At 70.2% G+C, this 57,671-nt stretch carries 41 protein-coding genes, 1 tRNA gene, 1 pseudogene and 1 riboswitch (1 of these 44 running past the window's edge); of the genes and pseudogenes, 20 read left to right on the forward strand and 23 right to left on the reverse strand.

Annotation, left to right across the window (positions count from 1 at the left end):
- Positions 1 to 91: 91 nt before the first annotated feature.
- The 11 genes from ACZ53N_RS27975 to ACZ53N_RS28025 all read right to left on the reverse strand — a co-directional run bounded on the left by ACZ53N_RS27975 (position 92) and on the right by ACZ53N_RS28025 (position 12,868).
- Positions 92 to 1,261, reverse strand: a complete 1,170-nt coding sequence (locus ACZ53N_RS27975) for a cysteine desulfurase family protein (protein ID WP_469143580.1) — start codon at positions 1,259 to 1,261, stop codon at positions 92 to 94.
- A gap of 50 nt (positions 1,262 to 1,311) precedes the next feature.
- Positions 1,312 to 2,163, reverse strand: coding sequence for a thioesterase family protein (locus ACZ53N_RS27980; RefSeq protein WP_469143581.1), 852 nt, complete (start codon positions 2,161 to 2,163; stop codon positions 1,312 to 1,314).
- 149 nt (positions 2,164 to 2,312) lie between these two features.
- Positions 2,313 to 2,972 (reverse strand): trimeric intracellular cation channel family protein, encoded by a 660-nt coding sequence (locus ACZ53N_RS27985; RefSeq protein WP_469143582.1) that lies wholly within the window; start codon positions 2,970 to 2,972, stop codon positions 2,313 to 2,315.
- A 93-nt stretch (positions 2,973 to 3,065) separates the two neighbouring features.
- Positions 3,066 to 4,478: a M1 family metallopeptidase gene (locus ACZ53N_RS27990; protein WP_469143583.1), complete on the reverse strand. Its 1,413-nt coding sequence runs from the start codon at positions 4,476 to 4,478 to the stop codon at positions 3,066 to 3,068.
- Positions 4,479 to 4,571: 93 nt separating this feature from the next.
- Positions 4,572 to 5,609 carry an ABC transporter ATP-binding protein gene (locus ACZ53N_RS27995; RefSeq protein WP_469143615.1) on the reverse strand — a complete coding sequence of 346 codons (1,038 nt, stop codon included), beginning with the start codon at positions 5,607 to 5,609 and terminating at the stop codon, positions 4,572 to 4,574.
- 56 nt (positions 5,610 to 5,665) lie between these two features.
- Positions 5,666 to 6,775 (reverse strand): ABC transporter ATP-binding protein, encoded by a 1,110-nt coding sequence (locus tag ACZ53N_RS28000; protein WP_469143584.1) that lies wholly within the window; start codon positions 6,773 to 6,775, stop codon positions 5,666 to 5,668.
- On the reverse strand, positions 6,772 to 7,770 hold the full coding sequence (locus ACZ53N_RS28005; protein ID WP_469143585.1) for an ABC transporter permease: 999 nt from the start codon (positions 7,768 to 7,770) through the stop codon (positions 6,772 to 6,774). The genes ACZ53N_RS28000 and ACZ53N_RS28005 overlap by 4 nt, the downstream gene beginning before the upstream one ends.
- Positions 7,771 to 7,891: 121 nt before the next feature.
- Positions 7,892 to 9,664 carry an ABC transporter substrate-binding protein gene (locus tag ACZ53N_RS28010; RefSeq protein ID WP_469143586.1) on the reverse strand — a complete coding sequence of 591 codons (1,773 nt, stop codon included), beginning with the start codon at positions 9,662 to 9,664 and terminating at the stop codon, positions 7,892 to 7,894.
- Between the two features lie 115 nt (positions 9,665 to 9,779).
- The gene (locus tag ACZ53N_RS28015; protein WP_469143587.1) at positions 9,780 to 10,778 is read right to left on the reverse strand and encodes an ABC transporter permease; all 999 of its coding nucleotides are present in this window, start codon (positions 10,776 to 10,778) and stop codon (positions 9,780 to 9,782) included.
- A 482-nt stretch (positions 10,779 to 11,260) separates the two neighbouring features.
- Positions 11,261 to 12,019, reverse strand: a complete 759-nt coding sequence (locus ACZ53N_RS28020; RefSeq protein WP_469143616.1) for an enhanced serine sensitivity protein SseB C-terminal domain-containing protein — start codon at positions 12,017 to 12,019, stop codon at positions 11,261 to 11,263.
- Between the two features lie 144 nt (positions 12,020 to 12,163).
- Positions 12,164 to 12,868 carry an enhanced serine sensitivity protein SseB C-terminal domain-containing protein gene (locus tag ACZ53N_RS28025; RefSeq protein WP_469143617.1) on the reverse strand — a complete coding sequence of 235 codons (705 nt, stop codon included), beginning with the start codon at positions 12,866 to 12,868 and terminating at the stop codon, positions 12,164 to 12,166.
- 519 nt (positions 12,869 to 13,387) lie between these two features.
- Between ACZ53N_RS28025 and ACZ53N_RS28030 the strand changes: the two genes are divergently transcribed.
- Entirely contained in the window at positions 13,388 to 13,906 is a 519-nt protein-coding gene (locus tag ACZ53N_RS28030; RefSeq protein ID WP_469143588.1) for a hypothetical protein, read from the forward strand.
- A 28-nt stretch (positions 13,907 to 13,934) separates the two neighbouring features.
- On the opposite strand, the gene ACZ53N_RS28035 is transcribed toward ACZ53N_RS28030, so the two are convergent.
- On the reverse strand, positions 13,935 to 14,630 hold the full coding sequence (locus ACZ53N_RS28035) for an AAA family ATPase (RefSeq protein WP_469143618.1): 696 nt from the start codon (positions 14,628 to 14,630) through the stop codon (positions 13,935 to 13,937).
- Positions 14,631 to 14,775: 145 nt separating this feature from the next.
- Positions 14,776 to 14,872, forward strand: a riboswitch (glycine riboswitch).
- Between the two features lie 176 nt (positions 14,873 to 15,048).
- Here ACZ53N_RS28035 and gcvT point away from each other — a divergent pair.
- The 8 genes and pseudogenes from gcvT to ACZ53N_RS28075 form a co-directional block, all read left to right on the forward strand.
- On the forward strand, positions 15,049 to 16,164 hold the full coding sequence (gene gcvT, locus ACZ53N_RS28040) for a glycine cleavage system aminomethyltransferase GcvT (RefSeq protein ID WP_469143589.1): 1,116 nt from the start codon (positions 15,049 to 15,051) through the stop codon (positions 16,162 to 16,164).
- A 77-nt stretch (positions 16,165 to 16,241) separates the two neighbouring features.
- Positions 16,242 to 16,616: a glycine cleavage system protein GcvH gene (gene gcvH / locus ACZ53N_RS28045; protein ID WP_370421613.1), complete on the forward strand. Its 375-nt coding sequence runs from the start codon at positions 16,242 to 16,244 to the stop codon at positions 16,614 to 16,616.
- 47 nt (positions 16,617 to 16,663) lie between these two features.
- Complete coding sequence (glyA, locus tag ACZ53N_RS28050; RefSeq protein ID WP_469143590.1) at positions 16,664 to 17,926, forward strand: serine hydroxymethyltransferase; 1,263 nt, start codon at positions 16,664 to 16,666, stop codon at positions 17,924 to 17,926.
- Positions 17,927 to 18,176: 250 nt separating this feature from the next.
- Entirely contained in the window at positions 18,177 to 19,559 is a 1,383-nt protein-coding gene (locus tag ACZ53N_RS28055; protein WP_130880032.1) for an L-serine ammonia-lyase, read from the forward strand.
- A 512-nt stretch (positions 19,560 to 20,071) separates the two neighbouring features.
- Positions 20,072 to 21,265 (forward strand): DNA cytosine methyltransferase, encoded by a 1,194-nt coding sequence (locus ACZ53N_RS28060; protein ID WP_469143591.1) that lies wholly within the window; start codon positions 20,072 to 20,074, stop codon positions 21,263 to 21,265.
- Between the two features lie 119 nt (positions 21,266 to 21,384).
- Entirely contained in the window at positions 21,385 to 22,902 is a 1,518-nt protein-coding gene (locus ACZ53N_RS28065; protein WP_469143592.1) for an AAA family ATPase, read from the forward strand.
- Positions 22,902 to 24,137, forward strand: a complete 1,236-nt coding sequence (locus ACZ53N_RS28070) for a hypothetical protein (protein ID WP_469143593.1) — start codon at positions 22,902 to 22,904, stop codon at positions 24,135 to 24,137. The genes ACZ53N_RS28065 and ACZ53N_RS28070 overlap by 1 nt, the downstream gene beginning before the upstream one ends.
- Before the next feature lie 546 nt (positions 24,138 to 24,683).
- Positions 24,684 to 25,061 (forward strand): annotated as a pseudogene (locus ACZ53N_RS28075) (VOC family protein); the annotation flags it as partial.
- Between the two features lie 13 nt (positions 25,062 to 25,074).
- On the opposite strand, the gene cutA reads toward ACZ53N_RS28075, so the two are convergent.
- Positions 25,075 to 25,437 (reverse strand): divalent-cation tolerance protein CutA, encoded by a 363-nt coding sequence (gene cutA, locus ACZ53N_RS28080; protein ID WP_469143594.1) that lies wholly within the window; start codon positions 25,435 to 25,437, stop codon positions 25,075 to 25,077.
- A 62-nt stretch (positions 25,438 to 25,499) separates the two neighbouring features.
- Between cutA and ACZ53N_RS28085 the strand changes: the two genes are divergently transcribed.
- Positions 25,500 to 25,808, forward strand: a complete 309-nt coding sequence (locus tag ACZ53N_RS28085) for a hypothetical protein (RefSeq protein ID WP_184732376.1) — start codon at positions 25,500 to 25,502, stop codon at positions 25,806 to 25,808.
- 37 nt (positions 25,809 to 25,845) lie between these two features.
- Here ACZ53N_RS28085 and ACZ53N_RS28090 read toward each other — a convergent pair whose 3' ends face one another.
- The 4 genes from ACZ53N_RS28090 to ACZ53N_RS28105 all read right to left on the reverse strand — a co-directional run bounded on the left by ACZ53N_RS28090 (position 25,846) and on the right by ACZ53N_RS28105 (position 29,442).
- A complete protein-coding gene (locus tag ACZ53N_RS28090; RefSeq protein WP_362221569.1) occupies positions 25,846 to 26,058 on the reverse strand; it encodes an EF-hand domain-containing protein in 213 nt (70 codons plus the stop codon).
- 489 nt (positions 26,059 to 26,547) lie between these two features.
- Positions 26,548 to 27,156 (reverse strand): ATP-binding protein, encoded by a 609-nt coding sequence (locus tag ACZ53N_RS28095; RefSeq protein ID WP_469143619.1) that lies wholly within the window; start codon positions 27,154 to 27,156, stop codon positions 26,548 to 26,550.
- A gap of 179 nt (positions 27,157 to 27,335) precedes the next feature.
- Positions 27,336 to 28,103 carry an enoyl-CoA hydratase/isomerase family protein gene (locus tag ACZ53N_RS28100; RefSeq protein ID WP_469143595.1) on the reverse strand — a complete coding sequence of 256 codons (768 nt, stop codon included), beginning with the start codon at positions 28,101 to 28,103 and terminating at the stop codon, positions 27,336 to 27,338.
- Positions 28,104 to 28,218: 115 nt separating this feature from the next.
- The gene (locus tag ACZ53N_RS28105) at positions 28,219 to 29,442 is read right to left on the reverse strand and encodes a L,D-transpeptidase (protein WP_469143596.1); all 1,224 of its coding nucleotides are present in this window, start codon (positions 29,440 to 29,442) and stop codon (positions 28,219 to 28,221) included.
- Between the two features lie 407 nt (positions 29,443 to 29,849).
- Here ACZ53N_RS28105 and glgX point away from each other — a divergent pair, with 407 nt between their 5' ends.
- Positions 29,850 to 32,246, forward strand: coding sequence for a glycogen debranching protein GlgX (glgX, locus tag ACZ53N_RS28110; RefSeq protein ID WP_469143597.1), 2,397 nt, complete (start codon positions 29,850 to 29,852; stop codon positions 32,244 to 32,246).
- On the opposite strand, the gene ACZ53N_RS28115 is transcribed toward glgX, so the two are convergent.
- Complete coding sequence (locus ACZ53N_RS28115) at positions 32,216 to 33,337, reverse strand: hypothetical protein (protein ID WP_469143598.1); 1,122 nt, start codon at positions 33,335 to 33,337, stop codon at positions 32,216 to 32,218. The genes glgX and ACZ53N_RS28115 overlap by 31 nt on opposite strands.
- Positions 33,338 to 33,583: 246 nt before the next feature.
- Here ACZ53N_RS28115 and ACZ53N_RS28120 point away from each other — a divergent pair, with 246 nt between their 5' ends.
- The 4 genes from ACZ53N_RS28120 (at position 33,584) to ACZ53N_RS28135 (ending at position 42,000) form a co-directional block, all read left to right on the forward strand.
- Positions 33,584 to 35,434, forward strand: a complete 1,851-nt coding sequence (locus ACZ53N_RS28120; protein ID WP_469143599.1) for an ABC transporter ATP-binding protein — start codon at positions 33,584 to 33,586, stop codon at positions 35,432 to 35,434.
- Positions 35,431 to 37,299, forward strand: a complete 1,869-nt coding sequence (locus tag ACZ53N_RS28125) for an ABC transporter ATP-binding protein (RefSeq protein ID WP_469143600.1) — start codon at positions 35,431 to 35,433, stop codon at positions 37,297 to 37,299. The genes ACZ53N_RS28120 and ACZ53N_RS28125 overlap by 4 nt, the downstream gene beginning before the upstream one ends.
- 594 nt (positions 37,300 to 37,893) lie before the next feature.
- Complete coding sequence (locus ACZ53N_RS28130; protein ID WP_469143601.1) at positions 37,894 to 40,161, forward strand: M4 family metallopeptidase; 2,268 nt, start codon at positions 37,894 to 37,896, stop codon at positions 40,159 to 40,161.
- 264 nt (positions 40,162 to 40,425) lie between these two features.
- On the forward strand, positions 40,426 to 42,000 hold the full coding sequence (locus ACZ53N_RS28135; RefSeq protein ID WP_469143602.1) for a M4 family metallopeptidase: 1,575 nt from the start codon (positions 40,426 to 40,428) through the stop codon (positions 41,998 to 42,000).
- 72 nt (positions 42,001 to 42,072) lie between these two features.
- Here ACZ53N_RS28135 and glgP read toward each other — a convergent pair whose 3' ends face one another.
- Entirely contained in the window at positions 42,073 to 44,700 is a 2,628-nt protein-coding gene (gene glgP, locus ACZ53N_RS28140) for an alpha-glucan family phosphorylase (protein ID WP_469143603.1), read from the reverse strand.
- 108 nt (positions 44,701 to 44,808) lie between these two features.
- On the opposite strand from glgP, the gene ACZ53N_RS28145 reads away from it, so the two are divergent.
- From ACZ53N_RS28145 to glgB, 5 genes are all read left to right on the forward strand, one after another.
- The gene (locus tag ACZ53N_RS28145) at positions 44,809 to 45,780 is read left to right on the forward strand and encodes a helix-turn-helix domain-containing protein (RefSeq protein ID WP_469143604.1); all 972 of its coding nucleotides are present in this window, start codon (positions 44,809 to 44,811) and stop codon (positions 45,778 to 45,780) included.
- A 469-nt stretch (positions 45,781 to 46,249) separates the two neighbouring features.
- Positions 46,250 to 48,241, forward strand: a complete 1,992-nt coding sequence (locus ACZ53N_RS28150; RefSeq protein ID WP_469143605.1) for an alpha-1,4-glucan--maltose-1-phosphate maltosyltransferase — start codon at positions 46,250 to 46,252, stop codon at positions 48,239 to 48,241.
- Positions 48,238 to 49,968, forward strand: coding sequence for a maltose alpha-D-glucosyltransferase (gene treS, locus ACZ53N_RS28155; protein WP_469143606.1), 1,731 nt, complete (start codon positions 48,238 to 48,240; stop codon positions 49,966 to 49,968). Before ACZ53N_RS28150 ends, treS begins: the two co-directional genes overlap by 4 nt.
- A gap of 327 nt (positions 49,969 to 50,295) precedes the next feature.
- On the forward strand, positions 50,296 to 51,882 hold the full coding sequence (locus ACZ53N_RS28160) for a maltokinase N-terminal cap-like domain-containing protein (RefSeq protein ID WP_469143607.1): 1,587 nt from the start codon (positions 50,296 to 50,298) through the stop codon (positions 51,880 to 51,882).
- Positions 51,883 to 52,342: 460 nt separating this feature from the next.
- Positions 52,343 to 54,535, forward strand: a complete 2,193-nt coding sequence (gene glgB / locus ACZ53N_RS28165) for a 1,4-alpha-glucan branching enzyme (RefSeq protein ID WP_469143608.1) — start codon at positions 52,343 to 52,345, stop codon at positions 54,533 to 54,535.
- Positions 54,536 to 54,664: 129 nt separating this feature from the next.
- Here the strand turns inward: glgB and ACZ53N_RS28170 are convergent, their stop codons facing one another.
- The 4 genes from ACZ53N_RS28170 to ACZ53N_RS28185 all read right to left on the reverse strand — a co-directional run.
- On the reverse strand, positions 54,665 to 55,639 hold the full coding sequence (locus tag ACZ53N_RS28170) for a hypothetical protein (protein ID WP_469143609.1): 975 nt from the start codon (positions 55,637 to 55,639) through the stop codon (positions 54,665 to 54,667).
- Entirely contained in the window at positions 55,636 to 56,196 is a 561-nt protein-coding gene (locus tag ACZ53N_RS28175) for an RNA polymerase sigma factor (protein WP_469143610.1), read from the reverse strand. The genes ACZ53N_RS28170 and ACZ53N_RS28175 overlap by 4 nt, the downstream gene beginning before the upstream one ends.
- 258 nt (positions 56,197 to 56,454) lie before the next feature.
- A tRNA-Met gene (locus ACZ53N_RS28180) sits at positions 56,455 to 56,528 on the reverse strand.
- 178 nt (positions 56,529 to 56,706) lie between these two features.
- A protein-coding gene (locus ACZ53N_RS28185; RefSeq protein WP_469143611.1) for an MFS transporter crosses the window boundary here: on the reverse strand, positions 56,707 to 57,671 show its 3' portion. The gene runs 715 nt beyond the window's last position; the window shows 965 of its 1,680 coding nt (coding positions 716-1,680); its start codon lies beyond the right edge, outside the window — the gene reads right to left on this strand; it ends in the stop codon at positions 56,707 to 56,709.

The raw sequence follows: 57,671 nt of genomic DNA on the forward strand, positions 1-57,671 counted from the left end.
TCAGCAGGGCGTCCAGGTTGTTCGTCACACAACGATCTTGGACGCCCTGTCTGCGTTCCCGGACACACCGTCAGCATTCGGAATGACTCGTCTAGCTCAGGCTGGCCGTGCGGGCCCGCTCCACCACCGACGCGATGACGTCCCGCACGGCGGCCACGTCCTCCTTGGTGGAGGTGTGGCCGAAGGAGAAGCGCAGTGTGCCGCGGGCCAGGTTCCGGTCGGTGCCCGTGGCGAGGACCACATGGCTGGGCTGGGCGACCCCGGCGGTGCAGGCGGAGCCGGTGGAGCACTCGATGCCCTGGGCGTCCAGCAGCAGGAGCAGCGAGTCGCCCTCGCAGCCGGGGAAGGAGAAGTGGGCGTTGGCGGGCAGCCGGCCGGCCGGGTCGGGGTCGCCGCCGAGCACCGCGTCCGGCACGGCCGCGAGGACCGCCTCAACCAGTTCGTCGCGGAGCGCGCCGACCTCGCGCGCGAAGTGCTCGCGCCGCTCGGCGGCCAGCACGCCCGCGACCGCGAACGACGCGATGGCGGGCACGTCGAGGGTTCCGGAGCGCACGTGCCGCTCCTGGCCGCCGCCGTGCAGCAGGGGTACAGGGGCGTACCGGCGGCCCAGCAGCAGGGCGCCGATGCCGTACGGGCCGCCGATCTTGTGACCGCTGACGGTCATCGCGGCCAGCCCCGACGCGGCGAAGTCGACGTCCAGCTGACCGAAGGCCTGTACCGCGTCGGCGTGCAGGGGGACGTCGAACTCGGCCGCGACATCGGCCAGTTCCCGGACCGGCATGACCGTGCCGATCTCGTTGTTCGCCCACATGACGGTGGCCAGGGCCACGTCGTCGGGGTCGCGGGCTATGGCCTCGCGCAGTGCGTCGGGGTGCACCCGCCCGTGGGAGTCGACGGGCAGGTACTCCACGGTCGCCCCCTCGTGCTCGGCGAGCCAGTCGACGGCGTCGAGGACGGCGTGGTGCTCCACCGGGCTGGCGAGGACCCGGCGGCGGGCCGGGTCGGCGTCCCGGCGGGCCCAGTACAGGCCCTTGACGGCGAGGTTGTCGGCTTCGGTGCCGCCCGCGGTGAAGACCACTTCGCTGGGGCGCGCGCCGAGCGACGCCGCGAGCGATTCGCGCGACTCCTCGACGGTACGGCGCGCGCGACGCCCGGCGGCGTGCAGCGAGGAGGCGTTTCCGGCGAAGGCGAGCTGGGCGGTCATCGCCTGCACCGCTTCCGGGAGCATCGGAGTGGTGGCGGCGTGGTCGAGGTAGGCCATGGTGGGACGATTCTACGAGCTGGACCCGGGCGCCGTACCGGGCGTTCCGGTCAGGAGGCGCGCAGCACCCGGGCCAGCTGGCGGGACTGTGCCACCAGGCGGTCCTGGCTGTCCCAGACCTCGGCGTCCTCCTCCAGATAACCGCCCGCGAGGTTGCGGGTGCTGACGGAGACCCGCAGCGGGCCGGGGGCGGGGCGGCCGCGGACGTGGGCGGTGAGTTCGATGGTGGGGACCCAGCCGGTCACGCCCAGCTCGAAGACGGCGGGCGGCAGCGCGTCGACGGCCAGCAGCAGGGCGAGCGGGTCGGGGTCGCGGCCGTCGGCGAGGCCGAACCAGCCGCGCATCTCGCCCTGCCCGCCGGGGGTGCCGATCGCCCAGCCGGCCGTGGCCGGGTCGAGCCGGATGTCGAGGCGCCCGGCGATCTCGGGCGTCGTGGACGGGTCGCCGTCCTCGCTGCTCAGGCACCGCTCGTAGGGCGGGAGCGCCGGGGGCTTGGCGGTGGTGCGCACGTCCTCGGGGAGGGCGTCCAGCTCGCCGTAGGTGGCCAGGACGCGGATGCGCTCGACCTCGGCGCCGTCCTCGTCGAACTGGAGCAGCGTGGCCTGGCCCGTGGAGAGCGTCCGGCTGGCGCGGATCTGCTCGGTGCGGATCAGGGCGGGTCCGGGCTTGGAGGCGGAGAGGTAGTGGGCGGTGATGGAGAAGGGGTCCGGGTGCCGGAGGGTCTCGCCGAGGGCCCGGCCCAGCAGGGCGAGCAGATAGCCGCCGTTGACGGCGTGGCCGATGGTCCACCCCGCGGAGAGGTCCGCGTCGAAGACGGCGGACGTGCTGGGAGTGCCGGGTCCGCGCCGGGTGAGGGCGGTGTCCCGGTCGAATTCGCTGGTGCCGATGGTTCCCTGTGCCATGTTCGGCACGCTACACCCGGAAGTTACTGACCGGTAGGTCAAACGTGCGTCCGAGGCCCCCGCTTCCCCGGCATCCACCGTGGGCCCGAGGCCCCGACTCGGGCGTCCCACGTGCACCCGAAGCCCCGCCTCGGGCGGACCCCCCGCCGTCACACCTCTTCGGCAGCCGCGCTGCGCCGGTGCCAGGCGCGCGGCGCCCGCCAGTGGAAGCGCATCGACAGCAGCCGCAGCGCGAACGCCGTCAGGACCGGGATCACGCTGGTGGTGGCGGAGAGCGCGTCGAAGTGGATCAGCAGGGCGGCCATCGTCGCCCCCATCATCGCGGGCACCGCGTACAGATCGCGGTCCCAGCGCAGCAGCGAGGGCACCTCGTGGGCGAGGATGTCGCGCAGTACGCCGCCGCCGACCGCCGTGGCCACGCCGAGCGCGGCGGCGAAGGTGAGGCCGAGCCCGTAGGCGTGGGCCTTCATCGTGCCGGTGACACAGAACAGGCCCAGCCCCGCGGCGTCGAAGACACCCACCGCCTTGGTGATCCGCTCGACCTCGGGGTGCAGGAAGACGACGAGCAGGGTGGCCAGCATCGGGGTCAGGAAGTAGCCGAGGTCGGTGAAGGCGGCGGGTGGCACGGCACCGATGATCAGGTCCCGCAGCACGCCGCCGCCCAGCGCCGTGACCTCGGCGAGCACGGTCATGCCGAAGACGTCGAAGTTCTTCCGCACGGCGAGCAGCGCACCCGAGATGGCGAAGACGAAGATCCCGACGAGATCCAGTGAATGCTGGACTGAGGGGCTGAACAGATCGGTGAGCACGCGACATTCTTACTCGTCGCGGACAGTGGTCCCGACCTCCCCACTGTCCCCAGCACTCTCGCTGACTCTATCCAGCCCCACGGCCCCCCGGCGCTACGGCAGCGCGGGCTTGCCCGGCTTCCCGATCCAGGTGTCGAACAGGCCGCCGAGCTTCTGGCCCGAGACCTTCTCGGCGAGCGCGATGAACTGCTTGATCTCGGCGTTGCCGTAGCGGTGCTGCGAGGTCCACAGCGGCAGCAGCTTGAAGAACGCCTTGTCGCCGATCCGCTCGCGCAGCGCCTGCAGGGCCATCGCCCCGCGCGTGTAGACCGCCCCCGAGAACATCGTGTCGCGCTGAGGGTCGGCGACGACGATCTTCCAGAACGGGTCGTCGGCCCCGTAGCGGTTGTAGGCGTCCAGGAAGGACTGGTGGGCGCTCTTCTTGCCCTTGTGCTCGGCCCACAGCCACTCGGAGTACGAGGCGAAGCCCTCGTTGAGCCAGATGTTCTTCCACTCGCGCACCGAGACGGAGTCGCCGAACCACTGGTGGGCCAGCTCGTGGACGATGGTCTCCTCGTCCCGGACCGCCGAGTAGACCGGCTTGGTCTGGGTCTCCAGCGAGAACTGCGCGTCCGGCATGTCGTCGACGATGGCGCCCGTCTCCTCGAAGGGGTACGGACCGAAGACCTTCGACCAGTAGTCGGTGGCCTCGGCCGTGATCCCGTAGAAGTCGACCGGGTTCTTGTCCTTGAGCGTCGGGTCGATGGCCACGTAGATCGGGGTGCCGGCGGGGGTCTTGCCCGTGCGGACGTCGAACTTCCCGATGGTGGCGGTGGCGAGGTAGGGCGCCATGGGCCGGGTGGTCCGCCAGTGCGAGACGGTCTTGGACCCCTGGGTGCGGGTGGAGACCAGCCGGCCGTTGGAGATGCCGGTGAGGCCCTTGGGGGCCTTGATCCGGACGTCGAAGGCCGCCTTGTCCGAGGGGTGGTCGCTGGAGGGGAACCAGGTGGAGGCGGCGTTGGGCTCGCAGGCGACGAAGACGCCGTCGGGGGTCTTCATCCAGCCGTACTTGGAGCCGAAGATGATGGGGCCGCTGAGCGGCTTGGGTATGCCGCCGTACGTCACCGTGGTGGTGAAGGTCCGGCCCTTGGCCAGGTGCCGGCCGGGGCGGATGTTGATCTCGTCGCCGGTGCGGGTGAAGTGCGCGCGCTTGCCGTTCACCTCGACCGAGGTGACCTTCAGCTGCTGGAGGTCGAGATGGAAGGACGAGAGCGACTTGGTGGCCCGCGCGGTGACGGTGGCCCGCCCCTCGAGCCGCCCGGTGTCGGGCGTGTAGCCGATGTCGAGCCCGTAGTGCCGGACGTCGAAGCCGCCGTTGCCCAGGTTCGGGAAGTAGGAGTCGCCCACACCGGGCGCGCCCGGTGTGGGGGCCGGGGCGGCGGAGATCACCCACACGGACGCCGCGGCGGTGGCGAGGGCGAGAAGTCTGGTCGAGCGGTGCCGGGCGGAGCGGCGGGAGAGTGCCATGAGTCGTTCCTTTCGAACACGCGAACGCCAATGCAGCGCACGCGCCGACTCTGCCCCCTCCCGCCCCAACCAGCCAAGAGCTTTACCGATTTGTCATGCCGGGACGTTCGTCACAGCCTTTTCCGGAATGTTCTCGGGGTGGTGACAGGCCACTTGATGCCCCGTCACCAGCGGAACCAACGGCGGCTCCTGCTGCTTGCACACGTCCGTCGCCTTCCAGCAGCGGGTGTGGAAGCGGCACCCCGTCGGCGGCGAGATCGGCGAGGGCACATCGCCCTTGAGCAGGATCCTCTCCCGCTTCTCCCGCCGCTTGGGATCCGGCACCGGCACCGCGGACATCAGCGCCTTGGTGTAGGGGTGCATCGGCGTCTCGTACAGCGCCTTGCGGTCGGCCAACTCGACGATCTTTCCGAGGTACATGACCGCGATCCGGTCGGAGACGTGCCGGATGACCGACAGGTCGTGCGCGATGATCACGTAGGTGAGGCCCAGCTCGTCCTGGAGGTCGTCCAGCAGGTTGACCACCTGAGCCTGGATCGACACGTCCAGCGCGGAGACCGGTTCGTCCGCGACCACCAGCTTGGGCTTGAGCGCGAGCGCCCGGGCGATGCCGATGCGCTGCCGCTGCCCGCCGGAGAACTCGTGCGGATAGCGGTTGTAGTGCTCGGGGTTGAGCCCCACCAGCCCCAGCAGCCGCTGGACCTCCTTCTTCACCCCGCCTTCGGGGGTGATCTTCTGGAGCTTGAACGGCGCGCTGACGATCGAGCCGACCGTGTGCCGGGGGTTCAGCGAGGAGTACGGGTCCTGGAAGATCATCTGGACGTCGCGGCGCATCGGCCGCATCCCGCCCACCCCCAGGTGCGTGATGTCCTTGCCCTCGAACTCGATCCGCCCGCCGGTGGGCTCCAGCAGCCGGGTGATCAGCCGGCCCATGGTGGACTTCCCGCAGCCGGACTCACCCACCACGCCCAGGGTCTCCCCCGGCCGTACGTCGAAGGAGATGCCGTCCACGGCCTGCACCGCCCCCACCTGGCGGCGCAGCAGCCCCTTGGTGATCGGGAAGTGCTTGACCAGGCCCTCGACCTTGAGCAGGGGCTCGCCTCCGGGCGCCTGCTGCCGGGGAATGGTCACGTCCTTGTCGGGCGCGGTCTCGTCGGGTACGGCGTTATCGGGCACGGGTCGGTCCTTCACAGCTTGGGCGCAATCTCTTCGGTCCAGATGCGCGTCCGCTCCTCCTGCGCCATGTGACAGGCGGAGTGGTGCCGGCCTCCCTCACCACCGGTCACCAGGCGCAGTTCGGGCCGCTCGGTGCGGGTGACGCCGTCCTTGGGAACGTCGGCGTAGGGGCAGCGCGGGTTGAAGGCGCAGCCGGGCGGCACGTTGATGAGGCTGGGCGGCGAGCCCTTGACCGGGATCAGCCGCTCGGTCTGGTCCCGGTCGATGCGCGGCATCGACCCCAGCAGACCCCAGGTGTAGGGGTGCTGGGGTTCGTAGAAGACCTTCTCCGCCGGGCCGCGCTCGACACAGCGGCCGCCGTACATCACCAGGATGTCGTCGGCCAGCTCGGCGACGACGCCCAGGTCGTGGGTGATGATGATGACCGCGGAGCCGAACTCCTTCTGCAGATCGCGGATCAGGTCGAGGATCTGCGCCTGGACGGTCACGTCCAGGGCGGTCGTCGGCTCGTCCGCGATGAGCAGCTCGGGGTTGTTGACCAGCGCCATCGCGATCATCGCGCGCTGGCGCATCCCGCCGGAGAACTGGTGCGGGTAGTCGTCCACCCGCCGGTCGGGCTGGGGGATGCCGACGCGGTCCAGCAGCTCGATCGCGCGTTTTCGGGCGGTCTTCTTGTCCACGTCGTGGTGGACCCGGTAGGCCTCGACGATCTGGGCGCCGATGGTGAAGTAGGGGTGCATGGCCGACAGCGGATCCTGGAAGATCATCGCCATGTCGCGGCCGCGCAGCCGGCGCACCTCGTCCGGGTCGGCGGTCATCAGCTCCTTGCCGTCCAGCCAGATCTCCCCGGAGATCCGGGCCTTGCCGCGCCCGTACTGGCCGACGGTGTGCAGGCCCATGATGCCGAGCGAGGTGACCGACTTGCCGGAGCCGGACTCGCCGACGATGCCGAGGGTCCTGCCCTTCTCCAGCTGGAAGGTGAGCCCGTCGACGGACTTCACCAGGCCGTCGTCGGTGGGGAAGTGGATGTGCAGGTCACGCACGTCGAGGAAGGCGGAGGGGGCCGCGGCGCCCGCGCGGACGGGCTCGCCGACGGCGCCGCTCTTGGAAAGGTCCGTCACGAGAGCCTCACTCGGGGGTCGATCACGGCGTACAGGAGGTCCACCACGAGGTTGGCGACCACGACGGCGGCCGCGGCGATGAGCGTCACGCCGAGGATCAGCGGCAGGTCGCGGTCGCTGATGGCCTTCACCGCGGCCTGGCCGAGGCCCGGCAGGTTGAACGTGGTCTCGGTGAGGATCGCGCCGCCGACGAGCGCGCCGAGGTCCATGCCGAGGATGGTCAGGATGGGGGTCATCGTGGAGCGCATGGCGTGCTTGCCGATGACGACGGGTTCGCGCAGGCCCTTGGCGCGGGCCGTGCGGATGTAGTCCTCGCCGAGGATCTCCAGCATGGTGGCCCGGGTGAGCCGGGCGTACATCGCCGCGTAGAGGAAGGCGAGGGTGACCCAGGGCAGGATCAGCCCGGCGAACCACGCGGCCGGATCCACGGCGAAGTCGACGTACTCACCGTTCACCCAGCCCAGTCCGTAGCTGAAGATCGCGAGCGAGAGCAGCCCGGTGAAGTAGATCGGCAGCGAGACACCGCTCAGGGCGATGGTCATGGCCGCGCGGTCCCATACGCTGCCGCGCTTGAGCGCGGAGACGATGCCGGTGGTGACGCCGCCCAGCAGCCACAGCACGCACGCGCCCGCGGCCAGCGAGAGCGTGACCGGCAGCCGGTCCTGGAGCACGGGCCAGATGGGCTGCTCGTTACGGAAGGAGTAGCCGAAGCACGGGGCGTCGCAGCGGACGGAGGTCCCGCCGCCGGTGTAGTCCCGGCCGGCGAAGATGCCGGTGACGAAGTCCCAGAACTGCACAAGGATCGGCTCGCCCAGTCCGAGCTTCTCCCGGATGCCCTCGATCGTGGCCGGGTCCGCCTGCTTGCCGACGTACAGGGCTGCGGGGTCGGCTCCGGTGAGCTTCGGAATCGCGAAGAAGATGCCGAAGGTCACGAGGGTGACCACGAGCAGCATCACGATGACGGCGATCAGCCGCCTGACGATATAAGCGAACACTGCGGTCGGCCCGGCGGCGGCCCGGGAACCCCTTGGGTCAAGGAGCGCCCGGGCCGCCACGCGCGGCCCTCACCTGCCCTTCGGGCCTAGCGGCGGGTGCGCCGGTGGAGCGGACGGACTGTCACTTGACGACACCGAGGGAGGCGTAGTCGTAGCGGCCGTTGTAGGAGTCGGCCGTGTAGACGTTGGTCAGCCGGGAGCTGCGCCAGATGATGTTCTTCTCGTAGGTGAAGGGCAGGTACCAGGCGCCCTCCATGACCTTCTTGTTGGCCTCCTGGTAGATCTTCCCGGCCTTCTCGGGGTCGGTCTCGGCGACGCCGTCGTCGAAGAGCTTGTTGATCGCCGGGTCGTTCAGCTCGGGGTAGTTCTGGTTGCCGCTCTCCTGGACGAAGCGGCCGTCGGCGATGGGCTTCAGGAAGCCCTGGCCGCTGGGGAAGTCGGCGCCCCAGCCCATGATGATGATGCCGTAGTTCTTGGCCTTGACGTTCTTCGGAGCACCGATGATGCCGGTGGACTGCGCGCCGTCGTACTGGTCGATCTGCGCGTCGATGCCGACCTTCTTCAGGGACGCCTGGAGCGACTCGGCGGTGGCGACCTCCGGCGGCTTGTTGTTGCGCACCGCGATCGTGGTCTTGAAGCCCTCGGCCTTGCCGCAGGCCTTCAGCTCCTCCTTGGCCTTGGCCTCGTTGGGCTTGCCCTGCTTGAGGTCGTACGGGTCGTACGCGGCGTCGAAGCCCTTGACCGCCGGCGGGAGCATGCTGGTGCCGATGTCGCCGCCCGCCTGCGGGCCGCCGCGGGCGGTCTGCAGCGAGGTGTGGTCGGCGGCGTAGATCACGGCCTTGCGGCAGTGCTCGTTGTCGAACGGCGCGACCGTCTTGGGGAAGGCGGCGTAGCGGATGAAGCCGGTGTCGGGGTTGTCGACGTTGGCCTTGTTGGACTGCAGTGCCTTCTGCCGGCCCGCCGAGCCCATGCCCGTCGCGTTGATGTCGAGGTCGTAGTCACCGGAGATCAGCCGGTTGTCCATGTCGTCGGCGTTGGTGGTGAGCTTGACCGTGATCTTGTCCGGCAGGGCCTTGCGGACCGGGTCGCTCTCCTTCTTCCACTTGTCGTTGCGGACCAGCTCCAGGCCCTTGTTCGGGGTGTAGGACACCCACTTGTAGGGGCCGTTGGAGAAGGGCTTGCTGCCGTACTTCTCCACCGTGTCCTTGTCCTGGCGGACCGGGCCCGCCGCGGGCATGGCCAGCATCTGCAGGAAGTCACCGTTGGGCTTGGGCAGCTTGAAGACGATCGTCTTCTCGTCGGGCGTCTCGATCGCCTTCAGGCCCAGCTTGTCCTTGGAGGTGTCCTTGTAGGGACCCTTGTACTCGTTCTCCGGGTCCAGGCTGTCCTTCAGCCAGGTCGGACCGCCGGAGATCTTGTCGGTGGCCCAGGTGCGCTCGATGCCGTACTTGATCTGCCGGGTCGTGACGGGCTGGCCGTCTTCCCAGGTCAGGCCCTCACGCAGCTTGAAGGTGTAGGTCTTCTTGTCGGCCGAGATCTGGCCGGTGTCCGTGGCCATGTCCGGCACGAGCGTGGAGCTCTGCGCGCCGGGGGCGGCCTTCGGGGTGACGAGGGTGCGGACGTAGTAGCGGGCGAAGTCCCACATGAAGCCGTAGTAACCGCGCTGCGGGTCCCATGAGTCGGCGTCCTGGGTGCCGATGAACTTCAGCTCGCCACCCTTCTTGTCGGACGGGCTGGCGATCTTGCCGACGCCGGCGTTGAAGCCCGCGGCCTTGCCACCCTTGCCGTCGCCGTCGCCCCCGCCGCCGCCACAGGCGGCGGTGCCGACGAGGGCCGCGACCACGAGGGCCGACCCTGCGGCCAGTCTCCGCCTCGAAGTGCTCTGAGTTGTCAAGATGTCGCGACCTCCGTGATCGACGCGGCCCGTGGGACGGGCCGGCTTGTTTCGGGAACGGCCTCCTGACGGAACGACAGGGGCGGCGTACGACAGCGGACTTGGGCTGTTGGGGTCAGCGCGAACCCTTCGGGTCCAGCGCGTCACGCACGCCGTCGCCGAAGAGGTTGAACGCCAGGACGGTGATGAAGATGGCGAGACCGGGGATGATCATGAACATCGGGTCGGACTCGTAGGTGCTGACGGCCTTGGAGAGCATCTGCCCCCAGGACGCGGTGGGCGGCTTGACGCCGGCGCCGAGGAAGCTCAGCGCGGCCTCGGTGAGCACATTGGTGGGGATCATCAGCGTGGCGTACACGGTGATCGGCGCCACCAGGTTGGGCAGCAGCTCGCGGAAGAGGATGTACAACTGTCCGGCACCCAGGCTGCGCGCCGCCTCGACATACTCGCGCTCCCGTAGAGACAGCGTCTGACCTCGAACGATACGCCCCACATAGGGCCAGCCGAAGAAGCCGATCACCATGATCAGCACGGCCATGCGCACGCCCGAACCGGACATTCCCCACAGCGAGTTGGGCACCACGGACACCAGTGCGATGATGAACAGCAGCTGCGGGAAGGCCAGCAGCAGGTCCATGACCCGGCTGATGACGGCGTCGACCCAGCCACCGAAGTAACCGGCGACGATGCCGACGACGGTACCGACCACGACGGCGACGACCGCGGAGAGGAAGGCCACGAGCAGCGAGATCCGGGCCCCGTAGACGACCCGGCTGAAGACGTCACGGCCGTTGCCGGGTTCGACGCCGAAGAGGAAGTCACCGCTGATGCCGCCCCAGTCCCCCTTGGGGGTGCTGAACAGCGGGTCGATCGTCTCCTCGTGGAATTCGTTCGGCGGATGCCCGAACGCGCTCACGATGAGCGGGGCGAAGACCGCGACCAGGATGAGCAGCAGCACCACGATGCCGCCGGACAGGGCCACCTTGTCGCGCTTCAGCCGGATCCAGGCGATGCGCCAGGGGGAACGCCCCTCGATCGCCTTCGCCGGGACGCCGGCGGCGACATCGACGGCTGCGGTCTCCGCCGCGCTCGTGTCGTGCAATGGTGCCGTCATCGTCTGGTGGACCCCTCTCGGCCGGCACAACCGGCCCAACGCCCGCCGCCCGAAAGGCGGCTGGATCACATCACTGGTGCATCACAGGTGCATCGCTTGGTGCAGATGGTGCGCGGATGGTGCGATGGTGCGGGAAGTACACGCGGAGCAGGTCGTACGCAGGGCCGATGGCCCGAAGAGCGAGAGCCGACGGCCCTTGTTGCGGGAGTCTTCAACGCGTTCACGATCACCCGCCAGACCTGACCGGCAATGGATGCGCAACCGTGATGTGTAGAGGAGGGTTCCGTTATACGGACATCCTTGATTCTTCAGCGGATGCGGCTGCCCGTGGCGGGCCGTCGTTGCCGCCTGCGGCGGCGAGCGCCCTGCGGGCGCGTCCTCAATCGCCGGACGGGCTGGGGGCACCTCCCAGCGGTAGCTGGGGGAGATTGAGGACACCGCCGCGCAGCGGAGGTGCACCCCCACGAGCCGCCGGCCACGCCCTAGTACGCCCCGGCCTGCCAGCCCTGCTGCGGCGGATAGCCGTAACCGGCCGAAGGGGCGGGCGCGGCACCGCCGTAGGCGTCGCGGTCGAAGAAGGGCCGCGCGTTGGCCCGCATCCACATCGCGACCGGGTCGTACTCGTCCGACATGGCCACCGTGGACACCGGCAGCCCCTCGGGCACCACACCGATCGACTGCTGCATCATCAAGCGCACGGATTCCACGGCGGCTTGCGAGGTGTCGTACAGATCAAGGCCGATCGCCAGATACGGGGTGCCCAGCGCGGGCTGCACCCAGGCCCGGCGCAGCGCCCGGACGGCGGGCGTGCGGTGGGCGTTCTGCCCGAGCAGGGCGTAGAACTGCGGAATGTCTATGGCCGGCTCGCTCAGCCGCAGCGGTCCGGCGGGCAGCCGGTCGAGACCGCCGGCGATCCGCCGCAGGTCGAGCCACGGGATGCCGACACCGCCGCCGGGCGCGTGCGGGTTGAGCCACAGGCCCCAGCGGTCGGGGAAGAGGGAGCCGGCGATGGACCGGCCGGGGACGACCTCGTGGGCGCGGTTCCAGCCGCTGGCGGCGAGCTCCTGCGCGGAGGTCACACAGGGCGCGTAACCGAGGCCGTCGACCTCCATGTTCCCGTACTGGGCGTCGGGCGATCCGGCCTGCCCGTGCCACAGCAGCATCCAGATCTGCCCCTCGGCGAGGGCGTGCAGCAGCGCCTCGTAGGCGTCGTACCTGCCGGGCGCCACTTGGCGCAGCATCTGCTCCACGCCGCTCTCCGCGCCCGCGCTCACCTGGGTCCGCCTCTTCTCTCGGCCGTCTCTCCACCGCAGGGGGGCGTGACTGCGCACCCCCTGTCGTCATCCAACCAGCTTACGAGCCCGCGGCGGCGGGCACGGGAGGAGTCACAGGTCACGGTCGTAGAACGGGCGGACCCTCTCCCGCAGCCAGTCGCCGACGGGGTCCTGCGCGACGTCGAGGAAGACCAGTTGTACGGGCCAGGGCACCGGCACGGTGCCGAGGGCCCGGCCGAGGGCGTCCAGGGCGGCGGTGCGGCTCCCGGGGTCGGGCAGGTCCAGCTCGACGCCGACGAACAGCGCCGGGGCGCCGCCCTCGACGCTCGCCAGGGTGCGGCGCGCGGTCCGCACGACGGCGGCGGCCGCGAATTCCAGCCCGGCGGCGGCGAGGAAGGCGGTGGGCTCGTCCTGCCAGTCGGGCTCGAAGAGCCTGACCCGGCCGCCGGTCGCGTCACCGTCCAAAGCGCTGCGCCCGGCCCGGCACAGCTCGGCCACGGCGGCCGGCGGCAGCGGAACGCCGACCGCGCCCTCGGGGTTGACCACGATGCCCACCTGCGGGGGCAGCCCGCGGGCGAACTCCACGGCGGGCGCCACGGTGAAGGACATGTGGTCGCCGACGACGCTCCGGAACTGCGCCTCTGAGCTGAACACGGGCACGAACGCCGCGCCGTCGAGTTCGAGTGTGGGGACATCGAGGTCGGGGCTGTCGGGGCCGCCGCCGTTCGGTAGCGGTATCCACAGGTGGCTGCGGCCGAGCGCCTCGACGATCGCCGAACCGGCGGCGGGGTCGCCGAGGGAGCCGGCGAGCACCATTTCGAGTTCGTTGGCGGGCCACCCTTGGGGGAGGGCGGGGGCGCCCGGAGCGCCGGGGCCGCCGGCGAGAACGTCGTGGGGGACACCGCCGTGAGGGACACCGCCCTGAGCGGGGGTCCAGCCGTACTGCTCGGGGATGCTCATCTCGTCCAACTCGCCCAACGCCGTCCAACCACCGTATCGACAAAGCCGCATCCGAACCCTAGCGGCTCAGGGCCCCGCCGCTCTCGTCGGCCGCCGAATTCGGTGCCGATCCGGGCGTTCGGCGCGGGTGGCGACGTCCGTACCGATATAGGGCACGAGCCCCGGCGGTCCGGACGCGCGCACTCTTTCGGCGGCGTGCGGCCCTTCGACGGCAGGCTCCCGCTCGATCCCACGAAGGCGCAGGTCACGGCGCTGGAGCGGCCCACAAGGGCCACCACTCACGGTAGGTGATGAGTTGCGCAGGGCTACCGGCCCGGCACACGGTGAGCGAACAGCTCCCCGGCAGCCTCACCGAACTGAAGGGACACACCCCGCATGCGCGTCAACAAGCTCGTCTCCACCGCCATAGCCGTCGTCGCCTGCGGCTCCCTCGTCGCGGGCGTCGCCGGCCCCGCCCTCGCCGCCGCACCGGAACCGGCCCCCACCGCCGCGGCCCCGGACCCGAAGGCGGCCACGACACAGCAGCTGGAGACCGTGGCCAATCTGGGCGAGCTGCTCTCCCTGGCCGCGAAGATCGCGGCCGAGGCGCAGGCCAAGACCCCGGACCAAGCCGTGCTCGCCGATCTGCGCCAGCGGTATCAGGCGGCGGCCGACGAGCTCCTGAAGACCGTGAAGGCCAGAGCGGCCGTCCCCGGCGGTCTGCCGGCGGACGCCGTCAAGGACATCCAGGACGCCCTGGCGAAGCTGACCAAGGACCTCACCGACCTGCTCGCGGCGGTGGTGGCCGTGGACGTGCCGAAGGTGACGGCGGGCATCGGCAAGGTCGTCGCGGATCTCCAGGCCCTTCTCACGGCGGTGCCGAAGCTCGCGACAGGCGCGCTGCCGGGCGTCTAGAAGTTGCGCTCAGCCCGGGTCAGCCGGGTCAGCCGTCGAAGACGATGCCCTCGAGCGCCCGGGCGGCGGCGCGGTCGAGCAGCGTCGCGGACACACACCCGTCCGGCAGTCGACCGGCGGCGGTGTCCGCGACCAGTCGGGCCATCGCCCGGCGGTGCTGCCCGAAGGCGTACGCGGAGACGGTTCGGCCGCGTGCCGCCTGACCGGCGAGGGCGGTGGCCGGGTCCACGGCCAGCACCAGCAGATGGACCGAGCTGCCGCGGCGCCGCGCGTCCCGGACGAGCCAGCGGCGGACCCAGCCGCGCTGCCCGCAGTCGTGCACGACCGCGCTCGCGTCCGCGCGCAGGGCCCGGCGCAACCCGGCGTAGTGGGCGATCCGCACGAGCGGGCGGTAGACCCCGTAGGGCAGCCAGGGCGGAGTGCGGCGCTCCAGCCGGTCGCGGGCGTCCTGCGAGTCGACGCACCAGACCACCGCGTCCCGGCTGTCGAGGGCGGCCACGGAGCGTCGGATCAGTGTCGACTTGCCGCTTCCGGGCAGTCCGGAGACGACGAGCAGGTCCCCGGCCGGATAGCGCAGTGCCCCGGGGGCAGCGGCGCCGCGTAGATCGCGCACACCCGTCGGCCCTACGTTTCGCTGTTCCCCCTGCGCCCCCTGTGCCTTCCGTGGCCCAGGCGGCACGGATCCCGCCCCCCTCGCGTCCGTACCCCGCGCCCGCACCGTGATCCCCCTCCACTGGCCTCCCTGTCCGGCCCCTTGAGCCCCTACCCACCGAACGTAAAGGAAAGGTAATCCAAGTCAGGGGGTCTCGGGCCGTCCGTCGCACGCCTGTACGTGCAATGATGTGCGCGCCAACTGCATACCGGCCGCTCGAATCCGCGCGGGAGAGTCCCAGCACTATGTGTGCTGGGCGCCGAAGGAGCAAGTTCCTCCCTTGAATCTCTCAGGCCCCGTACCGCGCGGGTGAGGCAGATCTGAAAAGCGAGGCGCCCCCGGGCGACCTCCACCCAAGGTGCAAGCCGGGGACTCGCTCGTTTCGAGGCTCTCGGTGAACCTCTCAGGTTCCGATGACAGATGGGGAGGCCGTGACCCCTCTTTCGCGAGCCTTCCGCGAGTCTCGCGACCACGCCTGGGAGCCTGAACCATGACCGAAGCCCCCCGCCGCACCGCCCTCGACGCGCTCCACCGCGCGCTCGGCGCGACGATGACCGACTTCGCGGGGTGGGACATGCCCCTGCGCTACGGGAGCGAGCGCGACGAGCACGTCGCCGTGCGGACCCGTGCCGGTCTCTTCGACCTGTCGCACATGGGCGAGATCACCCTCACCGGCCCGCAGGCGGGCCGGGCGCTGGACTTCGCGCTCGTGGGCAATCTGTCCGCGCTGGCCGTCGGCCGGGCCCGCTACACCATGATCTGTGACACCGCGGGCGGCATCCTGGACGACCTGATCGTCTACCGCCTGGCCGACGAGGAGTTCATGGTCGTCGCCAACGCCTCGAACGCGCAGGTCGTGCTGGACGCGCTGACCGAGCGCGCCGCGGGCTTCGAGACGGCCGTCCGCGACGACCGCGAGAACTACGCGCTGCTCGCGATCCAGGGCCCCGAGTCCCCCGGCATCCTGAAGTCCCTCACCGACGCCGACCTCGACGGCCTCAAGTACTACGCGGGCCTGCCGGGCACGGTGGCGGGCGTGCCCGCACTGATCGCCCGTACGGGTTACACCGGCGAGGACGGCTTCGAGCTGTTCGTCGCCCCGGCCGACGCCGAGCGGCTGTGGCAGGCGCTCACCGACGCGGGCGCGGACGCCGGTCTCGTGCCGTGCGGCCTCTCCTGCCGCGACACGCTGCGCCTGGAGGCCGGCATGCCGCTGTACGGGCACGAGCTGACCACCGCCACGACGCCCTTCGACGCGGGCCTGGGCCGGGTCGTGAAGTTCGACAAGGAGGGCGACTTCGTCGGCCGCGAGGCCCTCACCGCCGCCGCCGAGCGCGCCGCGGCGAAGGCGCCCCGCAAGCTGGTCGGCCTGATCGCCGAGGGCCGCCGGGTGCCGCGCGCCGGGTTCCAGGTCGTCGCCGACGGCCAGGTCGTCGGCGAGGTCACCTCCGGCGCCCCCTCCCCCACGCTCGCGAAGCCGATCGCCATCGCCTACGTCGACGCGGCGCACGCCGAGCCGGGCACGAAGGGTGTAGCTGTGGACATCCGCGGCACCCACGAGCCGTACGAGGTCGTCGCCCTGCCGTTCTACAAGCGTCAGCGCTGACCCTTCTCGATCAACTCCCGTCCCACCTGTCAAGACCCGTTGCAAGAGCATCAACGCGCATCCAGGAGAATCAAGCCATGAGCAACCCCCAGCAGCTGCGTTACAGCAAGGAGCACGAGTGGCTGTCGGCCGTCGAGGACGGCGTGGCGACGGTCGGGATCACCGAGTTCGCGGCCAACGCGCTCGGTGATGTCGTCTTCGCCCAGCTCCCCGAGGTCGGCGACACCGTCACCGCCGGTGAGTCCTGTGGCGAGCTGGAGTCGACCAAGTCGGTCAGCGACCTGTACTCCCCGGTGACCGGCGAGGTCGTGGCGGCCAACCAGGACGTCGTGGACGACCCCGCGCTGGTGAACTCCGCCCCCTTCGAGGGCGGCTGGCTGTTCAAGGTGAAGATCACGGACGAGCCGGCGGACCTGATGTCCGCCGACGAGTACACCGCCTTCGCCGGCTGAGCCCGTACCCCGCCTCCGCCCCACCCCAGGAAGTCCAGGAAGAACTCATGTCGCTTCTGAACAGCTCCCTCCATGAGCTCGACCCCGACGTCGCCGCCGCTGTCGACGCCGAACTCCACCGCCAGCAGTCCACCCTCGAGATGATCGCCTCGGAGAACTTCGCTCCGGTCGCGGTCATGGAGGCGCAGGGCTCGGTCCTCACCAACAAGTACGCCGAGGGCTACCCGGGCCGCCGCTACTACGGCGGCTGCGAGCACGTGGACGTCGTCGAGCAGATCGCGATCGACCGGATCAAGGCGCTCTTCGGCGCCGAGGCCGCCAATGTGCAGCCGCACTCCGGCGCGCAGGCCAACGCCGCGGCGATGTTCGCCCTGATCAAGCCCGGCGACACGATCCTGGGTCTGAACCTCGCCCACGGCGGGCACCTGACCCACGGCATGAAGATCAACTTCTCCGGCAAGCTCTACAACGTGGTCGCCTACCACGTCGACGAGCAGACCAACCTGGTCGACATGGAGGAGGTCGAGCGCCTCGCCAAGGAGCACCGCCCGAAGCTGATCGTCGCCGGCTGGTCCGCGTACCCGCGCCAGCTGGACTTCGCGGCCTTCCGTCGGATCGCGGACGAGGTCGGCGCGTACCTGATGGTCGACATGGCCCACTTCGCGGGCCTCGTGGCCGCCGGGCTGCACCCCTCCCCGGTGCCGCACGCGCACGTCGTGACCACCACCACGCACAAGACCCTCGGCGGTCCGCGCGGTGGTGTGATCCTCTCCACGGCCGAGCTGGCCAAGAAGATCAACTCCGCGGTCTTCCCCGGTCAGCAGGGTGGTCCGCTGGAGCACGTGATCGCGGCGAAGGCGGTGTCCTTCAAGGTCGCGGCGAGCGAGGAGTTCAAGGAGCGCCAGCAGCGCACCCTGGACGGCGCGAAGATCCTGGCCGAGCGCCTGATGCAGTCCGACGTGGCCGAGGTGGGCGTCTCCGTCCTCTCCGGCGGCACGGACGTGCACCTGGTCCTGGTCGACCTGCGCAACTCCGAGCTGGACGGCCAGCAGGCCGAGGACCGTCTCCACGAGGTCGGCATCACGGTCAACCGCAACGCCATCCCGAACGACCCGCGCCCCCCGATGGTCACCTCGGGCCTGCGGATCGGCACCCCGGCGCTGGCCACCCGCGGTTTCCAGGCCGAGGACTTCCGTGAGGTCGCGGACATCATCGCCGAGGCCCTCAAGCCGGTCTACGACGCGGACGCCCTGCGCGGCCGCGTCACGGCCCTGGCGGACAAGCACCCGCTGTACGCCGGCCTGAAGTAACGAAGGCAGTTCGGATTCACCCGCCGGTCCGGGGCATCGCGCACACTGAGAGGTGTGTGCGGTGCCCCGCACCGTGTGGCGCAGCGCACGCCCCTCGCCCCCAGGAGTGGCGTGCACACAGCGCACACTGGACATACGGCAGTAGAACAGTGCACAGTGCCCGTCCGGTATATCGGCGCGTTCGCGCCCGCCCCGTGCGTCACCGCACGTCCCCCCAGTACCACCCACCAGCAGACAGGAAGCCGCCACCGTGGCCATCTCCGTTTTCGATCTCTTCTCGATCGGCATAGGCCCGTCCAGCTCCCACACGGTCGGCCCGATGCGCGCCGCACTGATGTTCACGCGGCGGCTGAAGAACGAGGGCCTGCTGGCGCACACCACGTCGGTGCGCGCCGAGCTGTTCGGCTCGCTCGGCGCCACCGGCCACGGCCACGGCACCCCCAAGGCCGTCCTGCTGGGCCTGGAGGGCCACTCCCCCCGCACGGTCGACGTCGAGACCGCCGACGACGAGGTCGAGCGCATCCGCACCACGAAGCGGCTGCGGCTGCTCGGCGCGGAGATCGGTTCGGACCACGAGATCGACTTCGACGAGTCGACCCAGCTGATCCTGCACCGCCGCCGCTCCCTGCCGTACCACGCGAACGGCATGACCCTCTTCGCGTACGACGAGGCCGGCGCCCCGCTGCTGGAGAAGACGTACTACTCGGTCGGCGGCGGCTTCGTCGTGGACGAGGACGCGGTCGGCGAGGACCGGATCGTCCTCGACGACACCGTGCTGAAGTACCCCTTCCGCACCGGTGACGAGCTGCTGCGCCTCTCCCGCGAGACCGGCCTGTCGATCTCCGCGCTGATGATGGAGAACGAGAAGGCCTGGCGCACCGAGACGGAGATCCGCGAGGGGCTGCTGGAGATCTGGCGCGTCATGCAGGCGTGCGTCGCGCGCGGCATGTCCCGCGAGGGCATCCTCCCCGGCGGCCTCAAGGTCCGCCGCCGCGCCGCGAGCACCGCCCGCCAGCTGCGCGCCGAGGGCGACGCGCAGGCCCGCGCGATGGAGTGGATCACGGTCTACGCCATGGCGGTCAATGAGGAGAACGCCGCCGGCGGCCGGGTCGTCACCGCCCCCACCAACGGCGCCGCCGGCATCATCCCCGCCGTCCTGCACTACTTCCTCGACTTCGTGCCCGGCGCGGACGAGGACGGCATCGTCCGCTTCCTGCTCGCCGCGGGCGCGATCGGCATGCTCTTCAAGGAGAACGCCTCGATCTCCGGCGCCGAGGTCGGCTGCCAGGGCGAGGTCGGCTCCGCCTGCTCGATGGCGTCCGGCGGTCTCGCCGAGGTGCTCGGCGGCTCCCCGGAGCAGGTCGAGAACGCCGCCGAGATCGGCATGGAGCACAACCTGGGCCTCACCTGTGACCCCGTGGGCGGTCTGGTCCAGATCCCGTGCATCGAGCGCAACGGCATGGCCGCGGCCAAGGCCGTCACCGCCGCGCGCATGGCGCTGCGGGGCGACGGCCGCCACCACGTCTCCCTCGACAAGGTCATCAAGACCATGAAGGAGACGGGCGCCGACATGAAGGTCAAGTACAAGGAGACGGCGCGCGGCGGCCTCGCCGTCAACGTCATCGAGTGCTGATCGAACTCGCCCTGACCTGGGAGTCCTTGCGTTTCGGAGCGTTCACGACGCGGTGTCGTTGATCGCTCCGGCGCTCCCCGGGGAGGACTGGTTCTCCCCAGAGAACGCTCTGAAACAGCCCCGTCCTGCATCTCGACAGCTGTCCGATGCGGGGCTGGCCGACGCAATCCTGCCTTGCCTCGTCGTACTGACATCGCGAAGAGCCGCTGATCTCTCAGCTCCTGTGTCACTCGGCCTGATTCGAACCCGCAGTCGCTGAGCCGTAGACCATTCCCTCAGACGATCCGTGACCTCCCGATGCCCCGCAGTAGGTGATCAGTACGACGGGATACGAGCTGCGCTCTCCAGGTTGCATCCTCCCGGATTCGTCCTCTTTTCCAGCCACTGACCTGCAGGAACGCCCCTGCCTGGGTCTCCACCGTTCAGCATGCAGTCGAATGCGACTGCACAAGGAGCGGTGCCCACCAGCGACGTCGCTGTCAGTGTCAGTCCCGTGTGACAGGATCTCCGCCGTGAGCAATGAGCAAGTCGTGAGTCAGCAGCCTCTCCGTGTCGCAGGCCTCTTCGCCGGCGTGGGCGGGCTTGAGCTTGGCCTGAAACGAGCAGGGTTGGAGACTGCCCTGCTTTGTGAGGTCTGGGAGCCGGCCAAGGCTGTTCTCACCAAGCGGTTCCCTGACGTCCCGCTCGACCCTGATGTCCAACACCTCAAGGCCCTGCCTGGTGACGTGGACGTCGTAACTGCGGGGTTCCCGTGTCAGGACCTCTCTCAGGCTGGCCGTACCGCTGGTATCGCGGGAGAGCAGTCTGGTCTCGTTTCTCATGTCTTCCGTTTGCTCCAGAAGCACCACCCACGCTGGCTTGTGCTGGAGAACGTGCGGAACATGCTGGTGCTCGACAAGGGCAAGGCAATGCTGCACCTCGTCCAGGAGCTCGAAGCGCTCGGCTACCGGTGGGCATACCGACTCGTGGACTCCCGATTCACTGGCGTGCCCCAGCGCCGTCAGCGAGTCCTCTTCGTAGCCAGCCTCACCGAAGATCCTCGTGATGTCCTCCTCTCCAAGGATGCCGGCGATCCGGACGAGAGTGACCGAGCCAGCGACGCTCACGGCTTCTACTGGACTGAGGGCCTCCGCGGCCTGGGGTGGGCACGAGACGCAGTCCCGACGGTCAAGGGCGGCTCGAGCCTGAGCATCCCGTCGCCGCCGGGCATCTGGATTCCGAGCAATCCCGCAGGCCACCGGATCGTGACCCCGTCGATCACGGACGCCGAACAGCTTCAGGGCTTCGAAAAGGACTGGACCCTCACTGAAGCCACGGCCGACAAGAAGAGCGGACGCGACCGCTGGAAGCTGGTCGGCAACGCAGTCACGGTTGGCGTTTCGCAGTGGCTGGGTGAGCAGCTCCTCAACCCTGGCAAGTACGACGAATCTGAAGCCGACATGCTTTCGGCCAGCGCTCGGTGGCCCACGGCGGCCTGGGGACACAACGGCAAGAGGTGGCGTTCCTACGTCTCCATGTGGCCGGAGCACCAGGGGTACACGCATCTCATGGATCTCGTCGACCGCGGTGGACTCACCCCACTGAGTCACCGTGCGGCTGCGGGGTTCTACTCGCGCACCCAGAAGGCGAGCCTCAGGTTCGATGAGACGTTTATTCTTCACATGAAGGAGCACGTCGAGCTGACTCAGCCGGTAGCCGCGGTCTAGCGAACACTGCCCCTTATGCGGCGGCCCTGCCTGTCCGTATCGGTGCCTACGTTGTTCGCGCAGCACGAAGTGTCAAAGGCCTGTCCCACCGACGCTGGGCAAGAGCTATCCTCGGCCAGGTGTCCGACACCTTGATCGAGATTGACCACTTGCTGGCCGGCATCAACCACCCCGCGCCGAGTGCCACGAAGTACCGCAAGTTCGAGAGTCACCTCTCCGAACTGGTCGGACTCGGAGCCGGGAAGATCTACACGGGCTATGTCAGCAAAGCCGGCAACATGACCGTGCGCATGACGCAGTCGAGTCGTGCGCAGCAGGCAGAGCTGCTGATCGCTCTCATCCCGTACCCGGAAGAGTACGACGGCAGTCTGCTTGCTGCGAAGAATGTCGTCATGCGCACGGGGCAGGCGCTGCTCCTCATGCTGCAACACAAGGGCCACTCCCCGTCCTGGCTTCCTGGGCATGTGCTCACCGGCCAGCCGAGTCCTGAGAGCGAGCGACTGGTCAACGCACTCCGCTCGGCTCTCGTAGGATTGAAGGTAGAGGCCGTTCACGGAGCAGATCCCTATGCATCCAAGGCTCTGACATTCGATGAGGTGGCCGTCGAGACGGTGCCAACGCCATACGTGGTACCGACGTTGAAGATCGACGAGCGCACCAGGCGCATGTTGAAGAACGCCATTGCCTCGCACAAGGCAATCATGCTCGTGGGCCCGCCGGGGACTGGAAAGTCCTCTCTGATCTGGGAAGTCATCCGAGAAGTACAAGCCGACCCGGCTGAGTACGGCATGAAAATGGCCCACGAGCTCATGACCGTTACCGCCGACGAGAGTTGGACCGTCCGAGAACTGATCGGCGGTGACACAGTCGACCAGAAGGGCTCCATCCGCTTCGCTCCCGGGTACGTCCTACAGGCCATCCAGGAGGACAAGTGGCTGCTCATCGACGAGGCCAACCGTGCGGACATGGACCGGATCTTCGGCGGTCTGCTCACATGGCTGACTGGAGATTCGATGGAGTCAGTCACCGTCGGTCGAGCGGCACCGAACGATCCCACCGAAATCCGTTTGGGCTGGACCAACGAGCCCGAGTCGACCTCAGTCACTGAGGATGAGGGGGAGCCCGGCGAGGCAGCACAGCTCAGAACGACCGAGTACAAGGCTGGCCGAGAGTGGCGCCTGATCGGCACGTACAACTCTCTGGATGCCCAACGTGTCTTCCGCTTCGGACTGGCGCTCGGTCGACGGTTTGCGCAGATCCCTGTTGCTCCACCCGAACCCGACCTGTTCCGCGAGCTGTTCACGGAACGCACCGCTGATCTACCGCTCCCAGCGGAGCAACTAGCTGAACTGACGGATCGGATCACGCGCATATACGAGATCCACCATGCCGCTCCGGACACTGCGATGGGGCCTGCACTGTTCCTCTCCCTTCCCCAGAGCGTGACCGCCGGCCTCAAAGACCCTGACGTGACGCTCAGCGCTCTGCTCGCCGAGGCCTACCTCATCTGCTTCGGCCCTTGGCTCGCACGCCTCGACGATCTCACCCTGGAAGGCCTCGGCACCAATTTGTCGGAGCCCGATGCTCTGGCGCAAGAATGGCAATGGGTCAACGAGCAACTGCAGCACATCCGCTGATGTCAGAGATTAATCCAGGTTCACGCAAACACGACGTACCCGAAGACGGTCTGGAAGAAGTCCTTCGCGGCTGGAGCAGCAAAGCAAGGCTCTATGCTGCGCTCGCAGAGATCACAGACGACTGGGCTGACATCCAATGGTCGCAGCTTGATATCAAACAGCGCGCCAATCGCGTGCTGTTCGCCAGAATAGTCGAGTTCCTCGACGACTGGCCCACAAAGACAGCCGTCTGGACTGATGCCCTGCCTGCAGGCAGCAGGAGAACCCGCAGAATCTCACCCAACCCAGACCCCGGAACCGACTGGGTGACTTCCGCAGTTCGCGGAGGCTGGCCAACAAACGAGTTCGTCGTGAACGACAGGAACAGAGTTCCTGACCAGGTGATGGCGACGACTCTCAGATGGACGATCGACCAGATTGAAAAGATCCGCAAGGATGCCCTTAAGGTAGAGGAGAACTCCCTTAAGAATGCGGCAAAAAAGCAGCTAGATACCCTGTTTGCCGTCAGGGAGGAGCCCACTCTCTCTTCCTCTGCAGGGACACGCCCAACACCGCAGGACATCGCCGGACTCAGTAGGTCAGGGACGCCTTGGACGCAACTTGCAGTCGTGGCCAAGTTCCTCGCGGATGCCGACAGGCCCAATCTGATGGATTTTGCCAGGGAACATCTGCTGCCTGATGACGACGTCCGATGGCGACTCTTCCATCTGGGAACTCTCGGCGTCCTGCTGAAGAATCTTCGAGCAGAAGGATGGAAGATCACGAGTCGTCGTCCGCTTTCTGGCAGCAGGAACGAGGGGCCTAATTACTCGACCGAGTCACCGGACGGAGCCACCTGGGACATCTGGTTCGAGTCAAGCAGGATATGGGATCACTACGGGGTCAAATCGCCCTACCTGGATCTCATGGCAGGCGTATTCATGAACTCTGCCCAACCCGTGGGCGCCGACTTGGCAATCATCCAGCAGGGCGTCGCTGCACATCTCTTCGAATGCAAGTACGGCGGCGCCGACGAAGTTCGACGTAAGGGATATCACCAAATCACTACCTACGTGGACGAGGCACTCGAACAGCTTGTACCGCGTGCACAGGGGTTCGTTGTTGGCCCCGACGACGTAGTGCTCAACTCGGCCAGCCTAACGCTCGATGGCTCACCTATCCATGTTGTCGGCCCCCGCCATCTCAGCACGTTCCTCCCTACTGCGCTAAACCCGACAAATAGCTATTCACCGTAATGGAGTCAGTTGACCGGGAATCCAGAAGGACGTCGGCCTGAGTCAACTCTGCTTCGCGTGGCCATCATGGAGGTATCGGGGGAGGTCTGCCGCAAGCGCAGTTACCGCTGCCTCAAAGCGTTGGGCCAGCCGCTTGAGCACTACGCGCACTTCATGTCGCAGGCTCGGGCACGCGGCTTGCAGGCCATGGACAGCTGGTTCACTCCCCCGGGGCCGGTTCTCCCCAGCCACTCCCCAAGGCCCCTGGTGGGACAAGGCGAAGGCGCTGGCCAACGTCAAGATCAGCGCGTTTGACCACACGAAGGTCAAGTACAAAGAGACGGCGCGCGGCGGCCTCGCCGTCAACGTCATCGAGTGCTGATCCGGCCGTTCCACGCCACGACCGTCTGAGACTGCCCCCTGCCACCCCGTGGCAGGGGGCAGGGCTGTTTTTCGGCACGGGCCGCTTCCGGGGCGGGCCGCTTCCGGGGCGGGCCGCTTCCGGGGCGGGCCGCTTCCGGGGCGGGCCGCTTCCGGGGCGGGCCGCTTCCGGGGCATGATCATCACATGCCTCATCTCGGTCTGGTGACCCTCGTCGTGCGGGACTACGACGAGGCCATCGCCTTCTACGTGGACGCCGTCGGGTTCGAGCTCGTCGAGGACACCCGCCTCGACGACCAGAAGCGCTGGGTGGTCGTCCGCCCGCCGGGCGCCCGGGAGACGGGGCTGCTGCTGGCCCGGGCGGCGGACCCCGCGCAGGAGGCGCGGGTGGGCGACCAGACGGGCGGCCGGGTCGGTCTGTTCCTGAACACCGACGACTTCGCGCGCGACCACGCGCGGATGCGGGCGGCCGGGGTCGTGTTCCAGGAGGCTCCCCGCCGGGAGCCCTACGGGACGGTGGCCGTCTTCCGGGACCTGTACGGGAACCTGTGGGACCTGATCGAGCTCGACGCCCCCGCTACGGCCCCGTCTGCTCCGTCTGCCCCGTCTCCTGCGCCTCCCGCGTCTCCTCCGTCAGCCAGCTGAGGTACTCGGCACTGCCCGCCGTGACCGGCGTGGCGATGATCTCGGGGGTGTCGTAGCCGTGCTCGGCCCGGAGGTGGGATTCCAGCTCGGGGTAGCGGGCGGCCGTGGTCTTGAGGACCACGCGCCATTCGGGGGCCGTCTCGACCTGGCCGCGCCACCGGTAGACGCTGGTGACCGGGCCGTCGATCTGGGCGCAGGCGGCGAGGCGGCGGGCGATCGCGGTCGTGGCCAGGTGGCGCGCGTGATCGGCGCTGTCGGTCGTGGTCGTCACCGCGAGGTGCTGGGCGTCCGGCATGGCGCCGACCGTACCGCAGCGCGACGGGGGCGTTGTCAGTGGCGCCGCGTACGCTCGCGAGCATGAGTTACGCAGATCTGCGCGAACTCCAGAGCGCGCTCAACACCGCTTCGGACATCGCCTTCTCGCTGGACGCCGCGCCCGCGGCGCACGAGGCCGACCAGCTCGTGGACGCCCTGCGCCGGGCACTGGCCGCGGCCAACGCCCTGGGGGCCGGATTCGGTGCGACGGGCTGCGCCGAGCATCCGCGGGGGGCGGTCGACCCGCTGTACGGGGACAAGGACGATCCGCTGCCGCCGGGGTGGGGCCGGTGTCTGCTGTGCAACGACCGCCGGCGGCGGGCCAGCGCGCAGCGACGGGGCTGGCGCTGACCCGGCGGCCGGATCCGCACAGGTCTCGCGGGCCGGGTCAGGCGTTGTAGGAGGCCCAGAACTCCTCGAAGGACAGCACGCCGTCGCCGTTGCCGTCCTTCTTGTTGATGATGGCCTGGGCCACGGTCTCGGTGACGTTGAAGTCGCCGAGCTCGGCCATCACGCTCTTGTACTCGGCGGCGGTGATGAAACCGTCCCCGTCCACGTCGAACCGGTCGAACGCCTTGCGCGCTGCATCGATGCTGGCCACGCGGGCCTCCCCATGTGTGTGCTGGTGTGACCGGCACAGATTAGCCGTCGCTGCCGGACGCCGGTCGGGGCGGTCGGTCCAGCTCTTGTGCGGGATGCCGATGCCGGGGGGGGGAGCCAGAGAAGGATCCCCACGCACCCGCCCTTGTTACGCACAGTAAAGGCGCATAAAGATAAGCGTCGGCGCCAAAACATTCATGGAATGCAAGGCGGGTGGCATAGCTCACCTTTGATTACCGAACGGTATTGCCAGTGATATCCGTTTGGCGGCGATTGCCCCTTTGGCTCCCGACCACTCCGCGTGACATAGTCGGGCTCACGACCCCCATTGACCCGGGCCAGGTCGTCATTACGCCGCGGGATACACCCCAATTCATTCCGCGGCCCACGAAGAGGCCTCCGGCCCGTCGCATACCGACGGATGGAGGCCTCTTCGTTTTGCCGCGCATACGCCCATGGCCGCGCGCACGCGCCCACGCCCGCCACCGGCTCAGCGATCGGCGACCCGCATCTCGAACCACGTCGTCTTGCCGCGCGCCAGCAGGTCCACGCCCCAGCGGTCGGACAGCTTGTCGACCAGGAACAGCCCCCGTCCGCTCGTGTCGAGCTCGCGCACGGGCAGCAGGCACGGCAGCCCCCGTGAGGGGTCGCGCACCTCTATCCGGAGCCAGCCGCGACGGCGCAGCATCCGCAGGCCGAAGCAGCGGGCACCGGTGTGCCGGACGGCGTTGCCGACGAGTTCGGAGACCAGCAGGACCGCGTGCTCGGTGAGCTGGGCCGACAGACCCCACTGACGCAGGACGACGGTCTGGGTCAGCCGCCGGGCCGCGGCCGCCGACTCCGGACGCGAGGGCAGCCGGACCTCGCCGAGTGTGGGGTTGCCGTACAGTTCGAGCGCTTTCAGCGCCAGTTCATCCTCAACGGTCGGGCTCCACCGCACAGCGGCCGTACCGACCCGCTGCCGCGGTTGCTCCGATCCCTCCAGGCCCGCCATGCCCCCATCATGGCCGCCGTAAAGCCGCCACGGAGGGGAACGTAGGGATTCACCGCAGCGGAACCTACGATTCCACGCGCCCCTCCCGACATATGCCATGGGCAGCGAGGTCCCTGGGAAACGTTCACCGACCTGCGGCGACACCCGGTGTCCGACGGGCTCCCGGCGGCCCGGAACCGGGTCAATCCAAGGGGTACGCACGCCGGAGGAAATTCCCCCACAAGAGGCAACCCCTCCGGCGTGCGCCCCCGACAGGGTGTCGGTGGCCGGCAACCCGGCGCGGGTCAGCCGAACTTGGCCTTGCCCGGCCCGTCCTGGACGAAGCTGCGCATACCGATCTCCCGGTCCTCGGTCGCGAACAGCCCCGCGAACCAGTTGCGCTCGATCGCGAGCCCGGTGTCGATGTCGGTCTCCAGCCCCGCGTCCACCGCCTCCTTGGCCGCGCGCAGCGCGATGGCGGGCCCGGCCGCGAGCCTCGCCGCCCACGCGTGCGCCTGCTCGTACACCTCCTCGGCCGGTACGACCCGGTCGACGAGTCCCAGGGAGAGCGCCTCCTCGGCCTTGACCTGACGACCGGTGAAGATGAGGTCCTTGGCCTTGGACGGGCCGATGAGCCGAGCCAGCCGCTGGGTGCCGCCCGCGCCGGGGATGAGTCCGAGCAGGATCTCGGGCTGGCCGAACTTGGCGTTCTCGGCGGCGATCCGGAAGTCGGCGCACAGGGCCAGCTCACAGCCGCCGCCCAGGGCGTAGCCGGTGACGGCGGCGACGACGGGCTTGGGGATGCGGGCCACGGCCGTGAAGGAGTCCTGGAGCGCGCGGGACCGCGCCACCATGGCGGCGTGGTCCATGTTCTGCATCTCCTTGATGTCCGCGCCGGCCGCGAACACCTTCTCCCCGCCCCACAGCACGACGGCCCGTACGTCGTCGCGGCGGGTCGTCTCCTCGGCCAGCTCCCGGATCCGGTCCTGGGAAGCCATGTCCAGTGCGTTCATCGGCGGACGGTCGAGCCGGATCGTGCCGACGCCCTCGGCTACCTCTAGATGCACAGTCATGACAGCAGGTTAGTACCGGGGATTTCGGGGGTGTTCCCCGAGAAGACGCAAGTCCCCCTGGGGCCCGGTGCACTGGTCCACCGTGCACCGGGCCCCAGGGGGACGACGTAGGACGTCAGCTGCTCTTGCCCCAGTCCGCCCAGGACATGTTCCAGCCGTTGAGGCCGTTCTCGGGCTGGATCGTCTTGTCGTCGGAGTTCTTCACGACGACGACGTCACCGATGAGGGAGTTGTTGAAGAACCAGGCGGCCGGGGTGTTCGGGTCGCCGCCGCCGCGCTGGTCCTCCAGACCCACGCAACCGTGGCTGGCGTTCTCCGAGCCGAAGGTGGAGGAACCGGACCAGTAGTTGCCGTGCAGGAAGGTGCCGGAGCTGGACAGGCGCATCGCGTGCGGCACGTCCGGGATGTCGTACTCGCCCTTGCCGTCGGCGTTGGTGAAGCCGACGGTGGCGCCGTTCATGCGCGTCACCTCGTGCTTCTCGCTGATGACCATCTGGCCGTTGTACGTGGGGTTGGCAGGGGCGCCGGCCGAGATCGGGACGGTCTTGATGACCTTGCCGTCACGCTCGACCGTCATCTGGTGGGACTTGGCGTCGACCGTGCTGACCTGGCTGCGGCCGACCGTGAACTTCAGGGTCTTGGTCTGCGAGCCGTAGACGCCCTCGCGGCCCTCGACGCCGTCGAGGTTGAGCTGGACGGTCACCTTGGTGCCGGCGGCCCAGTACTTCTCGGGACGGATGTCGAAGCGGTCGTTGCCGAACCAGTGGCCCTTGAGGGGTACCGACGGCTCGGCGGTCACCTTGACGGCCCGCTCGACGGCCTTGGGGTTGGTGATGCCACGGCTGAAATTGATTGATACGGGCATTCCCACGCCGACGGTGGTGCCGTCCTCGGGCGTGAAGTAGCCAACGAAGGTGTTCTTCGGAGTGAGGGTCGTGAACGTCGCGTGCTTGGCGGACGTTCGGCCCTCCTTGTCCTTGGCGATGGCGTCGACCGTGTACTTCGTGGAGGCGGCCAGGTGACTGGTCGGCTCCCAGGCCGCACCACCGCCGGTTATCTTGCCGTCGACCGTCTTGCCCTTGGCGTCGGCGACCTTGACGGAGGTGATGCTGCCCTTCTCGGCGGTGACCTTGAGGGCGCCGCTCGTCGCGACGTCCTTCGCACCGTCCTTGGGGGCGATGGTGACGACGGCCTGCGAGGGGCCACCGACACTGGCACCGGCCTTCTTCGCGTCATCCGACCCGCCACAGGCGGTGACCAGCAGCAACGTGGCCCCGAGCAGCGCGGCGAGCGGTGCGCTGCGGCTCCCCCGCCGACCCGGTATCGGCTGCGTCTTCAAAACGGTTGTCTCCCCTCACACGGCCCGCCCACGCGGCGCCCATCTGAGCGCGGCACGCGCGCATGGCGATAGATAACCACACGCCTCGGACTGCTCCGCCCCCCGCGTATGTCACCGTTCGGTCCCAAATGGGAGTGGTGGTGCGAGCCGTGTGCCTGGGGACTGGCCAGTGGCTCGATCGGGGCAGCATATTTCAGCCGCGCGGGCCGGACGACCGGGGCCCGGCCGGACGCCGTCGAGGGGCCGGGCGGGGCCGGGTCCGCCGCTGCACTCGTTTGCCGGTGCCGATCACGCGTGTGAGCGCACCCGTGGATCTGGGCAGAACTGGGGGAAGGACGCAACCGCCGACGCCCGGCCCGGGAGCCGGGTGCCCGGCGCGCCAGCCGAGAGCCGCCGGAGGCGAACACGTGTCGAGCGCACCCGAGCAAGAGGCGGAACAGGGCGAGAGCTTCGGACGCGGTCCAGGGCGGCCCGGCGCGGGGGCCGGCCCGGCCCCCGTCACGGCCGGGGCGAACGGCCATCGGCCGACGGCTTCGGCGCCCCCGCCCGGCGCCCCCGTCCGGCCGGGCAGCCCGGAGCCGCTCGGGGCCCGCTTCAAGGTGGGCGCGGACGGGGTGGCCGGGACGAACTTCGCCCTGTGGGCGGCCGGGGCGGAGGCCGTGGAGCTGTGCCTGTTCGACGACGAGGAAGGGGCAGAGGGGGATACCGGGGCCGGCCCCGGTGGTGCCGTACGCGAAACCCGCTGGCGGCTGACCGAGTTGACGCATGAGATCTGGCACGGCTTCGTCCCCGGCGTACTGCCCGGCCGCCGCTACGGCTACCGCGTGCACGGCCGCTGGGACCCCTGGACGGGCGCCCGCTGGAACCCCTCGAAGCTGCTGCTCGACCCGTACGCGCGCGCGGTGGACGGCGACTTCGCCCTCCCCCCCGAGGTGTACGGGCACGTCCGCGACTGGCCGCAGCAGCACATCGCCGACACCGTGCGCGACGAGCGCGACTCGGCCCCGTACGTCCCCAAGGGGGTGGTCGTCGCCGATGACGACGACTGGGCGGACGACCACCGCCCCAAGACCCCCTGGCCCGACTCGGTCATCTACGAGCTGCACGTGCGCGGCTTCACCATGCGCCACCCCGGCATCCCGGAGCGGCTGCGCGGCACCTACGCCGGGCTCGCGCACCCCGCGGCCGTGGAGCATCTGGTCCGGCTGGGGGTGACGGCCGTGGAGCTGCTGCCGGTGCACCAGTTCGCGCACGAGGACCACCTGTTACGACGTGGCCTGCGCAATTACTGGGGCTACAACTCCATCGGCTACTTCGCACCGCACGCCGCCTACGCCGCCTCGGGGTCGCGGGGGCGGCAGGTCGGCGAGTTCAAGCGCATGGTGCGGGCCCTGCACGCGGCGGGCATCGAGGTCATCCTCGACGTCGTCTACAACCACACGGCCGAGGGCGGCGAGCTGGGCCCGACCCTGTCCCTGCGGGGCATCGACAACCGCGGCTACTACCGGCTGCAGGGCGACGCCCGCCGCTACGCCGACTACACGGGGTGCGGGAACACCCTCCACGTGGTGCAGCCGAACGTCCTGCGGCTGATCACCGACTCGCTGCGCTACTGGGTCACGGAGATGGGCGTCGACGGCTTCCGCTTCGACCTGGCGGCGGCCCTGGCCCGGTCGATGCACGACGTCGACATGCTCTCCCCGTTCCTCGCGGTCATCGCCCAGGACCCCGTGCTGCGCCGCGTCAAGCTGATCGCCGAGCCCTGGGACGTGGGCTCCGGCGGCTATCAGGTCGGCGCCTTCCCCCCGCTGTGGGCGGAGTGGAACGACCGCTACCGCGACGCGGTGCGCGACTTCTGGCGGGGCGCGCTGCCCGACGTCCGGGACCTCGGCTACCGGCTCTCGGGCTCCAGCGACCTCTATGCGTGGGGCGGCCGCCGCCCGTACGCCTCCGTCAACTTCGTGACCGCGCACGACGGCTTCACCCTGCGGGACCTGGTCAGTTACGAGCAGAAGCACAACGAGGCCAACGGCGAGGGCAACCGGGACGGCACGGGTGACAACCGGTCGTGGAACTGCGGCGCCGAGGGCGAGACCGACGATCCGGCCGTCCGGGCCCTGCGGCAGCGGCAGTTGCGCAACCTGCTGACCACGCTGCTGCTGTCCACCGGGGTGCCGATGCTGGTGGCGGGCGACGAGATGGGCCGCACCCAGCGGGGCAACAACAACGCGTACTGTCAGGACAACGCCACCAGTTGGATCGACTGGTCGTTGCTGGACGACACCGCGGACCCGGGATGGCGGGCCCTGAGGGACCTCTGCTCCCGGCTGCTCGCGCTGCGCCGCACCCACCCGGTGCTGCGCAGCGGCGCCTTCTTCTCCGGCCGTCCGCAGAGCGCGGACGGTCTGCGGGATCTGGCCTGGTTCGGCCCGCGCGGCACGGAGATGACCGAGGCCGACTGGTACGCGCCGACCCGCACCCTCGGCATGTACCTCTCCGGCCGGGACATACCGCAGCGCGATCCGCAGGGCGGCCCGGTCACGGACGACAGCTTCCTGGCCGTCCTGCACGGCGGTCACCGCCCGCAGCGTTTCACCCTTCCGGGCCCTCCTTGGGCGGACGCGTACGAGCTGCTCGTGGACACCTCACGGGAGGAGCAGCGCACGGCACCGGGCACCCGCCGCAAGGCGGGTGCCCGGATCACGGTGCCGCCCCGGACGGTACTGCTGCTGCGGGCGGTACCCCCGCGCGGCGGGGAGGCCGGGGAGACGGCTCAGGAGCCGGGGGCGGAGGTGCGGAGGTAGCAGGTGAAGAGATCCATGTGCCTGGTGCGCCTTTTGCCTTCGTCGGTAGTGGTCCGGACCTGGCCGGAGTCGCTCACCACGTGGGAGCGTCCTGCCGGGACCGCGTCCCGCGTCCACTCCTCGGGAACCATGCTGACCGCGTCCCGGCACCACTCTCCGGCCCGCTTCATCGAAAAATCCCCGCCAGCCGCTTCCGAGCCCTGGACCTCCGCCCTATGCCTGATCACGCGCAGATCGTGCCGCCGATCGCAGGAAACCTCGCGCACCGTCGACACGGAAGGAAGCCCCGGAGCGGTCACCGCACAGTAACCAGGTTCCAGTTGATTGATATAGACCCATGCCTTGGTCGCGTCCTGTGCCTTGGCTGGATCGGGCAGGAGCCGGGTGGCCCTGCCGCCATAGCCCGACAGCTCGTACCTGGCCCTGATGCTCTTCACTCCCTCCACCTGCCGCATATGAGCGAGCAGCGGTGTCAGGTCCATCGTGGCCCGAACCACCCGGCCCCGGGAGTCGAGCCGTACGTTCAGCGGGAACCACGCGCTCCTGCCCTTGCCGACTTCGCTGTTCCAGTCGCCCTTCATCTGCCTCAGGCCTCTGGGCAGGGCGGTGGCCGCGACTCCTCCGGGCACCGCGGCCCGGTAGTCGCGCCCGCCGTCCTCGCGAACCACGGGTCGGCCCTGCGGGCGCGCGGAGGCAATCACCTCGGCCAGGGTTCCTCCGTACGGTGCCGACTCCCCCACGAACCGCTGTAGCGAGCGCATCGCGTAGGCGACCGCTCCGGCCCCTGTGGGCCGGTAGCTCAGCCATGTGGCTCCCTCGCGGACGAGCACCTGGCGCGCCACGATTGCGAACGTCTGGGTACCGGGAGGGTCGACCTCGTCGGCGACCCCCTCGGGGAAGTCGTCCGGGATGCTCACGGTCCGCTCCGCGTAGGCGGTGCCCCTGCCGAAGTCCTGTTCGCCCCGGCTGGTTTCGACCATGTCGCCTCCGGCGGATCCGACGACGAGCGTCGAGGTGAAGCGGGCCAGGCCCGACTGCCGTGTCACGTCCCGGGCCTTGAGCAGCTGCATCGACTGTTCGGCGTCGAACACCGGGTGAGCCGGCTCGGGGGGCTTGTCACCGCCCGGCGTCCCGCAGGAGACAGCCCCCATCAGTAAGACCAGTAACGCCACCGCTCTTCGACCGCCACGGCCCCCACGAACACCACGCATCGCGCCCCACCCTCAAGTCACTTGGAATTCCCCTGATCAAACCAACCCGGCCTGTACCACGGGCGCAAGTCCTAGGTACAAAAACCGGCTGGGCGTTGTCAGTGGGGAACCGTACGCTCGCCGGTGATGACTGAAACGACCACGCCCCCGGAGACCCGTCCACGGCGCTCCGCCGTGCGATCGCTGTTACGCCTGTGGCCGTATGTACGGCCGGTGCGGGGACGGCTGGCCGGGGCCGCGCTCGTGGGGGTGGTGGCCTCGTGCCTGGGGCTGGTCATTCCGCTCGCGCTCAAGTGGATCGTGGACGGGCCCGTCGCCGAGCGGAATCCGTCCGGGGTGTGGCTGGGTGGTGTGGTGCTGCTGGTGCTCGGGGTCGCGGAGGCGGTGTTGTTCTGGGTCCGGCGCTTGTTGGTGGCGCGGCCCCTGGCGCGGGTCGAGGCGGATATGCGGGCGGCGCTCTTCCGTCATCTGCAGCGACTTCCCGTCGCCTTCCATGACCGCTGGTCCTCCGGGCAGCTGCTCTCGCGCGGCACGACCGATCTGATGCTGATGCGGATGTTTCTGGCGTTTCCGCTGACCTTCCTGCTGGTCAACGCCACGACGATCGTCGTGGGCTTCGCCATTCTGCTGGCTCAGCAGTGGACGCTGGGGTTGGTGCTGCTCGCACCCGTCGCCCCGCTGGTCGTGCTGTGCTGGTTCTTCGAGGAGCGCTATTCCCTGGCCGCGCGCACCGCGCAGGACCAGGTGGGCGATGTGACCACGATCATCGAGGAGAGCGTCCTCGGTATCCGCATCATCAAAGGGTTTGGCCAACACCGTGGGCAGGAGCGGGCCTTCGGGTCCCTGTCCGAGCGGCTGCGGACGACGGAGCTCCGCAAGGCGGGTCTGCTGGGGACGCTCTGGGCGCTGATCATGGTGTTGCCCGAGTTGGCGATCGGGGCGGCGTTGCTGGCCGGGGTGGTGCAGGTCGCGGACGGCGAGCTGTCGGCGGGCACGCTCGTGGCGTTCCTGTCCACGGCGCTGGCGCTGCGCTGGCCGGTCGAGTCGCTCGGTTTCCTGCTCGCGATGACCAATGAGACCGCGACGGCTTCGGACCGCTTCTTCGAGGTGATGGACGTCGCGGAGGCGGACCCCGGGCCGAGGGCGCCTTTGAAAACGGAGGGGCAGCCGGGCGGGCCGGGGACGCAGGACCGCGGGCTGCGTCTCGAAGGTGTCGAATTCCGCTATCCCGACGCACCGCCGGACGCACCGCCCGTTCTCCGGGGGATCGATCTGCACATCCGGCCCGGCGAGACCATGGCCCTCGTCGGCACCACGGGCAGCGGCAAGACCACGCTGACGGCGCTGATTCCCCGGTTGCACGAGGCGACCGCCGGCCGCATCACCCTCGACGGCGAGGACATCACCGCGCTGCCCCGCGAGCGGCTGCGCGAGCTGGTCTCCGTCGCCTTCGAGGAGCCCACCCTCTTCTCCGCCTCCGTCGGCGAGAACGTCCTGATGGGCGCGGAGGGCGCGGGCGAGTCCGATCTCGAGCGCGCTCTGGCCGTCGCCCAGGCCGACTTCGTGGCCGCCCTCCCCGACGGGCACCGCACCCAGGTCGGGGAGCAGGGGCTCAGCCTCTCCGGCGGTCAGCGGCAGCGGCTGGCACTGGCCCGGGCGGTCGTCGGCAGCCCGCGCTTCCTCATCCTGGACGACCCCCTGTCGGCGCTCGACGTGCACACCGAGGCGGCGGTCGAGGCGGCGCTGCGCGAGGTGCTGGCGACCACGACGGCTCTCGTCGTCGCCCACCGCCCGTCGACGGTGCTGCTCGCCGACCGCGTCGCGCTGCTCTCGCGGGGCCGGATCGCGGCGGTCGGCACCCACTACGAACTGCTGCACGGCAACGAGGAGTACGCGTCACTCATGTCCGGCCACGACGGCTCCGAGGACTCCGAGGACTCCGAGGACAACGCGCGGGACGGAGGCTCTCCGCGATGACCACCGATGTTTCCGGCCCCGATGTCTCCGGCCCGCCGGCCGCCGAGGAGAAGGAGAAGGGCGCCGAGCCCGTCGGCGATCCCTTCGACCGGGACGTGCTGCCCACCCCCAAGGGCGCCTCCCGCGCCCTGCTGCGTTCGCTGCTCGCCCCCGCCCGGGGCCGGGTGCGGATCGCCGTCGTCCTGCTGCTGCTCCAGCAGGCCGCGGTGCAGGCGGGCCCGCTGCTCGTCGCGTACGCCATCGACCACGGTGTGCCCGCCGTGCGCCGCCACGACTACGGTCCGCTCGTCGCCGTCGGCGCCGGATACGTGATCTGCGCGCTGACCGCCGGGCTGTTGCAGCTCGCCTTCATCCGGCTCGCGGCCCGCATCGGCCAGGGCGCCCTGCTGGATCTGCGCGGCCGGATCTTCCGGCACGCGCAGACGCTCGGCGTCGACTTCCACGAGCGCTACACCTCCGGCCGGATCGTCTCCCGCGCCACCACCGACGTGGAGTCGATCCGCGAGCTGCTGAACGACGGCCTCCAGGAGCTGATCGGCGTCGTCCTGTCCGTGGTGTACGTCTCCGCGATGCTGCTCTACCTGGACTGGGGCCTGGGTGCCGCGGCGATGGTCTCCTTCGGTCCGCTGTATCTGTTCGTGCGCTCCTACCAGCGGCGCTCCCGGCGGGTGTACGGCAGGCGGTCCACGGCGATCGCGGCCGTCATCGTGAAGTTCACCGAGACGATGAACGGCATCCGGCCGGTCCAGGCGTTCCGTCGCGAGCGGGTCAACGAGGCGGATTTCCGGGTGCTCAATGATCGCCATCTGCGGGCCAACGGCGATGTGATGCTGGAGATGGCCCGCTATGTGGTCTCCGCGCGGCTGGCGGCCAACACCGCGCTGGCCGCGATCGTGCTGTGGGGCGCCTACCGGGTGGCCTCCGGCGGGCTGGCGCTCGGGGTGCTCGCGGCGTCGGTGATGTATCTGCGGCGGCTGTACGACCCCATCGACCGGCTCGGGATGTTCCTCAACGCCTATCAGTCCGCGGCGGCCTCGTTGGAGAAGATCGCGGGGCTGCTCGCCCAGCGGCCCTCCGTGCCCGAGCCGGCCGATCCCCGTCCCCTGCCGGAGCGCCCTTCCGGCCGGCCGGGCCGCGAGGTCGTCTTCGACGGGGTGAGTTTCGCCTACCGCACGGGCGGCGAGGTGCTGCCCCGCTTCGACCTCACCCTCGCCGCCGGGCGGACGGTGGCCGTGGTCGGCTCCACGGGCGCCGGCAAGTCCACGCTCGCCAAGCTGCTCGCCCGGTTCTACGACCCCACCGAGGGCCGTGTCGTGCTGGACGGCGTCCCCCTGCCCGAGCTGTCGGGGGCCGAGCTGCGCCGCGCGGTGGTCATGGTGACGCAGGAGGCCTTCCTGTTCTCCGGCACGGTGGCGGAGAACATCGCCATCGGCCGCCCCGGCGCCACCCGCGAGGACATCGAGCGCGCGGCGAAGGCCATCGGCGCCCATGACTTCATCACCGCGCTGCCGGACGGCTATGACACGGACGTCCGCAAGCGTGGCGGCCGTATCTCCGCCGGCCAGCGCCAATTGGTCGGCTTCGCCCGCGCCCTGCTCGCCGACCCGGCGGTCCTCGTCCTCGACGAGGCGACGTCCTCACTGGATGTTCCCGGTGAGCGTGCGGTGCAGCGCGCGATGCGCACGGTGCTGCGCGGCCGTACGGCGGTGGTCATCGCGCACCGGCTGTCGACCGTGGAGATCGCGGACCGGGTCCTGGTGATGGCCGGCGGCCGGGTCGTGGAGGACGGCACTCCCGCCGAACTGATCGCGGGCACCGGGCGTTTCGCCGCGCTGCACCGCGCGTGGCGGGACAGCCTGGTCTGACCCTTCGCCTGGTCGGCCGGCTTTGCCGCCTGCGGCGGCGAGCGCCCAGCGGGCGCGTCCTCAAGCGCCGGTACGGGCTGAATGAAGCCCGTCCGGCGCTTGAGAACACAGCACAGCAGCCCGTCCGGCAGGGGTGCGGACGACACCTCCCACCGGCCATGGCCGGTTCGTACGCCTGGACGAAATGGGGTCCGGGATGTTTAGCGGCGGTACTCACGGGTCCGGCGCCGATCAGCCGAGCGGCGAGCGACCGGCATCCGCCCGCTATCCGGACCGCGGTCTTTTCTCAACGGACGGATTTTGGCCAACTTGGTTCCACAGTCCTGACACGTACATGCCTGCGGTGGCACTCTTCCCTCCACCGACGCACGGCTTCCCCACAGCCTCTCGGCCTCGCGTCGACTTCCGTTTCTCCGCGCCTGCCCCCACACCCCCCGTTCACCGCGGCCACCGCCCCCTCGCCCGACAGCACCGGGCGGCCGCGGCGGCGTACGGGAAACGTTCCACGAGTTCTGCCTCGCTCTGCCCGGTCGGCCACTTGGGCGCCCGGTCACCCCCCGGCCACCCACCGTGGCCACCGCAGAAGGAGCCAGCGTGAGACCCACCCCCCATCGACGCGCCGTCGCGACCGGCGCGCTCGTCGCCGTCACGGCGATGCTCGCCGTCGGAGTACAGACCGGTTCCGCCAACGCCCGCACCGACGACGCGGGCTCGGGACAGAAGATCCTCGCCAAGGCCGACCCCGGCGCCCTGCCGGTCAAGCTGTCGCCGTCGCAGCGTGCGGAGCTGATACGCGACGCGAACGCGACCAAGGCGACGACCGCGAAGTCCCTCGGCCTCGGCGCCAAGGAGAAGCTGGTCGTCCGCGACGTCACCCAGGACGCCGACGGCGCCACCCACACCCGCTACGAGCGCACCTACGACGGCCTGCCCGTGCTCGGCGGCGACCTCGTGGTCGACGCGGCCAAGGGCGGCAAGCTCAAGACCGTCGCCAAGGCCACCAAGGCGCGGGTGAGCGTCGCCACGACCTCCGCGTCCTTCGCCGCCGCCACCGCCGAGAAGGACGCCGTCAAGGCGGCCAAGGCGCAGGGCTCGAAGGCCACCAAGGCCGACCGGGCCCCGCGCAAGGTGATCTGGGCAGCGAACGGCAAGCCCGTCCTCGCGTACGAGACGGTCGTCGGCGGTCTCCAGCACGACGGCACGCCCAACGAGCTGCATGTCATCAGTGACGCGAAGACCGGTAAGAAGCTCTTCCAGTTCCAGGGCGTCCAGCAGGGCACCGGCAACAGCCAGTACAGCGGCAAGGTCACCATCGGCACGTCCGGGTCGTACCAGCTCAACGACACCGCGCGCGGCGGCCACAAGACGTACAACCTGAACAAGGGCACGTCCGGCACCGGCACGCTGTTCACCGACAGCGACGACGTCTGGGGCAACGGCACCACCACCGACCCGGCCACCGCGGGCGTGGACGCGCACTACGGCGCCCAGCTCACCTGGGACTACTACAAGAACGTGCACGGCCGCACCGGCATCAAGGGCGACGGCGTGGGCGCGTACAGCCGGGTCCACTACGGCAACAACTACGTCAACGCCTTCTGGTCCGACGACTGCTTCTGCATGACCTACGGCGACGGCAGCGGCAACGCCAAGCCGCTCACCTCGATCGACGTGGCCGCGCACGAGATGACGCACGGCGTCACCTCGAACACCGCCAAGCTCGTCTACAGCGGTGAGTCCGGCGGTCTGAACGAGGCCACCTCCGACATCTTCGCCGCGGCCGTCGAGTTCTGGGCCAACAACGCCCAGGACGTCGGCGACTACCTGGTCGGCGAGAAGATCGACATCCGGGGCAACGGCACCCCGCTGCGCTACATGGACAAGCCCAGCAAGGACGGCCAGTCCAAGGACTCCTGGTACTCCGGCCTCGGCGGCATCGACGTGCACTACTCGTCGGGCCCGGCCAACCACTGGTTCTACCTGGCCTCCGAGGGCAGCGGACAGAAGGAGATCAACGGGGTCAAGTACGACTCCCCGACCTCCGACGGGCTGCCGGTGACCGCCATCGGCCGGGACAACGCCGCGAAGATCTGGTTCAAGGCGCTGTCCCAGCGCATGCAGTCCAACACCAACTACGCGGGTGCCCGGGACGCGACGCTGTGGGCCGCCGGTGAGCTGTTCGGCGTCGGCAGCGAGACGTACAACAACACCGCCAACGCCTGGGCCGCCATCAACGTCGGCCCCCGGGTCTCCACCGGTGTCTCGGTCACCAGCCCCGGCGACCAGGTGAGCGTGCTGAACCAGGCCGTCTCCCTGCAGATCAAGGCCACCGGCTCCGGCGCCCTGAACTACAGCGCGACCGGGCTCCCGGCCGGTCTGTCGATCAACGCCTCCACCGGTCTGATCTCCGGCACCGTCACCACCGCCGGCACCAGCAACGTGACGGTGACGGTCAAGGACGCGAACGGCAAGACGGGCACCGCCACCTTCAAGTGGACGGTCAACACCTCGGGCGACGGCAACGTCTTCGAGAACACCACCGACGTGGCCATCCCCGACGCCGGTGACGCCGTGACCTCGCCGATCGTCGTGACCCGCAGCGGGAACGCCCCGAGCGCCCTCAAGGTCGACGTCAACATCAAGCACACCTACCGCGGTGACCTCCAGATCGACCTGGTCGCCCCCGACGGCACGGCCTACCGGCTGAAGAACAGCGACGCCTGGGACTCCGCCGCCGATGTCGTCGCCTCGTACACCGTCGACGCCTCCGGCAAGGCGGCCGCCGGCACCTGGAAGCTCAAGGTCCAGGACGTCTACTCCGCCGACGACGGTCACATCGACAGCTGGAAGCTCACGTTCTGAGACCCGGTTCCTCGGTCACCCGCACAGTGGCCGATAACCGACTGAACCAGGCACCGTCCGGGGTGAGTTCGACTCCCCCGGGCGGTGCCGTTGCAGTGTTTTGTCCGGTATCTCCGCCCGCAATACTGCGTTCAAGGAATCTTTACCGGACAGTAATCACCCAAGCCTCAATATTCCCAGCAGAACGCACGCAAGTTCGAGCAGACTGTGCGCAGTTGGGCGTGATCTCCGGCGCCCGGCACCCCACAGTCAGAGGAGTACCGCGTGCGCCACACCTCCCGCATATCCCGCTCCGGACACCGCCGTGCCGTCGCCGCCAGCGCCGCCACGGTCGCCGCCGCCCTGCTCGCCGCAGGCTTCAGCACCGGATCGGTCCAGGCCGCCGACGCCCCCGGCGCGGGCGACCACACCAAGTCCCTCGGTCTGGGCGGCCAGGAGAAGCTGATCGCCCGTGGCGTCATCACCGACGCGGACGGCACGGTCCACACCCGGTACGAGCGCACCTTCGACGGCCTGCCGGTGCTCGGCGGCGACCTGATCGTCCACCAGGCCAAGAACGGCAAGGTCGAAGAGGTCACCAAGGCCACCGACGCGGACATCAAGGTCCCCTCCACCACCCCGAAGGTCAAGGCTCCCGCGGCCGAGAAGCACGCGCTCGCCGCGGCGAAGTCGGCCGGCGGCAAGACGGCCGAGACCGACAAGGCGCCGCGCAAGGTGATCTGGGCCGCGAGCGGCAAGCCCGTCCTCGCGTACGAGACCGTGGTCACCGGTGTGCAGCACGACGGCACGCCCAGCAAGCTCCACGTCATCACCGACGCCACGACCGGCCAGAAGATCTACGAGTTCCAGGCCGTGGTGACCGGCACCGGCACCGGCCAGTACAACGGCAAGGTCAAGGTCGGCTCGGTCAAGAGCGGCAAGTCCTTCCTGCTGAAGGACAACGCGCGCGGCGGCCACATGGTCTACAACCTCAAGCACGCCGAGGACGGCCGGGGCGCCACCTTCACCGACGCCGACGACATCTGGGGCAACGGCAAGCCGACCATCGCCCAGACCGCCGCGGTCGACGCCCAGTACGGCGCTGCCGTCACCTGGGACTACTACAAGAACGTGCTGGGCCGTAAGGGCATCAAGAACGACGGCAAGGCCGCCTTCTCCCGGGTCCACTACGGCAAGGAGTACGTCAACGCCTTCTGGGACGACGACTGCTTCTGCATGACCTACGGCGACGGCGAGGGCGACAAGAAGCCCCTCACCTCGATCGACGTCGCGGCCCACGAGATGAGCCACGGTGTCACCTCCGCCACGGCGAAGCTCAACTACAGCGGCGAGTCCGGCGGTCTCAACGAGGCCACCTCCGACATCTTCGCCGCGGCCGTCGAGTTCTACGCCAAGAACGCCGCCGACAAGGGCGACTACCTGGTCGGCGAGAAGATCGACATCAACGGCGACGGCACCCCGCTGCGCTACATGGACAAGCCCAGCAAGGACGGCGGCTCGCCCGACTACTGGAACTCCAAGCTCGGCGACCTCGATGTGCACTACTCCTCGGGCGTCGCGAACCACTTCTTCTACCTGCTGTCCGAGGGCAGCGGCAAGAAGACCATCAACGGCGTCACGTACGACAGCCCGACCAAGGACGGCAAGGCCGTCAAGGGCATCGGCCGGGCCGCCGCCGAGAAGATCTGGTACAAGGCGCTGACCACGTACATGACGTCCACGACCAACTACAAGGGCGCCCGTGCGGCGACCCTGAAGGCGGCCAAGGCGCTGTACGGGCAGAACAGCGCCCAGTACAAGGCCGTCGGCGCCGCCTGGACCGGCGTCAACGTCAAGTGACGCGCTGACGACCGCACTCATGTGAAGCGCCCGGTGCGCACGGCGAAGGCCGTGCCACCGGGCGCTTCGCGTTCATCGCATCAGCACGCCCGCCTTCTTGCCGGAGGACTCCGGCGGCAGCGCCACCAGGCCGAGCTCGGCGCCGCTGGCCAGCAGCCGGTGGGCGGGCAGGATCCGGACGGTGTAGCCGAAGGGGCCCGTGCTGTCGAGGGTCAGCGAGCCCTCGTACTGGCGGCGGCCGTCCATCGCGGGGGCGCCCGTGGGCTTGAGCGGGACGGCGGCGGTCCGCGAGAGCCGGTCGGCGGGATCGACCCGGCCGGCGACGGCCTGCACCTCCACGTCCGAGGGATCCAGGTCGCCGAGGGTGACGCTCACCCGCAGACAGATCGTGGAGCCCAGCTCGGCCGTGCCGTTCAGCGGGCTGTCGGCCACCGTCTCCACATGGTCGACGGCCACCGCCGGCCACGCGGCCCGTACCCGCGCCTTCCACTCGGCCAGCTCCCGCGCGGCCTCGGGGAACAGGGCCCGCTGGGCCTCGGCGGCGGGTCCGTAGAGCCGCTCGACATACTCACGCACCATGCGCCCCGCGAGCACCTTCGGGCCGAGGGTGCCCAGCGTCCTGCGGACCATCTCGATCCAGCGCCCGGGCAACCCGCCCGTGCCCCGGTCGTAGAAGCGCGGCGCGACCCGGTTCTCCAGCAGCTCGTACAGGGCGGCCGCCTCCACGTCGTCGCGGCGGGTCTCGTCCATGGCCGTGCCGTCGGCGGTGGGGATCGCCCAGCCGAAGTCGGGCTCGTACCACTCGTCCCACCAGCCGTCGAGGACGGAGAGGTTCAGACAGCCGTTGAGCGCGGCCTTCATGCCGGAGGTGCCGCACGCCTCCAGGGGGCGCAGCGGGTTGTTCAGCCAGACGTCACAGCCGGGGTAGAGCTTCTGGGCCATCGCCATGCCGTAGTCCGGGAGGAAGACGACGCGATGGCGCACGCGGGGGTCGTCGGTGAAGCGGACGAGCTCCTGGACGAGCCGTTTGCCGCTGTCGTCGGCCGGGTGGGCCTTGCCCGCGACGACGATCTGGATCGGCCGCTCGGGGTGCAGCAGCAGCCGGGTCAGCCGCTCGGGGTCGCGGAGCATCAGGGTCAGCCGCTTGTACGACGGGACGCGGCGGGCGAAGCCGATGGTGAGGACGTCGGGGTCGAGCACTCCGTCGATCCAGCCGAGTTCGGCTGTCCCCGCGCCGCGCTGCCGCCAGGAGGCGCGCAGCCGCTCCCGCACCTCTTCGACGAGCTGTTCGCGCAGGGTGCGGCGCAGCTCCCAGATGTCGGCGTCGGGGATGTCGGCGACGGTGTCCCAGCGCTGTTTGCCGCCGACGGTCAGGGCGTCCTCGGCCCGGCCCGCGCCGATCTGGCGGGCGCCGAGCCGGAAGACCTCGGGGGCGATCCAGGTGGGGGCGTGGACGCCGTTGGTGATGGAGGTGATCGGCACCTCCTCGGCGTCGAAGCCCGGCCAGAGTCCGGCGAACATCTCCCGGCTGACCTGCCCGTGGAGAGTGGAGACGCCGTTGGCGCGCTGGGCCAGGCGCAGGCCCATGACGGCCATGTTGAAGAGGTTGGGCTCGCCGCCGGGGTAGGTCTCCAGACCGAGTTCGAGGATCTTGCCGACGTCGATGCCGGGCAGCTCCCCGCCGTCGCCGAGGTGGCGGGCGACGAGCTCGCGGTCGAAGCGGTCGATGCCGGCGGGCACGGGGGTGTGGGTGGTGAAGACGGCGCCGGCCCGGACGCTCTCCAGCGCGGAGTCGAAGTCGGCCCCTTGTTCGGCCAGTTCGCGGATGCGCTCCAGGCCGAGGAAGCCGGCGTGGCCCTCGTTGGTGTGGAAGACCTCGGGGGCGGGGTGGCCGGTCAGCCGGCAGTACGTCCGTACGGCGCGGACCCCGCCGATGCCCAGCAGCATCTCCTGGAGCAGCCGGTGCTCGCTGCCGCCGCCGTAGAGCCGGTCGGTGACGTCGCGCTCGCCCGGTCCGTTCTCCTCGACGTCGGAGTCGAGGAGCAGCAGCGGCACCCGGCCGACTCTGGCCTGCCAGATGTACGCGCGCAGGGACCGGCCGCCGGGAAGGGCGAGGGCGACCCGGCTGGGGGTGCCGTCGGGCTCGCGGAGCATCGACAGGGGCAGCTCGTCGGGGTCGAGGAGGGGGTAGGTCTCCTGCTGCCAGCCTTCGCGTGAGAGGGACTGGCGGAAGTAGCCGTGGCGGTAGAGCAGCCCGACGCCGATGAGGGGGACGCCGAGGTCGCTGGCGGACTTCAGATGGTCGCCGGCGAGGATGCCGAGGCCGCCGCTGTACTGCGGGAGGGCGGCGGTGATGCCGAACTCGGGCGAGAAGTAGGCGACCGCCTCGGGCAGCCCGGGGGGCTGTTCCTGGTACCAGCGCCGGCCGGTGAGGTAGTCGTGCAGATCGTCGGCGGCCGCGGCGAGCCGCCGCCGGAAGCGGCGGTCGTCGGCGAGGGCGGCCAGCCGGGTGGCGGGCACGGCGCCCAGCAGCCGCAGCGGGTCCCCGCCTGCGGCCTGCCAGCCCTCGGGGTCGACGGACTGGAAGAGCTCGCGGGTCTCGGGGTGCCAGGACCAGCGCAGATTGCGCGCCAGCTCACTGAGCGGTCGTAGGGACTCCGGAAGGACGGGGCGCACACTGAATCGACGAATGGCCTTCACCCCCACGACGGTAGCGGCGCGGCCCCCCGGGTTTCCGGCAGTGACGCCAACTGCCTGCCACTGACAGGGGCAGGCAACGGGCGTGCGCCCTGTTGTTGACTGGCACGTATGAACACACCTGGCGAGTTGGGAAGCTTCCTCCGTACGCGTCGAGCCCGGTTGCAGCCGGAGGACGTGGGTCTCGTGTCGTACGGCGCGCGCCGGCGCGTGCCCGGGCTGCGGCGCGAGGAGCTGGCGCAGCTGGCGGGCGTGAGCGTCGCGTATTACACCCGTTTGGAGCAGGGGCAGTCGGGCAATGCCTCGGACGGTGTCCTGGACGCGATAGCGCGGGCACTGCGGCTGACCCCCGACGAGCATGATCATCTGCGGAATCTGGCGCGGCCGGGGCGGGCGGGGCGGCGGCCCGCGCCCCGGGTGGAGACGGCCCGGCCGGGGGTGCGGCAGCTGGTCGCGGCCATGGAGGGGGTGCCGGCGGTCATCGTCGACCTCCGCTACGACGTGCTGGGCTGGAACGCCCTGGGGCATGCGCTGCTGGCGGGGCATCTGGCCGCCGACGCCCCGGCGCGCCCGGCCGACCGGCCCAATACGCAACGGCTGTTCTTCCTGGATCCGCACGCGCGCGAGCTGTATCCGCAGTGGGACAAGGAGGCGCGGCGGGCGGTCTCCTCGCTGCGGCTGGCGGCGGGCGAGCATCCGGAGGACCGCGGGCTGGCGGAGCTGATCGGGGAGCTGACGATGCGGAGCCCGGAGTTCGCCGCGCTGTGGGCGCGGCATCCGGTGCGGGCGTGCACCTCGGGGGTGAAGGAGTTTCATCACCCGTTGGTGGGATGGATGGCGCTGTCGTTCGAGATGCTGCGGTTGCCGGACTCGGGCGGTCAGGGGGTGGTGGCGTACAGCGCCGAGCCGGGTTCGCCGTCGGAGGCGGCGCTGCGGCTGCTCTCGTCCGCGACCGGTGCGAGCCCCGCCGCCGCCACCGGAGCGGATACCGGGACCCGCACGGAAACAAGCGCGGAGACAGGCACCCGTCCGCATGGTGGACAGGGCCCGTCGGCCGAACGGGGGAGGCCGATCACCGGCTGATGCATCGGTACGAGGCGGAACTACGCCGCGCGTACAGCAGGAGCGCGCGCGGCGAAAACCCGCTACGGCTGTCGGTGAGGTGGCCGGGGCGCCGATTCCCCGATCGGCCGCCGCTTACCCGTTTCGTCACATTGCACACGGTCGGCCGCGGGAGGAGACTCCCTACGGGTGACGCGATCCGGCCGCCCTCCTCAGCTGGTGCCACGGGATCTACGCACCGGCAGTTCGCACGGTCCGGGCATGCCCGGCCGGGGCTGGTGGGAAAGCTCAACCGGTATGCAGCCCGTCACGCGTCCACCGGTTCGGTCACGGCTCCGCTCTCCTCGCCCTTGCTTCCGTCCACCCGAGTGAACCCGGGCAAGCGCGGACAGGAGCAGTCATGCGCGCAGCCAGCCGACTGCCGACGGAGCAGATAGAAAGTACAGAACCCGCCACACCCTCAGATTCCGTCGAACCTCCAGGTGATCCCATGATCGGTCGCATCCCCGTCCTGGACCTCGGGCCGCTCGTCGACTGCGGTCGCAGACCGGCCAAGGCGGTGGTGGACGAGACCTTCCAGGTCACGGCCACCGTGTTCCGCGAGGGCCACGAGGCGTTGGGTGCCAATGTGGTGCTGCGCGATCCGGCGGGCCGCTCGGGGCCGTGGGCGCCGATGCGGGAGCTGGCGCCGGGCACCGACCGCTGGGGCGCGGAGGTCACTCCCGACACCGAGGGCCGCTGGACATATGCCGTCGAGGCGTGGAGCGATCCGGTGGCCACCTGGCGGCACCAGGCCCAGATCAAGATCCCGGCGGGCATCGACACCGAACTGGTCCTGGAGGAGGGCGCCCTGCTCTACGAGCGGGCCGCCGCCGGGGTGCCGAAGAGCGACGGCCGGGAGGCCGTGCTGGCCGCGGCCGACGCGCTGCGCGACCGGCGCCGGCAGGTCGCCGACCGGCTCGCGGCCGCCCTCACCCCGGACGTGACCGCGGCCCTGTCCTGCTATCCCTTGCGCGAACTGGTCACCAGCTCGCGGTCGCTGCCGCTGCTCGTCGAGCGTGAGAGGGCGCTGTTCGGCTCGTGGTACGAGCTCTTCCCGCGCTCGGAGGGTGCGACGTCCGTGGACGGCAGGCCGCGGTCGGGTACGTTCCGCACGGCCGCCCGGCGATTGCCCGCGGTGGCGGCCATGGGGTTCGACGTCGTGTATCTGCCGCCGATCCACCCCATCGGCACCTCCTTCCGCAAGGGCCCCAACAACGCGCTGTCGGCCGGCCCGCACGACGTGGGCAGCCCCTGGGCGATCGGCTCGGCCGAGGGCGGGCACGACGCGATCCACCCGGACCTCGGCACGTTCGAGGACTTCGACCACTTCGTCTCCTGCGCCCGCGATCTGCGCATGGAGGTCGCGCTCGACTTCGCCCTGCAGTGCTCACCCGACCATCCGTGGGTGGCCAAGCACCCCGAGTGGTTCCACCACCGGGCGGACGGCACGATCGCGCACGCCGAGAACCCGCCGAAGAAGTACCAGGACATCTACCCCCTCGCGTTCGACGAGGACTTCGACGGCCTCGTCGCCGAGACGCTGCGGGTGCTGCGGGTGTGGATGGACCGCGGTATCCGGATCTTCCGGGTCGACAATCCGCACACCAAGCCGGTGGTCTTCTGGGAGAAGGTCATCGCCGAGGTGGGGCGCACCGACCCCGATGTCGTCTTCCTCGCCGAGGCGTTCACCCGCCCCGCGATGATGCGCACCCTCGGCGCGATCGGCTTCCAGCAGTCGTACACCTACTTCACCTGGCGCAACGACAAGCGTGAACTCACCGACTATCTGCGGGAGCTGTCGGGCGAGTCCGCCGCCGTCATGCGGCCGAACCTCTTCGTGAACACGCCCGACATCCTGCACGCCTATCTCCAGCACGGCGGGCGCGCGGCCTTCGAGATCCGGGCCGTGCTCGCCGCGACCCTCTCCCCCAGCTGGGGTGTCTACGCGGGCTACGAGCTGTGCGAGAACACCCCGGTGCGCGCGGGCAGCGAGGAGTACCTGGACTCCGAGAAATACCAGCTGCGGCCGCGCGACTGGGAGGCCGCCGAGCGTGCGGGCCGCTCCCTGGCCCCGCTGCTCACCGCGCTGAACCGGCTGCGACGGCGGCAGCCGGCCCTGCGCCAACTGCGGAACTTGCGCTTCCATGACGCCGACAACGACGCCGTCATCGCCTACTCGAAGCGCACGGCAAGCTCCTGCGTCCTCACGGTCGTCAACCTCGACCCCCACCACACCCAGGAGGCCACGGTCTCGTTGGACATGCCGGAACTCGGCCTCGAATGGCACGAGTCCGTCCCGGTGCGCGACGAGCTCACCGGAGAGACCTATCACTGGGGCAGGGACAACTATGTGCGCCTCGAGCCGGGCCGTTCACTCGCGCCCGCGCACGTGTTCTCGCTGCGACCGTCCTCACCGATCGGAGGGTCACCCACATCATGATCGTCAATGAGCCCGTACAGGACACGTTCGAGGACACACCCGCGAAGGACCTGGATCCCGACTGGTTCAAGCGCGCCGTCTTCTACGAGGTGCTCGTACGCTCCTTCCAGGACAGCGACGGCGACGGCGTCGGCGACCTCAAGGGGCTGACCGCCAAGCTGGACTATCTGCAGTGGCTGGGCGTCGACTGCCTGTGGCTGCCGCCGTTCTTCCAGTCGCCGCTGCGCGACGGGGGCTACGACGTCTCCGACTACACCTCGGTGCTGCCCGAGTTCGGCGATCTCGCCGACTTCGTGGAGTTCGTGGACGCGGCGCATCAGCGGGGCATGCGCGTCATCATCGACTTTGTCATGAACCATACGAGCGATCAGCACGAGTGGTTCCAACAGTCACGGGCCGACCCCGAGGGCCCCTACGGCGACTACTACGTCTGGGCGGACGACGACAAGCAGTACCAGGACGCGCGGATCATCTTCGTCGACACCGAGTCGTCCAACTGGACCTTCGACCCGGTGCGCCAGCAGTACTACTGGCACCGCTTCTTCTCCCACCAGCCGGATCTCAACTACGAGAACCCGGCGGTACAGGAGGAGATCCTGGCCGCGCTGCGGTTCTGGCTGGACCTCGGCATCGACGGCTTCCGGCTCGACGCGGTGCCGTACCTCTTCGCCGAGGAGGGCACCAACTGCGAGAACCTGCCGCGCAGCCACGACTTCCTCAAGCGGGTGCGGGCCGAGATCGACGAGCACTACCCGGACACGGTGCTGCTGGCGGAGGCCAATCAATGGCCCGAGGACGTCGTCGACTACTTCGGTGACTACGCGGCCGGCGGCAACGAATGCCATATGGCGTTCCACTTCCCGGTCATGCCGCGCATCTTCATGGCCGTCCGCCGGGAGTCCCGCTATCCGGTCTCGGAAATCCTCGCCAAGACCCCGGCGATCCCCGTCCACTGCCAGTGGGGCATCTTCCTGCGCAACCACGACGAGCTGACGCTCGAGATGGTGACGGACGAAGAGCGCGACTACATGTACGCGGAGTACGCCAAGGACCCCCGGATGCGCGCCAACATCGGCATCCGCCGCCGGCTCGCCCCGCTGCTCGACAACGACCGCAATCAGATCGAGCTGTTCACCGCCCTGCTGCTGTCCCTGCCGGGCTCGCCGATCCTCTACTACGGCGACGAGATCGGCATGGGGGACAACATCTGGCTCGGCGACCGCGACGGGGTACGCACCCCGATGCAGTGGACACCCGACCGGAACGCGGGCTTCTCCTCCTGTGACCCGGGGCGGCTGTATCTGCCGACGATCATGGACCCGGTCTACGGCTACCAGGTCACCAACGTCGAGGCGGCCATGAGCAGCCCCTCCTCGCTGCTGCACTGGACCCGGCGGATGATCGAGATCCGCAAGCAGAACCCGGCCTTCGGTCTCGGCTCGTACACCGAGCTGCCGTCGAGCAATCCGGCCGTGCTCGCGTTCCTGCGCGAGATGCGGCTGCCCGGGCAGCGGGAGGACGACCTCGTCCTGTGCGTGAACAATTTCTCCCGCTTCGCACAGCCGACCGAACTCGACCTCCAGACGTTCAACGGGTTGCATCCCGTCGAGCTGATCGGTGGAGTGCGCTTCCCGGCCATCGGTGAACTGCCCTATCTGCTCACCCTGGCCGGTCACGGCTTCTACTGGTTCCGGCTGCGGCGCGGCGCGCCACCCGCCGGGCACTGAGCCCGCCCCCGTGCGCGGCGGTCGCGGTCGTCCGACCGCGCACGGACGGTTTTCCCTCCCGGGCCCGGGGCACCCTCACTACTACGCACGGACCCGGGTCGACCGCATCGACACCGCTCGGCAGCCATGGATACGGCTCGACTCCGTTTGATTCCGCCACACGTGGCCGCACAGTCCGCAGAAGCCAGCGACACCGCACACAGGGGCCTCAGGCGCTGACCGTACGGACGATCCTCGCCCGACACGTCCCGCACCGCGCACGCTCAAAGCCGCAATCCGGGACACTTTGCCCTACCTGTCGTGTGCCCGGGGAAAGGACGCGACGCCATGTCGGACGCTGCACCGTCCCGCCGGGGGGCGCCTCCCGGACCTCTGCCGTCCGCGGCCCGGGCCACCGCCGCGCGGCCTGCGGCGCCCCCCGCCGACGGGGGACTGCTCGGCTCGCTCGCCCCGCTGCTCTCGGAATGGCTGCCACGGCAGCGCTGGTTCGCGGGCAAGGGCCGGCCGATCACCGGCTTCACGCTCGTCGCGGCCACCGAACTGCTCCCGGCCCCGACCGGTGGCACCGCCCCCGGGCTGGTCCATCTGCTCGTCCGCGCGCAACAGCTGGGGTCCCCGGGCCCCGGGGGCGGCGCCCCGGCGCGCGGCACCGACGACTGCTATCAGCTGCTCCTCGGCGTCCAGGACGTCCTGCCGCCGCAGCTCGCGCCCGCCCTGATCGGCCGCCCCGCGGGCGGGCCGCTGCACGGCCGCGTCGTCTACGAGGCGCTCGCCGACCCACGGCTGGCGGCCGTGGTCCTGGAGCGGCTGCGACTGCCGGGGCGCCTGGGACCGCTGCGCTTCTCCCGGGAGGAGGGGACCGTCATCGCCGCGGGCCTCGCGCCCCGGCTGCTCGGCTCCGAGCAGTCCAACTCGTCGGTCGTTTACGGCGAAACGTATATCCTCAAGCTCTTCCGCCGGGTCTGCCCCGGCACCAACCCCGACCTCGAACTGCCGCGCGCGCTCGCCGGCGCGGGCTGCCGCCGGGTGCCGACGCCGGCCGCCTGGTTCGAGGCCGACGTGACCGGGCTGCCCGGGTCGACCGAGCCGACCGGCCTCTCCGGCAGCGGTGACGAGCCGATGACGCTCGGGGTGCTCCAGCCTTTCCTGCCCGGTTCGGCCGACGGCTGGCAACTGGCCCTGGGCGCGCTGGCCGTGCGGGCCGACTTCACCGCCTCCGCCCGGGCCCTCGGGCACGCCACGGCCGAGGTGCACGGCGCGCTGGCGGAGGCGCTGCCCACCGTGGTCCTGCGCCGCCCCCAGCTGGAGCGGCTCGCCGGCGCCATGACCCAGCGCCTGGACGCCGCCGCCGACGCGGTCCCCGCCCTGCGTCCCTACCGGGCCGCGCTGCGCGGGACGTACGAGGAGCTCGCCGCGCTCGGCCGGGCCGGGCGCACCTGGTCCGCGCAGCGCATCCACGGCGATCTGCACCTGGGGCAGGCACTGCGCACGGCCTCGGACGGCCGCTGGTCCCTCATCGACTTCGAGGGCGAGCCCGCGCGCCCGCTGGCCGAGCGCCGCAGGCCGCAGCCCGTCGCCCGGGACATCGCGGGCATGCTGCGCTCCTTCGACTACGCGGCGGCGGTGGGCCGGGCGGCCGGCACCGCCTGGTCCGACCGGGCCCGGGCCGCGTTCTGCGAGGGCTACGCCACGGTCCACGAGGACCCGCGCGAGGAGCCGCGGCTGCTGCGCGCCCACGAGACGGACAAGGCCGTCTACGAGGTCCTCTACGAGGCCCGGCACCGCCCGGACTGGCTCCCGGTCCCGATGGCCGCGATCCGGCGGCTCGCGGAGCTCCCCGGGGAGGACGGCGCGCACACCGGCCCGCCCCCGGGCGGCGGCGACCTGCGGCCCGACCCGAGGAATCCCGTATGACCCACCGACCCGCACGACAGATCCGCCCCCGGCCGACCGTCCGGGGGACACCGAGGAGGACCGCCCCGTGACCGCTCGTCCGCCGTCCAGCCGACCGTCCCGCGAGCCCGGGGCCGACCGCCCCGGCGGCCCCGCCCCGGTCCCGGCCACGTTCCTGCCCGCGTTCCCCCCACACGCGCGTCCGCCGAGGGCGGCGGGCGGGCCGGAGGCACCGGTGCCGGACCAGGCGTCCGCACCGGAATCGGCGTCGGTCGGCGAGTCCGGGCCGGAGGCCGCGCCGGAGACGCCGGATACCCCGGACGCGCCGAACACCGCACCCGTCACACCCGACCCATCCGCAGCTCCCCTGGCCCCCGCAGCCCCTGTTGACTCCGCAGCCCCTGTTGACTCCGCAGCTCCCGCAGCCCCCGTAGACCCCGCCCCCGCGCCGTCGGCGGCTCGCACCGCGACCCGCCGGGGCGTGCGCCCGGCCGATCCACTGGACGCCGAGGAGCGCGGCCGCCTGCTGCACGGCGCGCACCACGATCCGCACGCCCTGCTGGGGGCGCACCCCGTACCGGGCGGCGTGGCGTTCCGTACCCTGCGCCCCTACGCGCGGGCGGTCTCGGTCACCGCCAAGGGGCTGCGGGCGGAGCTGTACGACGAGGGGGACGGGCTGTTCGGGGGCGTGCTCCCGCTGAAGGAGATCCCGGACTACCGCCTGGTGGTGACGTACGAGGACGCCGAGCTGGAGGTGCACGACCCGTTCCGCTTCCTGCCCGCCATCGGGGAGCTGGACATGCACCTCATCCGCGAGGGCCGGCACGAGGAGCTGTGGCGGGCGCTCGGCGCGCAGCCGATGACGCACGAGGGCGTGATCGGCACCCGCTTCACCGTGTGGGCGCCGAACGCCCGCGGCGTGCGGGTCGCGGGGGACTTCAACTACTGGGACGCCACCGGGTCCCCGATGCGCTCGCTGGGCTCCTCCGGGGTGTGGGAGCTGTTCCTGCCGGGCATCGGCGAGGGCGCCCTGTACAAGTTCCAGATCACCCGCCCCGACGGTTCGCACACACTGCGCGCCGACCCGATGGCGCGGCGCACGGAGGCCCCCCCGGCCAACGCCTCGATCGTGCACACCTCGCACCACCGGTGGCGCGACGAGGAATGGCTGGCCCGCCGCGCGGAGCGGCATGTGCACGAGTCGCCCTTTTCCGTCTACGAGATGCACCTGGCGTCCTGGCGACCGGGGCTGACCTACCGCCAACTGGCCGAGCAGCTCCCCGCGTATGTGAAGGACCTGGGCTTCACGCATGTCGAGCTGATGCCGGTCGCCGAGCACCCCTTCGGCGGCTCGTGGGGTTACCAGGTCACCGGTTTCTACGCGCCGACCGCGCGGCTGGGCACGCCCGACGACTTCAAGTACTTGGTCGACGCGTTGCACCGGGCGGGCATCGGGGTGCTCGTGGACTGGGTGCCGGCGCACTTCCCCAAGGACGACTGGGCGCTGGCCGAGTTCGACGGCCGGCCGCTGTACGAGCACGCGGACCCTGCGCGGGCGACGCACCCGGATTGGGGGACGCTGGAGTTCGACTACGGCCGTACGGAGGTCCGTAACTTCCTGGTGGCCAACGCGGTCTACTGGTGCGAGGAGTTCCACATCGACGGTCTGCGGGTGGACGCGGTCGCCTCGATGCTCTACCTCGACTACTCCCGCGAGGACGGCCAGTGGACGCCCAATGAGCGCGGCGGCCGGGAGAACCTCGACGCGGTGGCGTTCCTGCAGGAGATGAACGCGACGGTCTACCGCCGCTGCCCCGGTGTCATCACCGTCGCCGAGGAGTCCACGGCGTGGGACGGGGTCACCCGGGCCACCCATCACGTGGGGGTCAGCGGCTTCGGCGGTCTCGGCTTCGGTCTGAAGTGGAACATGGGCTGGATGCACGACTCGCTGGAGTACGTGTCGAAGGAGCCGGTGCACCGCAAGTACCACCACGGCGAGATGACCTTCTCCATGGTCTACGCCTACAGCGAGAACTACGTCCTGCCCATCTCCCACGACGAGGTCGTGCACGGCAAGCGGGCACTGGTGTCCAAGATGCCGGGCGACTGGTGGCAGCAGCGCGCCAACCACCGCGCCTATCTGGGCTTCATGTGGGCCCACCCGGGCAAGCAGTTGCTGTTCATGGGGCAGGAGTTCGCCCAGGGTGCGGAGTGGTCCGAGGGGCACGGCCCGGACTGGTGGCTGCTCGACCCCTCGTACTCGGCGGAGGCCGACCACCGGGGCGTGCGGGATCTGGTGCGCGATCTGAACGCGGTCTACACCGCGACGCCCGCGCTGTGGCAGCGCGACACCGACCCGGGGGGTTTTGAATGGGTCGAGGGCGACGCGAGCGAGGACAATGTCTTCGCGTTCCTGCGCTTCGACGCGGACGGCTCACCGCTGCTGGCCGTCAGCAACTTCTCCCCCGTCGTCCGGCACGCCTACCGCCTCGGCGTCCCGGCGCGGCACGCCCTGTGGCAGGAGGTCCTCAACACCGACGCCGACCGCTACGGCGGCAGCGGCGTCACGGACCCGGAGCCGATCAAGTCCGAGCCGACCCGGCGGCACGGCCGCCCGTCGAGCATCGTGGTGACCCTGCCCCCGCTGGCGACGGTCTGGCTGCGGCCGGTCTGAGCTCGCCCTTTGGCCTCCGTCTGTGGTGCGGGGCGCGGATGGAGGTCGAGGCGGAGGCGGCCTTCGCCTGGTCATGCGCTGCGGCCAAGGTGCACCGACCGACCAGGACGAAGACCTGAGGGTGGGCCGCTACGTGCGCGGGAGCGGCTTCGGCGCCTCCCAGGCGGGCCCGACGGAGAGGTAGGTGGTGCGGTGGAGGAGGTCCCCGGCCCGGAGCTGCTGCGTCCCCCACTTCAGTCCGTCGTCCCGGGCCGTGTCCACGGCCTCCAGCGTGTGGAACGCCTCGGTGTCGATGATCAGCCGTCGGCGCCAGGTGTCGGCGTCCAGGTCGACGGCCGTGCCGACGCGCCCGGTGCTGTCCTTGACCCGCTCCGTCACCCGCGCCCCGGGAATCGCGGTGAGGACCTTGAACAGCGTGGCCCGCAGCTCCGGTTCGGCGGGTGACCGGGCGAGCAACTCTTCGACGCCGTCGAAGAGCTGCTCCTCGACCCCCTCCCCGGTGGCCTTCCCGACGAGCCGGGCCCGCAGCGCCGCCGGGTCGGTGGGCAGCGTCCTGAGCTCGCGCCACATGATCGGATTGCGGCCGACCATGTAGGCCGTCCCCGCCATCTCCACCGGCGTGTACTCCCGGACCGGACCGTCACCGAACTGCCCGCGTGTGCCGCTCCGGCTCAGCCAGACGGTCTCGTACGAGTCGTCCGGCCGCTGGGCGCTGGTCCGGTTCCACTGGTGGATCCGCACCTTCCAGTACGGTGCCGTCCCCGTTCGCTCCGCTGCGGGGGAAGAGCTGCGCCCGTCCCCGGAGCCCGACCCGGGCTGGAACGCGACGCCCAGCGCGATCGCCACGACCGCCGCCGCCGAGACCAGCGCGGGAAGGCACCGCCGCCACGTCCGCACCGGGACGACCGCGGCCACCGGCTCCCGTTCGAGCTCGACGGCCGGCCCGTCCCCCTCCGCGCGGTCGGCCGCCGACCGCACCGCGGCCAGCGCCGCGGCGACGGCGTCCGCCGAGGGCGGCGCGACCTTGCCCGCGGCCCTCAGCCGCCCGGCACCGGGGAAATCGAGGAAGTCCGTGCCGTCCGTGTTCCTGTCCTGTCCGGTCATGCGAGGTCTCCTGTCAGGGAAAGCGGTGCGGAGGGGCCGAGCGCCGCGCGCAGCCGGGTGCGCGCCCGGTGCAGCCGGGACCTGGCCGTGCCCGCCGGGACGCCGACCACGGCAGCGGCCTCGATGGGGCTGAGCTGCTCCCACGCGATCAGGAGCAGCAGCTCCCGCTCCACGGCCGGCAGCTCGGCCAGGGTCCGGCGGATCAGCGGCGCGACCGCCGCCGCGTCCAGCCTGCGGTCGACGGCGTGCCACGGGTCGCTGCTCGCCTCACCGGCGAGCGCGGCGGCGGCCGCGGGCCGTTCCTGCCCGCGCCAGTGCGCGGCCAGCACATTGCGGGCCACGCCGAAGAGCCACGCCCGCACCGGCCCGCGGGTCGCGTCGTAGGTGCCACGCCCCGCGTAGGCCCGCAGCCACGCCTCGGCCAGCAGATCGTCCGCCGCGCCGGGCGCCCGGCGCGCGAAATAGCCGTGCAGCGCCCTCGAATGGCGCTCCACGAGCGGTTCAAAGGCCGACGCGTCGGTTCCCGAGCGCGCCAGCACTTCCTCGTCCGTCGCCACGGACCTCCCCTTCCACGGGCCACGCCGTCCGCGGCCCCTCCCCCTTCTTGTGTCAGCCCCGCAAAAGCGTTCGCGGCCCCGGGAGCCGGGCGCGGGCGCCCACCCGGCTCGGAGAACCGCCGTCCCGCCGAACACGTCGACGCGGGTCGCCCCTTGGCCATCGGCATCGGCATCGGCATCGGCGGGGAATCGCCGGGACCGAACGGTCCCGGACGCAGTGAAGGCCCGGCAGCTTGGCTGCCGGGCCTTCACCATTTGTAGCGGGGACAGGATTTGAACCTGCGACCTCTGGGTTATGAGCCCAGCGAGCTACCGAGCTGCTCCACCCCGCGTCGGTAGGTTGAACAGTACGGCACGAATCCGGCTCCGCCCAATCGAGTACGACCTCCGCCGCCCCGGTGGTCGGCTCGCGCGCAGATTCAACAGCTCGGGCACTCCCTGTGAACCGCGCGGACGCGCTGTGCCCCGCACCCCCACCGGGGCACGGGGCACAGCAGCCTTGCCGAAGGGTCAGACGCGCTCGTCCTCGCGCTCGTCGCTCTTCGCGGCCGAAGCCTCCGTCGGGTTGGTCGTCGTCGACTTGCCCGCGTTGCGCGGGAGCAGGGTGACGACCAGGACCGTGCCGACGCCGAGGATGATCGCGCCGATCATGCTGGTGTGGGCGACGGAGTCCGCGAACGCCTTGTGCACGGCTTCCACGACGGACTGCGCCTGCTGCGCGCCGTACGCGGCGGCCTTCTCGGCGCCCATCTTGGGCGTGGCGCCGGCCGTGACCTGCTTGCCGACCTCCTTGGCGACGTACAGGCCCCCGCCGACCGAGTCCTGCGCGGCGGTCAGGGCCTTCTCCGGGAGCTTCGGGCCGCCGCCGGCCGCCACCTTGGCGGCGGTGTCGGCGAGGTTGGAGGAGTAGGTCTTGGCCAGCACCGTGCCGAGGATGGCGATGCCGAGCGAGCCGCCCATCTCGATGGAGGTGCTGTTGACCGCGCCGCCGACGCCGAGCTGGTCCTCGGGGAAGGAGCCCATGATGGCGTTGGTGCAGGGCGACAGGGACAGGCCGATGGCCAGGCCGAGGATCATCAGCGGCCCGACGAAGGCGTTGTACGTGGAGCCGGCGTCGACGCGGGTGAGCAGCGCGATGGCGACCGTTCCGACGGTCATGCCGAGGGCGACCGTGATCTTCATGCCGAACTTCGGCGTGAGGAAGGCGGTCAGTGCGCCGCCCACGAAGACGGCTCCGGCCAGCGGCAGCATCCGTACACCGGTGTCGAGCGGCGAGTAGCCGAGCACGAACTGCAGGTGCTGGGTGAGGTAGTAGAACGCGCCGAAGACGGCGAGGAAGAACAGCGCGACGGCCAGCGTGGAGCCCGCGAAGGCGCGCTGCGTGAAGCGGCGGACGTCCAGGATCGGGCGCGGGTGGCGCAGTTCCCAGAGGACGAAGCAGACCAGGCCGACGCCGGCGAGCACGGCCGCGGTGA

Source organism: Streptomyces sp. NPDC033229, assembly GCF_055576875.1.

What these genes read in the sequence shown, in the direction of transcription:
- ACZ53N_RS28100 (WP_469143595.1), bottom strand. Translation starts at nt 28,103, where the DNA reads ATGACTGTGCATCTAGAGGTAGCCGAGGGCGTCGGCACGATCCGGCTC.
- ACZ53N_RS28070 (WP_469143593.1), top strand. Translation starts at nt 22,902, where the DNA reads ATGTCAGAGATTAATCCAGGTTCACGCAAACACGACGTACCCGAAGAC.
- cutA (WP_469143594.1), bottom strand. Translation starts at nt 25,437, where the DNA reads ATGCCGGACGCCCAGCACCTCGCGGTGACGACCACGACCGACAGCGCC.
- ACZ53N_RS28085 (WP_184732376.1), top strand. Translation starts at nt 25,500, where the DNA reads ATGAGTTACGCAGATCTGCGCGAACTCCAGAGCGCGCTCAACACCGCT.
- ACZ53N_RS28145 (WP_469143604.1), top strand. Translation starts at nt 44,809, where the DNA reads ATGAACACACCTGGCGAGTTGGGAAGCTTCCTCCGTACGCGTCGAGCC.
- ACZ53N_RS27990 (WP_469143583.1), bottom strand. Translation starts at nt 4,478, where the DNA reads ATGGCACTCTCCCGCCGCTCCGCCCGGCACCGCTCGACCAGACTTCTC.
- treS (WP_469143606.1), top strand. Translation starts at nt 48,238, where the DNA reads ATGATCGTCAATGAGCCCGTACAGGACACGTTCGAGGACACACCCGCG.
- ACZ53N_RS28020 (WP_469143616.1), bottom strand. Translation starts at nt 12,019, where the DNA reads ATGCTGCGCCAAGTGGCGCCCGGCAGGTACGACGCCTACGAGGCGCTG.
- ACZ53N_RS28015 (WP_469143587.1), bottom strand. Translation starts at nt 10,778, where the DNA reads ATGACGGCACCATTGCACGACACGAGCGCGGCGGAGACCGCAGCCGTC.
- ACZ53N_RS28170 (WP_469143609.1), bottom strand. Translation starts at nt 55,639, where the DNA reads ATGACCGGACAGGACAGGAACACGGACGGCACGGACTTCCTCGATTTC.
- gcvT (WP_469143589.1), top strand. Translation starts at nt 15,049, where the DNA reads ATGACCGAAGCCCCCCGCCGCACCGCCCTCGACGCGCTCCACCGCGCG.
- ACZ53N_RS28030 (WP_469143588.1), top strand. Translation starts at nt 13,388, where the DNA reads ATGCGCGTCAACAAGCTCGTCTCCACCGCCATAGCCGTCGTCGCCTGC.
- ACZ53N_RS28150 (WP_469143605.1), top strand. Translation starts at nt 46,250, where the DNA reads ATGATCGGTCGCATCCCCGTCCTGGACCTCGGGCCGCTCGTCGACTGC.
- glyA (WP_469143590.1), top strand. Translation starts at nt 16,664, where the DNA reads ATGTCGCTTCTGAACAGCTCCCTCCATGAGCTCGACCCCGACGTCGCC.
- gcvH (WP_370421613.1), top strand. Translation starts at nt 16,242, where the DNA reads ATGAGCAACCCCCAGCAGCTGCGTTACAGCAAGGAGCACGAGTGGCTG.
- ACZ53N_RS28120 (WP_469143599.1), top strand. Translation starts at nt 33,584, where the DNA reads ATGACTGAAACGACCACGCCCCCGGAGACCCGTCCACGGCGCTCCGCC.
- ACZ53N_RS28160 (WP_469143607.1), top strand. Translation starts at nt 50,296, where the DNA reads ATGTCGGACGCTGCACCGTCCCGCCGGGGGGCGCCTCCCGGACCTCTG.
- ACZ53N_RS27980 (WP_469143581.1), bottom strand. Translation starts at nt 2,163, where the DNA reads ATGGCACAGGGAACCATCGGCACCAGCGAATTCGACCGGGACACCGCC.
- ACZ53N_RS28025 (WP_469143617.1), bottom strand. Translation starts at nt 12,868, where the DNA reads ATGGTGCTCGCCGGCTCCCTCGGCGACCCCGCCGCCGGTTCGGCGATC.
- ACZ53N_RS28125 (WP_469143600.1), top strand. Translation starts at nt 35,431, where the DNA reads ATGACCACCGATGTTTCCGGCCCCGATGTCTCCGGCCCGCCGGCCGCC.
- ACZ53N_RS27975 (WP_469143580.1), bottom strand. Translation starts at nt 1,261, where the DNA reads ATGGCCTACCTCGACCACGCCGCCACCACTCCGATGCTCCCGGAAGCG.